Genomic DNA, 54,842 nt, shown 5'->3' on the forward strand with positions numbered 1-54,842 from the left:
TGCACGCGTGTCATGGCGCGACAAGCCTTGCACCGTGGCGAGAAATTCCAGGTTCTGGCGCACCGACAAGTCATCGAACAGGGAGAACTTCTGCGTCATGTAGCCAATGCGCCGCTTCAACGCTTCGGCCTGTTCGGGAATCCGCAGGCCCAGCACGTCGATCTTGCCTTCGCTTGGCGTCAGCAGTCCGCACAGCATGCGTATCGTGGTGGATTTGCCTGAGCCGTTTGGTCCAAGAAAGCCATAGACGCAGGCCCGCGGCACGTCCAGGTTGACGCTGTTCACGGCCACCAGCGCGCCGAAGCGCTTGGTCAGCCCCTGCGCGTGAATGGCGTTTTCAGTCATGGCTGGCCTTGCCTGGGAACGCCACCGCGACGGGAAAACCCTGGGGAAGATCGCGGGCATCGGTGCCGAGGGCGATCTCCGCCAGATAGCTCAGTCGTGTCGCGTCCTCGCCACTCAATGCGAAGTACGGCGTAAAGGTGGGCTCGCTACGGATCATGCGCACCGTGCCATGAAATTCCTGCTTGCCGTCGTGCAGTTTGACGATCGCCTTGTCGCCCACCTTGATCGACGGACGCAGCGCCGACGGTACGTAGACGCGCGCATACGGCGTGTCGCTGGCGAGCAGGATGACCAGCGGCGTGCCGGGCTGGGCTTGGTCGCCCAACTTGTAGGGCAGGCTGTCCACGCGCACATCGCGCGGCGCGGTCAGGTCGAGCTTGTCCAGGTCGACCGCGCGCGAGGCTGCGTTGGCGGTTGCCGCGACCACAGCGGCGCGTGCCTGGGCGACGTCTTCCACGCGCGATCCGTTGACGAGCTGATCGAGGGCTGCACGATCGGCCGCAACGGCGGCGTCCGCATTGCCCGCCGAGGCTTTCGCGCGGTCAAGATCCGCCTCGGAAATGAATTGCTGTTTGCCCAGGGCGGACAGCCGTTGGTAATACGCATTGGCATCGCGGGACTGCGCCTGAGCGCCCGCCAGATTGGCGCGCGCCTGACGGATCTGCTCTTCACGTGGTCCGCGCTGGAGCTCAAGCAAAGCCTGTTGCTGCTGTTGCAGATCGGCGCGCGCGGAGTTCAGTGCGGCCCGTGTACGCGTGGTTTCCAGCTGCATGATGCGCGTGCCGGCGGGAACGTACTGGCCTTCGCGTACATCGATTTTCACGATGTGCTCGGCGGCCGGCGCAGGTAGCGTGATGCGGTCGAATTCCACCGTGCCCAGCGTCTGCGGGGGCGAGCCCTCGCAGCCAACCAGCATCAGTGATGTGACCAGTGTGGCGATCAAGCGACGATGGATGTTCATGGGGCGACTCCCATGCCATGTTCGAGCAGCGCAACCGCATGACGGACCAGCACGTCCGTGCCCAGGTCGGCCTGGAACATCTGCCGCCAGATGGGCGCGCTGGCCGCCGGGAACAGCGTCAGGCCGATCAGCGATACAACCATCAGGCGCGGATCTAGCGAGGCATGAATCTGTCCGCGCTGCTGCGCTTGGGCAAAACGTTGGGCCAGCATCTGCGGCAAGGTGGGCCCGATGCGCGAAAGCAGGAGTTCCCGCAGGGCGCCGCCTTCGCACAGGACTTCGCGGACCCATAGCGAGGGGAACCACGGAAGGGTATCGACCAGCCCCAGCACTCCCTGCACGAATTGCCTGACCATGGCGTGCACGTCATCCCCCGCGGTGACCACCAGTTCGCCAAGGCTCATCACGGCGGGCAGCAGGCGTTCCTCGAACACTGCGTCCTGCAGGGACGGCTTGCTGCCGAAGTAGTAATTGAGCATGGCGGGAGTCACGCCGGCTTCCCCGGCGATGCTGCGCAACGAAGTCGCGGCGATGCCGTCCCGTACAAAACAGGCGAGGGCTGCCTCGATCAAGCGGGCGCGCAAGTCGGGGCTGTCCGTGGTGGGGCGGCCTGGGGTGCGGCGGCCGGCTGGCTGCGGCGAGCGGGGTCTGGTCGTCATGCCTGTTAATTAATCATAGCTTTAATTAATTTGCAAGTAACTGGATGATATAGGTATTTGCAAAAAAGAAAGGCCGGCATTAGCCGGCCTTTCGGGGCGGGGCGAAGCGCCGATCAGCCGTTCGGGACCACCGGCAAACTGATGGAACTGGCCGTACCCGGCGTATGCCACACGCGCTGCGTAGCCTTCCGGTAGTCCGCCGGCTTGGCGTCGAAAATGTTCGGCACGAAAGTCTGCGGATTGCGGTCGTACAGCGGGAACAGGCTCGATTGCACCTGCACCATGATGCGGTGCCCGGGCTGGAACACGTGGTTGGTGGTCGGCAGGCCAAACGCGTACAGCAGCGGCTGATCCGGTGTGAGTGCCTGCGGATGTTCGAAGTTGGTGCGGTAGCGGCCGCGGAAGATATCCAGCGAGACGGCCAGTTCATAGCCGCCCATTTCCGGATTGGAAGGCACCGTGTCCGGGTACACGTCGATCAGCTTCACCACCCAGTCGCTATCCGTGCCGCTGGTGGAGGCATACAGATTCACTTGCGGCGCGCCGCCGATATGCAGGGGCGCGGTGAGCGGTTCGCTCACATAGGTCAGCACGTCCGGACGTCCATCCACGAAACGCTGATCGTTGACCAGCCAGCGCGTCCAGGCGTCGTGATCGGCGAAGTGCACCGGACGAGGCTGATAGGGCACGGGCTTGGCCGGGTCGGAAGTGTATTCGTCATACTTCGCGGCATCGGCTGCCGGCGCGGTGAACGAGAGCGAGCCGTTGCTGCCCAGGTACAGCGACTTCGGTTTGTTGCTGCAACCCTTGTCGCAGCTGAGCGGCCACGACTTGTAGCGGTCCCAGTGGTTTTCGCCGGTGTTGTAGATCAGCACCGGCGGCGTGTTCGCCTTCGGCGCGCCAGTCACCAGGTATTGATCGAAGAACGGCTTGAGCACATCGCGGCGGAACTGCAGGGCGGTGTCGCCGTCCCACTGCAACGGGCCGAGCGAACGCCCGTCGTAATTCACCTGGCTGTGCCGCCACGGACCCATCACCAGGAAGTTCTTGTCGTTGCCCTTGTCCTTGCCTTCGGTGGCGGCATAGCTGTGGATCGCGCCCCACATGTCTTCCTGGTCCCACAATCCCTGCAGCCACATGGTGGGCACGGCCAGCGGTTGTTCGGCCATGATCTTGTCCAGCGCCTGGCCCTGCCAGAAGGCATCGTAGGCGGGATGTTCCTCGAGCTTGCGCCAGAACGGCAGCTGCTCCAGCCCGTTCGCGCGCGCGTAATCGCCGGCGGAACCGGCGTTGAGGAAGTTGCTGTAGTCGTCGTAGCCCACGCGCGGGATGCCGCCTTTCTTGCCGTCCTTCTTGGCGGTCTGGCCGTAGATGTAGTCGAAATTGGTCTGGCGATACGCGCCGTAGTGGAACCAGTCGTCGCCCATCCAGCCATCAACCATCGGGCTTTCCGGCGCGGCAACCTTGAGCGCCGGATGCGGATGGATCAGCGCCATCACCACGGTGAAGCCTTCATAGGAGGAGCCGAGCATGCCGACGCGGCCGTTCGATTCGGGCAGGTTCTTCACCAGCCAGTCGATGGTGTCGTAGGCGTCGGTGGAATGATCCACTTCGCTGGCGTTGAGCGGCCCACGCAGCGGGCGCGTCATCACATAGTCGCCTTCGGAGCCGTACTTGCCGCGCACATCCTGAAATACGCGGATATAGCCGCCGTGCACGAACACCTCGTCACCCTGCGGCAGCGTGGCGTCCATATGCGGTGAGGTGAAGCGCTCGGCGCGGCCGCTTGCGTCATACGGCGTGCGCGTCAACAGGATGGGCGCGTTGTGCGCGCCCTTGGGTATCACGATCACCGTATGCAGCTTCACGCCGTCGCGCATCGGCACCATCACTTCGCGCTTCACGTAATCGTAGCCGGCGGTGTCGGCAGCGTGGGCTTTTGACGTGATATCCGGCGTGAGCGGCGCCGTTTGCGCGTGGACAAACGAGACGCCGACGGTGGCAAGAGCAATGGCGAGCAAGGTACGGCGGATATGCATGAATCCTCCAGGCGAACAGCTGGCGACAGCTGTTCCGGCGAGTGAGTGAATGGAGCCCCAGGGGGACTGTAAGCGAGCAGCCGCCAAGCTCCCACCATGACTTCCTGCCTATAGGGCCGCCAATTGCGCAAGAATGGGACTGCCGCCGCCGATTCCGTCGCCCACACTGGCTCCTCATTCCATCAGGAAGCCCAGCCATGAAAGCCCATACGCGCGAGGATTACCTGCAACGCATTGACCGGGTGGTTGCTTTGCTGCAATCGGCGGTGGAGCAGGGCGGAGCCTTGCCAGAACTCACGCAGCTGGCGGCGGCCGCGCATTTTTCCCCGTTCCACTTCCACCGCATTTATCGTGCGCTCTCCGGCGAGACGATCGGCCAGACGGCGGCGCGCCTGCGCCTGCTGCGCGCACTGCAACGCCTGGCCCGGCCGCAGGAGCCGGTCACGGAGGCTGCGCTTGCCGTGGGTTACGGGACTCCGCAGGCGTTGGCACGCGCTTTCCGCGTTGCCTTCGATGCCAGTCCCAGTGACCTGCGCGGAGAACCTGGGCGACTGGATGCAGCGATGGATAGTCTGCGCCGCCCGGCAGCCGGCGTGGATGCCGCAATGCCGGCGCTGCAGGTCGAGATCGTCTCGGTGGAGCCGTTTCGCGTGGTGGCGAAACGGTTCGTCGGCGATCACCGAGAACTGGATCAGGCCTATGGACGGCTATTCGAATGGGCCGCTGAGCATGCGCTGCTCGAGCGCATGACGGGCATCTACGGTGTGCCGTACGACGATGCGCCGGATGCGTCGCCGGACGAAGGTGCGTTTGATTGCGCACTGGCTTTTGATGGTGGCGCTGCAACGGCCGACGGCGATACGCATCCGCTGGTGCTTGGCGGCGGACTATGGGCACGCTGGCGGCATACGGGCTCCTATGACCATTTTGGCGCCTTGACCGACCGACTTATCGCGAGCTGGCTGCCGGACAGCGGGTATGTACTGCGCGGGGCGCATCCGTTCCGGCATTTCCTCGATGACCCCGAGGAAACCGCAGAGGCCGACTTGCGTGCGGACGTCTATTTGCCCGTCATGCCGTCTTGATCGGGCGCGGCATCATCCGGCCTGATCGGCCCAGGGATCGTAGCTGCCGAACCACCACAGATGACCTTCGAGGTCGCGGCAGCTATAACCGGCGCCGCCGTATTCCTTCTCGGCGTACTCGTCGATGATGATGGCGCCGGCCGCTTTGGCCTGTTCGTAGTGCGCCTTGCAATCCTTGACGATCACGCAGGGGCATTGTGTCTCGCGCCCATCGACCTGGTCGGGCTGCACCATGCGGCGACCGAACTCGTTGTCGTTGACCGGGCCGAGCATCAGCATGCCGTTGCCATAGGTGAGCTGCGCGTGGGCCACACCGCCCTGGTCATCGTCGTAGACCGCTTGCTTGTGGAAGCCGAATGCCTTGCACAGCCAGTCGATGGCGGCGTGGGCATCGCGATAGCGCAGGCAGGGAATGATCGTGCTGCCGCTAACGTGTGGCGTGCTCATGGGCGTGCTCCGTGACAGGGATGGACCGAGCGTACCCCGTTGCGCGGCGTTGTCTTGTCGATTTTCCGAGTGTCGCTCAGGCGCTGCGGTCGTTCTCCACCGCGCGGGGCCAGCTGCGGCGCACACCTTCCAGTTTCTCGTCCAGCCGGGCGCGGTTGCGGCCAGCCAGCTTGGCCCGATACATGGCCAGATCCGAACGCTCCACCAGGGTGTCCACGGTGTCCTCGTGCGTGCGCATGGCGATGCCGATACTCACGCTGAGCACCAGGCCGGTCTGGTTCACCGGAATCTCCAGGCGATAAACGCGACGGCACAGGCGCGTGGCTACTTGCATGGCCTGGTTCTGCTCGATGCCGAACAGCATGGCCACGAACTCTTCGCCGCCATAGCGGCCCAGCAGATCGTGCGGACGAAGTTCGTTGCGCAAAGCCTCGGCCACGGCAACCAGGGCGCGGTCGCCGGCCGCATGGCCCTGGCGATCGTTGAGTATCTTGAAGTGATCGAGATCGAGGAAGAGCAGGGCAATCGGCTGCGTGCCGCAATTGCCCAGCACCTTTTGCACGCTCTCCGTCCAGGCGCGTCGGTTGAGCACATTGGTGAGCGCGTCGTTGTCGGCCAGCTCCTGCACCATATGGCGGTCGCGTCGCATCATCAGGGCGCGATCGGCGAGGCCCAGCGAGAGCACGATGGCTTCGAAGGCGCCAGCCGCAAGGCAGGCATCGCCGAGCCAGGCGACATCCGGCAGCACGCCGGTCATCTGCGAGCTGTACAGCGCGGTGAGCGCCAGCAACGGCGTCCAGCCAACCAGGAAGAACCAGGCCGGGCGCGAGCCTTGTATGGCGGCTACCACGGCGGCGCTGAGCAGCAGCAGCGTGCCGATCACCAGCAAGGGAGCTACCAGCACCTGGGCGGTCTGCTGGAGTACCGTGACCTGGCTGTTGTCGAGCAACACAACCAGCGGCATGCCCACGGCGAGCGCCACGGTCGGCGTTTGCAGGATGGCTGCATAGCGCGGCAATTCGCAGAAGCGCGAAACGAACATGGCCGCAAAGGCGAGCGACAAGGCCATTGCCGACGAAGCGATCATCGGCGCCGCGCCAGCCAGCCAGGTCAGCTCCAGCGGATGGAACAGATAGCCCGTCTGCACACCCTGGATCAGCGCGTAGCAGAGCACGTAGCCGGCGTACCAGGCGAACGTGCTATCGCGCAGCATCAGCGCGAGGCATAGCGCCATCAGTGACATGGCGACCATGACCGCGAAACAGGCGCTGGCAAAGGCCAGCCATTGCGCATCGGTCTGCAGGTATTCGTTCCACGGCTGTAGACGAAAGCTAGCGACGGCATGGTTGACCGTGCCCGGCTCGATCCTCAGCAGGATGGGCGCGGAGGCCGGCATGTCGGCGGTGATGCGGTAGGCCAGGCGCCCATTGCCGTGCGCGCTGGCAAGAAAGTCGTCAAGCGACATCGTCAGCGAGCTGCCGTCGGCATTGAACAGCGTCACCGGCGCCAGCGGCGGGGGATAGACAGACAGGACCCGTTCTTCGCTCACCAGCGGCGGCTGCGGTTGCAGGACCACCCAGGTGCCCAGTCCGCGACGGGAGAACCGCTGCAGCAGGCTGGGATCGAAGCCGGCAAATTCGCCGCGATGGTAAGCGTCCAACACGGATTGCGGGGTATCGCCCGGCATGACTTCCCGCGTGCCGCCCGACAGGGACGTGGCGGCATGCACCGAGCAGGCGAACAGCAGCAGGGCGAGGATGCCCAGCATCCGCCCGTAGCGACGCGTCGCGATGGTCGCGAGTGGCCCAACCATGTACCGGTCCCCCTTCTTCGCACCGCTCCATTGCAGGAGTCGTACGCAGCTTTATGGCCGATCCGGTCAATCCTGTGAGCAGAAACCCGCGTTACCGGTGGCGCGGGCAGGGCATCGTCCGTGCGTGTTGCCAAGGCCGCCATTGCTGGCGGCGCCTTGTTGGTACCAATAACGCCAAGACCCGATAGGCGGTATGGAAGGCTATAAGGCCATCATGACACAAGGCCAAAGCGGCCGTGTGATGGGGTTTTATCACGACGGTTCACTGCCTGCGATGCCATGCTCTATGCCTTTCGGCGACTTCCATTACCACTCTTTGGGAGCTAGGGCTGCTCTCGTCTATTGCACATGGCCACCCTCCGGGCCGGCCCAGTCTGGCCGCCGCTGCGCGTCGCGCCAATTCGACAGGCAGCCGGCCTGCCTTCATCGTCGCAACACACAGCGGCGGCCAGACTAAGCCGGTGACGCCCGTGTGCAATAGACAAGAGCAACCCTAGGCATGAGCAACGACAAGATCCGTGTGGCCGTTCTGGTGGGCAGCCTGCGCAAGGATTCCTTCAACCGGAAGCTGGCGCGCGCCGTGGAGCGGCTGGCTCCGCCGGAGCTGAGCTTCGAGCACATCCGCATCGACAACCTGCCGCTGTACAACCAGGATTTCGATGACCACTACCCCGCGGAAGGCAAACGCCTCAAGCAGGAGATCAGCGCCGCCGATGCGCTGCTGTTCGTGACCGCGGAATACAACCGCTCGATTCCGGGCGTCCTCAAGAACGCCATCGACATCGCCTCGCGTCCGTGGGGTACCAATTCATTCGCGGGCAAGCCGGCCGCCGTGATCGGTGTCTCTGTGGGCGCCCAGGGTGGCGCCATGGCGCAGCAGCATTTGCGCAACGTGCTGGCCTATCTGGATGTGCCCACCCTGGCCCAGCCCGAGGTGTTCATCCACGCCAAAGACGGTCTTTTCGCCGAGGACGGCTCGATCGCCAACGAGGGCACGCAGAAATTCCTGCAGGGCTTCATGGATCGCTATGTCGCCTGGGTGAAGCGCCACCGCTAGGGTTCTGTCCGGGTCCGGTCAGCCAAACGGTACTGTGCTGCCCCGCCAGAACAGGGGGGGCGCAAGCGGCCTGGGCGCCTCACATATCCGCGCTGACACCCGAGCCGCAAATCTTTTCCAGCAGCTGTGTCTGCACGTTGCGCACCGTCTGGCTCGTACCCGGCCGGCTGCGCGAGTAGCGGCCATCGGCATGCAGCAGCCAGGTGCTGGAGTTGTCGGAAAGATACAGCTCCAACTCTTTCTTCAGGCGGCTCTGCAGCTTCTTGCCTTCCACCGGGAAACCGGTTTCAACACGGCGATCCAGGTTGCGTTCCATCAGATCGGCGCTGGCCAGGTAGAACTTCTCTTCGCCGCCATTGAGGAACCAGTACACGCGGCTGTGCTCAAGGAAACGACCGACGATGGAGCGCACGCGGATATTGTGCGAGATGCCCGGCACACCCGGACGCAGGCAGCACATGCCACGCACGATCAGGTCGATCTTCACGCCGGCGATGCTGGCCTTGTAGAGCGCACGGATCATCTTGGCATCGGTAACCGCATTGACCTTGATGATGATCTGCGCCGGCTTGCCGGCCGCCGCATGCGCAGTCTCGCGCGCAATCAATTCCAGCAGCGTCTTCTTCAGCGTGAACGGTGCATGCAGCAGCTTTTTCATCTGCAGCAGCTTGCCCATGCCGGTGAGCTGGCTGAACAGCTTGTGCACGTCTTCGCACAGCGCCTGGTCGGAAGTGAGCAGGCTGTAGTCGGTGTATAGGCGCGCGTTGCCGGTGTGGTAGTTGCCGGTACCCATGTGCGCATAACGCACCAGCTCCTCGCCTTCGCGGCGCTGGATAAGCATGAGCTTGGCATGCGTTTTCACGCCGACTACGCCGTAGATCACCATGGCGCCGGCTTGTTGCAGGCGCGAGGCCAGGGTGAGATTGGATTCCTCGTCAAAGCGCGCACGCAGCTCGATGACGACAGTGACTTCCTTGCCCGAACGCGCCGCATCCACCAGCGCGTCGACAATTTCGGAATTGGCACCGCTGCGGTACAGCGTCTGCTTGATCGCCAGCACAGTCGGGTCCTTCGCCGCCTGGTGCAGCAGATCCACCACCGGTGCGAACGACTCGTACGGATGCAGCAGCAATACGTCCTGGCGGCCAATTACCTGGAACAGGTCCTCGGCCTTCTTCAACGCTTTCGGGATGGACGGCGTGAACGGCGGGTACTGCAGTTCCGGCCGCAGCGTCTTGGTGATCAGCCCGAACAGGCGGGCCAGATTCACCGGGCCGTTGACCTCGTACATTTCGGCGGCCGTAAGGCCGAACTGGCGCAGCAGGTAGTCGGTCAGTTCGGTGGGGCAGTTGTCCGCCACTTCGAGTCGAACGGCGTCTCCGAAGCGACGCGAATACAGCTCGCCACGCAACGCGCGGGCAAGGTCTTCGACGTCTTCCGGGTCGAGGGTAAGGTCGGCATTGCGGGTCAGGCGGAACTGGTAGCAACCGCGAACAGACATGCCGGGAAACAGTTCCTCGGTATGCGCATGAATGATCGAGGACAGCAGCACGAAATTCTCGCCGCCTTCGCACACATCGTCAGGCAGCCGGATCAGTCGCGGCAATACGCGCGGCGCCGGCACGATGGCCAGGCCCGAATCGCGGCCGAACGCATCGGTGCCTTCCAGTTGCACGATGAAGTTGAGGCTCTTGTTGACCAGCAGCGGGAACGGATGGGTGGGGTCCAGGCCGATCGGCGTCACCAGCGGGGCCACTTCGTGGCGGAAGTAACGGCGCACCCACAGTTTCTGTTTGTGCGACCACTCGTTGCGGCGAACGATGCGGATGCCGTTGCGCGCCAGCTCCGGCAGGATGTTGTCGTTGAGGATCGCGTACTGCCGCTCGATCTGCTTGTGCGTGATCTCGCTGATCTCGGCCAACGCCTTGCGCGGCGCCACGCCGTCGGAGCCGACAATTTCGTGATCGAAGGCAATCTGGCTCTTCAGTCCCGCCACGCGGATCTCGAAGAACTCGTCCAGGTTGCTGGAGAAGATCAGCAGGAACTTCAGCCGCTCGAGGATCGGCTTGCTTTCATCCAGCGCCTGCTCAAGCACGCGGATGTTGAACTGCAGCTGCGAGAGCTCGCGATTGATGTACAGGGTGGGATCGTTCAAATCCGGCGCAGCGCTGGCGGCGGGCGCCTGGACCGGTGCGGCGGGCACCAGCTCGGTGAGGGTGGCGTCGCGCTCTGCGCTGGTTCGGACGACATCGTTACTCATCGGTTCACCGTTCGATGGGCGGGCGCGAGTCTGGCTGCGCTATCCGCGAATGGAAAGCATGGTAAGCCGCCAATTGCGACCGGGCCATGGCAGGAAAGCGCAGACATACGCTGTCATATGACCGACATATTGCCCATCGCATCTGACGAACCTGTGACAGTGCATAGTCGGATGTTATGTGGCCGTGATTGCCGCCGATGATCATTTGTGGGAGCGACTTGTGGGAGCGCACCCTGTGCGCGACTGGCGTGCTGCGACGATGCTACGGAGAGGCACGCCAGTCGCGCACAGGGTGCGCTGTCACAGTGATTGATGGCCAGCGCGCCGGTTATACCAGCGGCGTGGCCAGATACCGGCTCGGCGCCATCCCCAGCACGCGCCGGAACGCCGCAGTAAATGCACTGGGATTGCCATACCCAAGATCAACCGCCACCTGCGTGATCGCCTCGCCATTGCTAAGCCGCGTCAAGGCCGACAGCAGGCATGCCTGCTGCCGCCAGGCGGTAAAGCTCATGCCGGTTTCTTCGCGGAAGGTGCGCGTGAAGTGGCGACGACTCATGCCGGCGCGGCGCGCCATGTCGTCGATCTTCACTTCCTGCGACGGATGTTCAAGCAGATGGCGGCAGAGCGCGGCGAGGCGTTTTTCGCGCGGCAGCGGCGTACTGAGCGGCAGCACCGGCATGCGGCGGATCTCATCCAGCAGCAGCGCCATCACTCGTCCGTCGCGACCGTCAAGTTCGTATTCGGCCGGCAGATCCACCGCTTCCATCAGCAATTCGTGCAGCAGGGGAGAGACGCTGATGACCTGGCAGCGCGGCGAGAGACCGGCGTTCTCGACGGCTTCGGGCGTGACGTATGCGCTGCGGGTGGACACCGGGCCGGCCATCAGCACCTCGTGCGACACGCCGGGTGGTATCCACAGGGCGCGCCGTGGCGGGACCACCCAGCTGCCTTCACTGGTGATGGTGGTGATCACCCCCGTGGAGGCGTACAGCAACTGGCCGCGACGATGCGAATGCGGAGGCAGCACGTAGTGCGGGGGATAGTCATTGCCGGTCGCGATGACGTCGCGGGGCGTCTGGTCATAGGTTTCGGCACGGGCGTTACGCATGAGCTTGGCCCATTTTCGACAGAAATTGACCCGGTTGCGTGTGCGGGCCGGACTGGCTCACTTTAAGGTGGCGTTCCCGGTGGCGCAACCGCGTCGCCTTGCCGCACACGTCCCCCTACGAGCATCCATGCAAACCCGCGTCGAAGACATGCCGTTGGCCGCCGCGCCGCCCGCCAGCCCAGCCACTGAACACGCTACCGAGTTCAGGATCCTGGGTGCGATCAGCTTTTCGCACCTGCTCAACGACATGATCCAGTCGTTGATCCTGGCGATCTATCCGATCCTCAAGAGCGGCTTCAACCTCAACTTTGCGCAGATCGGCCTGATCACGCTGACCTACCAGATCACCGCGTCGCTATTGCAGCCGGCGGTGGGCCTGATCACGGACAAGAAGCCGATGCCGTACTCCTTGCCGGTGGGCATGGGCTTCACTTTGTGCGGCTTGTTGCTGCTCGCCACCGCGCCAAACTTCACCGTGTTGCTCATCGCTGCGGCGCTCGTGGGTACCGGCTCTTCGGTGTTCCATCCCGAATCCTCGCGCGTGGCGCGCATGGCCTCGGGTGGTCGCCACGGCTTGGCGCAGTCGCTGTTCCAGGTCGGCGGCAATGCGGGTGCCTCGCTGGGTCCGCTGCTGGCGGCCTGGATCATCGTGCCGCATGGCCGCGGCAGCGTGGCGTGGTTTTCGCTCGCGGCGCTGCTCGCCATCGTGGTGCTGCTGCAGGTGAGCCGGTGGTATCGCGATCACTATGCTGAGCGCGGCAAGCCCAAAGCCAAGCGGGCGTCGCATATCGTGCTGTCGCAGGCGCAGGTGGCCTGGTCGCTGTTGATCCTGGGTCTGCTGATCTTCTCCAAGTATTTCTATCTGGCGAGCCTGAGCAGCTACTACACGTTCTATCTGATGCATCGGTTCGGCGTGTCCGTGCAGAGCGCGCAGACGCATCTGTTCGTGTTCCTGTTCGCCGTGGCGGCCGGTTCGCTGATCGGCGGTCCAGTGGGCGATCGCATCGGCCGCAAATGGGTGATCTGGGCATCGATTCTCGGCGTGGCACCGTTCACCCTGCTGCTGCCGCATGCGAGCCTGTTCTGGACAGGCGTGCTAACGGTGATCATCGGTTTGATCCTGGCATCGGCGTTCTCGGCCATCCTGGTCTACGCGCAGGAACTGATTCCCGGCCGCGTAGGCATGGTGTCGGGCCTGTTCTTCGGCTTCGCGTTCGGCATGGGCGGCATCGGCGCCGCGGTGTTGGGACATGTCGCCGATGCGCGTGGCATCGAGTACGTCTACGGCTTGTGCGCGTACCTGCCGTTGATCGGCATCATCACGGCGTTCTTGCCGAATCTGGAACGCAAGACGGCGTAAACGTGCGGCGCCCACCTGTGGGAGCGCACCCTGTGCGCGACGGGTCGGTGGTGCGGAAGCGATGGGGTTCCGTGGTCGCGCACAAGTGCGCTCCTACAAGGCAGCGGTGCGGTGAAGGTGGCGCTCTGTAGGTTTGTCGGGCACAGGGTGCCCTCCCACAGGGAATAGCCGAACGGCCGTCAAACGACGACCGGCTCCGGCTCCAGCTGCACGCCGAACTTCGCGCGCACGCCTTCGATCACCTTCTGCGCGAATGCCCATAGCTCGCCACCCGTGGCGCGACCATGGTTCACCAGCACGAGTGCGTGGCGATTGGAAATGCCTGCATCGCCGTCGCGCATGCCCTTGAAGCCCGCCGTCTCGATCAGCCATGCGGCGGAGAGTTTCCAACGCCCATCGTTGCCGACCCACGACACGAGCTCTGGATGTTCGCGCTTGAGCGCCTCGCCTTGTGCCGCGTCGACCATGGGATTCTTGAAGAAGCTGCCGGCATTGCCGATCACGGAGGGATCGGGAAGCTTCTTCGTACGCAGATGGACCACGGCTTCGGCCACGTGGAACGGCGCCGGCTTGTCCACGCCCATGCGCACGAGCTCTTCGCCAATACCCGCATAGTCCGTGCGCAGCTCGCGCGAGCGGGGCAACGCAAAGCGCACAGCGGTGACGATGTAGCGCCCCGGCTCGTGCTTGAACACCGAGTCGCGATAGGCAAAGGCGCAGGCGGCGCGATCGAGCACAGCCACGCGGTGCTCCTGGGTATCCCACGCTTCCACGCTGTCGATGAATTCCGCCACCTCGGTGCCATACGCGCCGATGTTCTGGATCGGCGCGGCGCCCACGGTGCCGGGAATCAGGATGAGGTTTTCCAGTCCGGCATAGCCCTGGCCCAGCGTCCAGCGCACGAAATCATCCCAGCGCTCGCCCGCGGCTACCGCGATGCGGGCGACGTCGCCATCCTGTTCCACCTGCACGCCGCGTGTCGCCATGGCCAGCACGGTGCCGTCGTAGTCGCCGGTAAACAGCAGGTTGCTGCCTTCGCCCAGGACGAGCAGCTTGCCGTTGCGTACGGCGGGAAATTCCAGCAGTTCGGTGAGCTTGGAGGCGTCGTTGATCTCGGCCAGCAGACGCGCCCGTGCGTTGACGCGCAGCGTGTTGCGCGTGGCCAGCGGAGCATTTTCGATCAGCGTGTAACCGCCCATGTCGATACGTTCAACCGGCATGGTTGTTTTCCTGCTGGCGGCGGATTTCATTCACGCATTCGGCTATCAGCGCCGGGCCGCGATAAACCATGCCGGAATACAGCTGCACCAGCGAGGCGCCGGCAGTGATCTTCTCCGCGGCATCGCTGCCATCGAGAATGCCGCCCACGCCGATGATGGCGAGCCGGTCGCCCACGCGCTGGCGCATGCCGCGCAGCACAGCGGTGGAGCGGGCGAATAGCGGCTTGCCGGAGAGGCCACCGGTTTCGTGGCCGTGCGGATCGCCGGCCACGGCGGTGTGGTCGATGGTGGTGTTGGTGCAGATCACACCGTCGACCTTGGCGGCCATCAGCACGTCGGCGATCGCGTCGAGCTCGGTTTCACTGAGGTCCGGGGCGATCTTCAGCAGCATCGGCTTGCGCGCACCGCTCTGCGAGCCAAGGCGTTCCTGTGCTTCACGCAGGGTCTCGATGAAGCGGCGCAGGGTGGCTTCTTCCTGCAGGTCACGCAGGCCCTGCGTGTTGGGCGAGGAAATATTCACCGTGATGTAGCTGGCGAGCGCATGCACACGCTCCAGGCAGAACAGGTAATCGTCCACGGCCTTGTCGTTGGGCGTGTCCTTGTTCTTGCCGATATTGATGCCGAGCACGCCGCGATAGCTCGACTTCTGCACATTGCGCACGAGCGCATCGACACCGGCGTTGTTGAAGCCCAGGCGATTGATCACGGCCTCATGCTTGGGCAGGCGGAACATGCGTGGCTTGTCGTTGCCGGGTTGCGGTCGCGGCGTGGTGGTGCCCACTTCCACGAAACCAAAACCAAGTGCGCCCAGCGCATCGAGGTGATCGGCGTTCTTGTCCAGGCCGGCCGCAAGGCCCACCGGATTGGGAAAGCGTATGCCGAACGCGGTGGTGGGCAGCTCTTCCGGCGGCTTGGCGACCAGATGGATGAAGTTGCTGCGATGGGCCACATCGAGGCCGTAGAGCGTCGCACGGTGCGCCGTTTCAGCATCGAGCGCGAACAGCAGTGGGCGAATGAGTTCGTACATAGTCAGGACAGTTGGCCCACGTAGATAACGGTGTCGTAGTCGAAGCCGATGCGACCGTTGACCGCGCTGCGATCGAACAGCTCCCGCAAGGCGCGCATCATCGCCTCATGATTGGGGTGGCCTTCGCGCGGCGCATACGAAGAGGAAAGCAGCCGGCCGCTGAGGCTTTCATAGTCCAGACGCTGGCCGTGATCGAAACGGCCCATGCCGAGATAGCCCTCGCCGAACCACGCACGCAGGGTGGGTTCGTCGCCATAGCGCTCGGCGACGCTGGTGTAATCGGTGCCGTACTGTTTCAGCAGTGCCTCGTAGCCTTCAAGGAACGGCGTGCCCACCAATCGGCGCGAATTCCAGATGATCGCCGCCAGTCCACCAGGACGCAGGATGCGCTGAAACTCCGCACGCGCGGCCGCCTGGTCGAACCAGTGAAACGCCTGCGCCACGACAATGAGGTCGACGCTTGCGTCGTCGAGGCCAGTCGCCGTCGCGTGGCCATCCACGGTGCTGAAACGCGCATCGTCGCCCAGCCAGCTCTCGGCAGCAGCGCGCATCGGAGCATTGGGCTCCACCGCGATCACGTGATAGCCGCCATCCAGAAACAGCTTGCTGGAAATGCCCGTACCCGCGCCGATATCCGCCACCAACCATTGCGGGGTGACGCCGAACTCGCTCTGCAGCCATTGCAGCATGGCCATCGGATAGTCGGGTCGGAACCGCACATAGTCGGCGACACGGTCGCTGAAACGTTCGGTGGGCTTCAGGTCGGTCATGATTGCACCGTTACCGCACGGGACATCAACCGTGCCAGGGAAAGAAATGCGCAAAAAGCCCGATGCCCAGGGCCGCAAGAATAAAGAACAGCAGCATGGCCAGGACGATCAGCGCGAACTGCAGGTAACCCATCACCATGCCGATGACGGCCAGTGAATCGCCTTCCACGGTGCCCGGCGGAGCAAGGCGGATTTCCTTGCGCGCCAGGTGCCCGCAAACGACAGCGATGACGGCCGCCACAAAGGGGAGCACGGTCCAGGAGGCAATACCGGCGATGAGGCTGACGATGGCGAGCGTGTTGGTCGATCGATAAGCAGCGGGCTGGTAACTCATGGACGCACTCCCTGTGAAGTCATGGACGAAACACGGTGGCTCATCGGCTGTCGGGTGCCTGATGATAGTAGACGCGCCGCTCCGTCAATGGCGCATCTGCAGAAAGAAGAACGCAACCAGCAACCCAAACAGCGTGTATTGCGCGTACGCCATGATTCTCGCCGCCTTGGCGAGTCCCTCGCCGCGAATCGCGCCGCCAGAGCGGCGAATCTGCCGTTGCGCGATCCAGGCGCATAGCGACGCGATGACGGCACCGCTGAGTGGCATCGCGAACATGTTGAACAGATTGAACCCGGCCATGGCCATGCCCATCACGGGCAGCACAGTCCAGGCGAGCACGGCAAAGACCAGGCTGAAAATCGCCAGCGAGCTATACGTCGGTGCCGCTTGAACTACCTGTGCGTTTTCCATCATCACAACTCCTGTCGTCGATGCCGTTACGCGTGCACTAACTTCCTGGCAGTGCGTGCATCCCGGCTTCCACCGGGATGCACCGATGCTGCGGTTTTACAGATCGAACTTGATGCCCTGCGCGAGCGGCAACGAGTTGGAGTAGTTGATGGTGTTGGTCTGGCGGCGCATATAGACCTTCCATGCATCCGAGCCCGACTCGCGACCGCCACCGGTTTCCTTCTCGCCACCGAACGCGCCGCCGATTTCCGCACCGGACGTGCCGATGTTGACGTTGGCGATGCCGCAGTCCGAACCTGCCGCCGACAGATACTGCTCGGCCGATTTCAGGTTCTGCGTGAAGATCGCCGAGGACAGGCCCTGCGGCACGGCGTTCTGCAGCTCGATGGCTTCGTCGAGCGTCTTGAACGGCATCACGTAGAGGATCGGCGCGAAGGTTTCCGTCTGCACGACTTCGTCGCTGTTCTTTACGCCGCTGACGATGGTCGGCAGCACGAAGTTGCCCTTGCGATCGCTGAGTGCAGCGCCACCCGTGAGCACCTTGCCGCCGGTGGCCTTGGCCTTTTCGACGGCGGCGAGATACGCCTTCACGGCATCCGGGCTGTTGAGCGGGCCCATCAGCGTGGTGGCAAGGGTCGGATCGCCGATCTTGCCTTCCACCTGCTTGTACGCGGTGACCAGCTTTTCGGTCACGTCGTTGACGATGGACTCATGCACGAACAGGCGGCGCGTGCTGGTGCAGCGCTGGCCGGCAGTGCCGACGGCGCCGAACACGATGGCCGGAATCGCCAGCTTCAGGTCGGCGCTTTCGTCCAGGATGATGGCGTTGTTGCCGCCCAGTTCCAGCAGCGAGCGACCCATGCGCTTGGCAACGCGCTCGCCCACCTGGCGACCCACCTTGGTGGAACCGGTGAAGCTGATCAGCGGGATGCGGTGATCATCCACGAAGGCCTGCGAGAGATCGGTGCCGGCATCGTTGAACAGGAAGAAGATGTCCGGGAAGCCGGCTTCGTTCAGCGCGTCGTTGCAGATCTTCATGCTGGCGATGGCCGACAGCGGCGTCTTCGGCGACGGCTTCCAGATGCAGATATCGCCGCAGATGGCCGCGAGGAACGCATTCCACGCCCACACCGCCACCGGGAAGTTGAACGCGCTGATGATGCCAACCAGGCCGAGCGGCTGGTACTGCTCGTACATGCGGTGGCCCGGACGCTCCGAATGCATGGTGTAGCCGTAGAGCATGCGGCTCTGGCCCACGGCGAAATCGGCGATGTCGATCATCTCCTGCACTTCGCCGTCGCCTTCGGGCTTGATCTTGCCCATTTCCAGGGCGACCAGCGAACCGAGCGCGTCCTTGTGCTTGCGCAACGCTTCGCCGCACAGGCGAACCGCTTCACCGCGACGCGGCGCCGGCGTGGTACGCCACACCTTGAATGCTTCCTGCGCGCGCTTGACGATCACCTCGTAGTCGGCAGCGCTGGAGGCGTGCACCGTGCCAATCACTTCGCCCGTGGCGGGATTGACCGGATGCAGGGTGCCGGCGTCGGTCGTCTTGGACCACTCGCCCTGACCCAGGTAGGTGCCCGAGTGCGACTGGCCCAGACCAAGGGCGGTGAGAATTTCGTGCGACATGCTTCACTCCAGACCGGGGCGCGGGGAAGGCGCCGGGAATAAAACCGCCATTCTAGCAGGGGGCTGTTAACGGGTTCGCGCCGCACCCCGTTCCATGCCAAAATTCCGCCCGCTGCCCCCGTAGCTCAGCTGGATAGAGCGTCCCCCTCCTAAGGGGAAGGTCGTACGTTCGAATCGTATCGGGGGCACCAAGACGCAGATGCACAAAGGCCGGCGGTGACGCCGGCCTTTGCTTTTGGGGTTCTCACAGCGGGCTTAGACGTGCCCGGCGGCGGATTTATTGGCGAGGTCGCGGTGAGCATGCGGCAGTGCAGCGTGCGCCTATTCCCGTGGCCGGTGCTCCCTGCGGATGTCACTGCGGGTCAGGGCCATGACGCTGTAGGTCAGTTTTTGGCGAAAATGCCCCGGTCGAGCACTTCGGCCTGTACGTGGCCGGCCACCGCATCGTGGTCCATCGCTTCGCCGCTGAGCTCTTGCTGGGCCGATACCGTGCCGTAGATGTGGGCGCGCCAGGCCACCCGGCCGGGCAGCTGATCCACTTCGCAAAGCACCTGAAGTTCGTGCTCTGTCTCATCCACGACGCAAAAATTCATGTTCATGCGTGGGCGCCCCTGACGCCCGCGAAACAGCTAATCGGTTGGCGATGGTCGGGCCATCGCGAGGGCCTCATCGAGTGTTTTGGTTCTTCGAGGCGCCTTTGCTAGAGCCAAGCGCAATCAAGGAACGTGCCATGTGGTGCGTGGGCATCGGCGGCGTGGTTATCCGCTGGACGTCAGCCCGGCCATCGGCGCTGGTTGGGCGAGGGCGGGAGGATCAGGCGAGGATGCCGTGCTCGCGTGCGTAGGCGTACACGTCCAGGTCGTTCTTCAGCCCCAGCTTGTTCATGGCATCCATCTTCTGGCGGCTGATGGTCTTGACACTGCGATTGAGCTGGCCGGCGATTTCGGTCACCGTGAAGCCCGATGCGAACAGGCGCAGCACTTCGGTCTCGCGCTTGGATAGCGCGGGGTGGCCGTCGGCAGGACTGCCCGCGCCGCCATCATCGAGCACCTGGCTGATGCTGGTACTCAGAAACAGACGTCCATGCGTGACGGCCTGCACGGCGAGCGTCAACTCCGAAAGCGCGTCCGTCTTGCTCATCAGGCCGCGCGTGCCGGTTTCCAGGATGGCCTTGAGCACGCCGCCGTTGTTGACCATGGTGAGCACCACCACCGGCAGTTCGGGCCGGCGACGGCGAATCATGCCGAGCATCTGCAGGCCATCGGCCATTTGACCGCCGGGCATGCTGAAGTCCGTGATCAACAGCTCGCAGGGATATTTGTCGACGGCATCGAGCAACTCAACGGGCGAGCCGACTTCCGCCACCACTTTGGCAGTCGTATGGTTTTCTAGCAGGGCGCGTACGCCGCTGCGAAAAATAGGATGGTCGTCAGCGAGGATGATGCGAAGGGTCACGGTGTGCCCGTCCCGAGTGTCTGTATAGCTGGACTAGGGTAGCTGCTAGATGCCTAACGCATTGTAGGTTTGAGCCTACCCGGCGCTTGTAGTCTTCAGATGTCGCTCATGAAGCTTGTCACGTCTATCGTGAGTAGGTGTTCGATGTAGACGCGGACGCGTGGACAACAGCCATGCATCGGCCTGTGGCATGCCCACGCGAAAGCGGGGAAGTGGTCCCATTCTAAGTCCGATCCCGGCCGTTTCGTCATGGGGAAAATCGACTGAGAGCGTGGGATGCGTCATTCGCGCAGCGCGCGCGATGGTTCACGGGGTTTCCACAATTTCTCGGCTCTAATCGAAGTGGGGAGGCGTCCGCGTTTATACGGCGGTGCGGTCTCGCCGCAGCAGGGTTCTGCAGGAATGATTCCCAACACTCTGACGCACTAGTCGGGCTATTTCATGCCCGCTTTTCGAGCGCATCGTGCCGGTTGCAGACAACGGCATGCAGTGTCTCCAGCCATACCTTTGGCATTCGAACAGGGGTGTTCCCATGCGGCGATAGCTCTGTCCTGCGACGTCTCTTGCGTAGAGGGTGCGGCTGCTGCGTTCGGTGCTGATCGGTTCGAGCCTGATGCTAGTCGTCTACAAGAACAACTTCATATCTCGGGGCTCGGGCTCGATGCTGCCTTCACCAGCACTGGCTTGTTGCGCGCGATTCGGGCTCGCGGCTGGGGCGTCGGTTCCACCTATGGCTGGACGAACGAATTGAGCTCGGGCGCGTCGTATGGCTATCTCCGCGTGAGCCCCTTGGCCGACATGCAGATTGATCTCGAGCTGCCCAAGTGCACCAAGTTGGCGTCACTCAATCTGGCCTGGCAGTTCGGCCAGCGCGCCATGCTCGGCATCGAATATCAGTGGGGCAGAACATCACCCTGACCGATATGTACGGTCGGGGCCAGCCCGCGACCAGACCTCGCTGCGCTACGACCTCAATCCCTGACGTCTTTGCCAGGGATGCGATGTGACGGTCGAAGGACGATTCCGTTCGACGTCGCATGTTGTCTCGCAGCATGGCTGGGGTCCCAGGCGCCGAGTCGTCGCTGACCGACTCGTTCAAGCCCCTGATCGGCGCATGAGTGGCTCGGTCAGGCCCCAGTCGGTGCCTTGATGCATTGCAAAATGCACGTAAATTCATGCGGTTGCAAAGCATGACCTTTGCCACGCTCACTGAATGTAAGTCATGCGTAAGCTTGAGCCTCGCATAGAGTTTTCAGCGTTTCCATGTTGCCGGCGCCCCCACCGTCGGTTCCCCCACATGGCGCAGAGGGCGAAAGGGAGTTCTTATGGCGGTACTTGTCGGCATTTATCTGGTGCAAAGCGACTTGTTCGAAATCGTGCGCGACGGTCGAACGATATGGACCGGCACGTGGACCCTGTTCCGTTCCCCATGGATGAATCGCGCGGACTGGGAAGCGCTGACCAGCGGCGAGACCGCGGCCTGCTTCGACAGCCCTGACCTCGCCATCCAGGCAGGCGAGGAAGAGGGCGTGGCGTTCGCCCGCGAACTGCAGGGCGACGACGGCTTGGAGCCCATGGCATGGGCCCCGGTACCAGTCACTTCCAGCATGCCCCTCAAGCGTGCCTGCGGCGGCAGTCGCCACTGATCGGTGTTGTCCGCGGCATAGCGCGAGACCGTGGCCGTTGCATGGCCCAACGGCCGAGTGTCGTTGTCCTCAGTGCGCACGCCATAATGCGCAGACACGGCGATCCGCCGGAAGAGAGGAAGGCGACGGGCCGATCATGGCGCGTACCCTGCTAGCGCTGATGGTGCCCGAGGCCGAGCCGCTGGTCGGCAGCTTCCGCGATCAGTACGACCCCTCCGCGCGTCGCGGCCTGGGGGCGCATATCACGCTGATTTATCCCTTCATCGATAGCGAACTGCTCACGCCCGGTCTGTTGGCACGCCTGCGCGACGTGGCGGCGGAGATCCCCGCGCCGATGTTTCGCCTCGCGCATGTGGATACGTTTCCTTCCGTCGTATGGCTGGCGCCCGAACCGGCCAAGCCCATCGCCCAGATCGCCAACGCGCTGGAGCGCGCCTTTCCCGATCACCCCAAGGGCGGCGGCGCTTTCCCCGACTTTGTTCCCCATCTCTCGGTCGCCCGCCATGTGCAGCACGAGAAGGCCGCCCTCATCAACGAGCTGGAAGCGCGGCTTGCCGATCACGGCCCCGTCTATGGCTGGTGCGAATCGTTGACTCTGCTCGTCAACGACCACCGGCGGTGGCGTGGGGCAGGGGAGTTTCCGTTTTTGCATTGATCCGGGCACGAGCTTCAAGGCGTGCGCCTGAAGGAGCGACGTCGTGTCAGTCCGAATCGTCGACCGGCGCGAGCACGAGCGGTGCGTCCTGCCCACGCCGGCCGATACTGCGAAGCGTGTTGCGCCTGCCGCAAACGGGGCACATGAAATACACGCCAAAACTATCGATCGACGGCAAGGTGTCCTTGGCCGTCAGCTCGGATTGGCAGCGTATGCACGTCCACATGACGACGAGAGGTACCTGAGTTGCGTGAGAGTAGCGGGTGACCGCGGAGTCAGTGTTCGTTGACCCAGGTGTCTTCGATATCGTCCTGGATGGCCACCTGCAGTTCCGTGCTCGACAGGTCGGAAACCTCGAAAATCCTGCCGTGGCGCATGCCGCGGTAAATGCCGTTGAGGCGGAACGTAGCCGACCAGTACACGCTGTCGTGCACGGCGCCAAGATACTCCGCCGTGTAATTGAAACCATTGCTGGTCATGCCGGCGACCTCAGCCATGATCGCGCCCTCCGCAGCCCTTCGACATGACACTACTCTCCTTGGCTGCGGCGCGTGTGAATGATTCGGCAGGGCGTGCCGTTGGCTGGATCAGGGGAGGGGCGTTGGGGTGATTCCGCGCGTATCGGTGCATGACGGTCACCTGTCTCCTCCGCAGCCGGCGCGGCGTTTCAAGAAGCGTCTGATGTATCGCGCTATTGGACCTCGCTAGCATGGGGAACCCCGTCCACGGGCGATGCCTCCAGCGAGCATGGAGCCGCCCGTGATGGCAGCCCTCATCGCTCGCCCGTTCTTCCTCGAGCGAAGCCGGGAGTGGGTCGGTGGTCCAGCGCTACGCCGTCGTGCACAGAGGCAGTCATGAGTGAAACATCATCGATGAGGGAGTTTGCCGTGGTGTTTCGCGGCGACGACGAGGACGACATCGTCATCGCCGACGCGCATGCCGACGCGCTGGCTGTCCACGACCATGGCGATATCGCAAGCCCGGGGCTGGCACATCGCGTGTGGCCGCGCCATGACGCCGAAGGCGATATCGTCGAGGTGGCTGACGTCGAAGAAGTCGAAGCACTGGTCCATCAGGACACAGTGACGCAAGTGCGCGAGCTGCACAGCTTCAGCCACTCCGTACGACTTTTATTCCATGGCGCGACGCTGAAGTTCTACGCCGCGATCTACATGGACGACTTATTGTGGCGAGCGATGAAGTCCTCCGACTTCGACGCCGCCGAAAAAGCCTTTGAAGATTTCGTGGCGAAAGTCAATCACCGCGGCCGCAGCGAAGTACGCCGCGTCCAACTCGACGCCGCCAACATGGAAACTGGGGTCAGAGTGCACTTTTCCTTCGTGATCGGACGATCTGAGCCGGCATGTATGGTGCCTTGATTGGTTGACCATGAAAGCTCCGACTTATGGTGTCTGCCATGGCCCGACAACCTCGCGTCGATCTGCCCGATATCCCGCAACACATCGTTCAGCGCGGTAACGATCGGCAACCATGCTTTTTCACAGAGCAAGACTACCAACGATATCTAATGGATCTTCGGGAGATCTGTTCTCGTGAAGGATGCCAAATCCATGCCTACGTGCTGATGACCAATCACGTGCATTTACTTGCCACGCCGTCTTTGCCGGGCCAGATCGCACGAATCATGCAGTCACTGGGGCGGCGCTATGTACGATATATCAACGACCAGTATCGCCGCAGCGGTACTTTGTGGGAGGGCCGGTACAAGTCGTGCCTCGTCGACAGCGATAGCTACCTCCTGCGTTGCTATCGCTATATCGAACTCAATCCAGTGCGGGCATGCATGGTCGCCACGCCCGCCGAGTATCGATGGTCCAGCTATCGGAGCAATGCCGAGGGGATGCAAAGCATCCTGCTACGCCCTCACGCCAACTATTTGGCACTTGGCGTGTCCCAGGAAGAACGGTGCGCCGCTTATCGCGCACTCGTAGCGGAGGCTCTCTCTGAGGATGACCTCGAGGCTATTCGCGGTCATGTTCAGCGACAGTATGCGCTCGGAACCCATCGATTCCGCGACGCAATCGAAGCGCAACTAGCGCGCCGCGTGGGACCGGCCAAGATGGGCCGGCCGCGCAAGGAGTCATGCTCCTAAATGTGTACTCTGACCCCAGTTTTGGCTGTCGGTTACTTAGTGATTCCTGCCTCGCCAGACAGGATACTGAAAAGCTCCAGGTTATATGACTCGGCATACCTACGAACATCTTTGATCATTTTGCCGTGCTCTTCATCGCACGGAGCGTCAGTGGTTCCATCTATCATTTTTACCCCCCGTTCTCTGACGGCATCCTTGTGTGCATCCATACCCGGTACGTCAACGGAGAAGTCATAGATCCCGAGAAACCTAAGATCGTGAGCCTTCAGTGCCTGCTGAACATCAGCGTGAGAGTCGCGTCCCATTAATGGTTTCAACACATCAATCTTTGCCTGGCAAGTTGCATCCCTGCTTGAGCAACCCGCCACGGCCAATGGGATCAATATGATCAGCCCGAGGCGGGTATGTAAGATTTTAGTGATATTCATAGCTAGTCCTGGAAGGCTCGCCGAGAGCATTCATGATCGGGTTTTCGTTTTGTATGACGTTGTTCATCCTGCCGGGACCATCGTCGTCAGTGCCTTCCACCGCGTGGCCTAGTTCATGTGCAATAAATCTAGTCAGGGACCCCCGCATGGGGCCTTGAGTGGAGTTGAAGCATCGATTGAAGCGCGGGTCTATGTGAATTTCATCGGCACCCAGGTAGGGAGTCTCAACTCGGTAGTCACCCGTAATCATGATCGTCTTTGGGCTTCCGTGTTTGTACCAAGGGCCCTTTATGTCATCCAGCAACTGCGACCCGCGCGGCGTGCTGAAAATGGCATTGACAGAATCGATTACTTGCTGCTGCTGCTCCGAAGTTCCTCCTTCTACATAGACTGGTGATTCCCAAGGAAACAGAACTAAGCCTTGGGGGTCCGTCCATTGCAGTGGATTCGAAGCTGTATACGCGAATGTACTGGCTTGACCTCCAAACATCCCAACTGGGTCGCTCTGGATATAACGCCCCGTCGCGGGCTCAAAGTTTCGATGGACGTTGTAATTCAAGCCACTCTCGGCGTCGTAGTACTGGCCGGGGAAGCGCAGGCTATAGGTGAAGCTCCCCGAGCTCGATGGCTGCTGCTCCCCAAACGCACTCCCCAGATACGCAAGCTGCCAGATAGCGGACCCTGCCGCATCCGTGACCGCCCTGGGCGTACCCAGTCCGTCGGCATGCACATAGCTCACCAAGCTGGCGCCACTTCCGGTATCCACCACGGCGACCGGCAGGTTCCCAAGCCAGATGTAGTCGCGCGAGGCGCTACCGTATTCACCAAGCAGCTGACTCACTTCGTCGTACGCAAAACGCTGGCTACTGGCGACAGGGAACGTCACCACCTTGGCCGTGCGTTCCCCAAGGGCATTGTACGTATACGTGCCAACAGTGCTTCCGTCTCGCTGCGCCACTGTCATACGGTGGCGACCGTTGTAGCCGAAGCCAAACGTATCGCCGCCCACTATGCTGCCCGTTGTGTTCCCGTTGGCGTCATACGCTCTGGAGGCATTGCCAATGCTGGTTAGGTGATGCGTTCCGGGCTGGTAGCTGTAGATACCAGTGGAGAGTCCGCTAGCGGTCTTGCTCAGCCGGTCACCAGTCTTGCTATACGTGTACGCCTCTTCCACATTGCCATTGCCATCAGTCAACCCCGTTAGGCGATACAGCGGGTCATAGCTGTAGTTCTCCACGGCCGGATTTGCGCCCGGTGCATTGCCCAAGGCGGTGATATTGCCCATCGCATCGCGGGCGAAGTGCAAGTTGAGCGCCGGGCTCACTACGTCAGTGAGCGCGTAGTTGGCGTCATAGGTGCGCGTGATCGTCTGACCATTGCCCAGCGTGTAGCTGGCGATAGGCCCAAGGGGCAGGTAACTGATGGCAGTGACCACGTTGCCGGCCCCCGCGCCGCTGGTACCCGGCGGCAGAACGGTGACGCCACTGATACGCCCAGCAGCGTCGCGGCTGTACTGGATGGACGTGCCCGACGGCGTCAGCGTGCTGGCAAGGCGGTCGGCCAGGGTGTAACCGTAGGCGGTGATGTCGGTGACCGTGCCCTGCGTCTGGCTCTTGCGCGTGACGTTGCCACGCGCGTCATAGCAGTAGATCGTGGTGACGGCGGTCTCGATGATGCGGGTGAGGCGGCCGGTCGGGTAGGAGGCCGGGCAGCCGGTGACGCTGTTGGGCTCGTCGTAGCCGTAGGCCACGTTGAGCGTGCCGTCGGCATAGGTGGTGGCGGTGCGACGGTTGAGCGCATCGTAGGTGCTGTTGCTCACCGTGCCTTTGGCGTCCGTGCGCTGCGTGACGTTGCCGGCGGCGTCGTAGATGTATCCCGTGGCGCCGGTGTCGGGACTCTGTACGCCGGTCGCGTTGCCCAGGCCGTCGTAGCTGTAGGTGGTGTTGAGTCCGTCCGGGTCGCCCACGCCTTCGAGTCGATCATTGGCGTCGTAGGCAAACACGCTTTGCGTGTTCTGCGTGGCGGTATCGGTGCCGTTGTAGTTGTCGATGGTGCTGACCAGGCGATTCAGCCCGTCATAACCCTGTTTGCGTTGTACGCCCAGCGCATCGGCGGTGTGCACCAGGTTGCCGTTGGCGTCGTAGCTGTCGCTATAGGTGGCGTTGAACACGGCATGGCTCAGGCCATCCGTCACCTTGGTGAGCTGGCCCAGTGTGTTGTACGTGCGCGACAGCGTGCGACGGACTGTGCCGCTGGGATCGAACGTCTGTTCCTGCGTCTTGTTGCCCGCCGCATCCAGTGTGTAGTGGATGCGATCGCCCAAGGCATCGGTGATGTCGGTGAGGCGATGGGCGGCGTCGTAGGTGTAGTTCACGGTGACGCCGTCGGCGTCCGTGATCGATGCCACCGAACCATAAGGCGTGTAACCGATGGTGGTGACGGCATCGCCGGAAGAGGGCGTGCCGTTGGTGTTGGCGCGCATTGTGCGCGTCAATAGCCAGCCGCGTGGACTATAGGTGAGGTCTGTGATGACCCCATTGACGTCCGACTGACGCACGACGCGGCCGTTCTTGTCGTAAGCCACAAGCGTCGTGACTTGGCCCAGTGCGTTGGTCACCTGGTAGAGGTCACCTGCGCGATGGCAAGCGCCGCCTGCCATGCCGCAACCGGACTCGTCTGTAGATAGGTGGTAGCTGTAGTTGGTGGTGTCGGAGACATCGGTGCGCGGACCATCGACGGATAGCAGTAGGCCGATGAGCGGGCACTGTGTGGTGTCAGTGGCGGTGCAGTAGGTGTAGCGAGATTGGCGTACGCCGTCGGGTGCACTAGCGGAGCTACCGCACGAGTAACTGATCGCGCCATTGATCGTTGAGTCAACGTGGCAAAGGGCAGTGTTCCAGCCGGAGGCGTTATAGACCCAATCTTTCTTATCGACTAGGGCGCCAGCAACGTTCAGAGTTCGGTGTTCAAAAGGAAGACGGAGTGCTTCATCCCAGTCTGTCTGAATTGTGCGTTGTTCTGCTCGTCCCGCCGACTGAACGACTTGGGTAATTAGGCCTGCACCGTCAGAACTGAAGGTTCTGTTCGTCGTAGTTCCATTGGAGTCCGTCGCCGTCGTCTGATTACCGTTGCCATCGTAGCCTGCGGATTGAATGGGGCAATCGGCTCCGCATGCACCCGACATGCCTGTAAGTTTGGCAACTCCCTGTTGGATGCCAAACGAATATAAGCGTGATCGCGTCCCCGCAGAGGAAACCTGGTCGGTCACCTTTACGCTGCCGTCGCTGTTGTATACGAAGCTTGCTTGGTTAACGTTACCAGCCTCGTAGGTTTGCGATACCCGGCCCTGGCTATCGTATGTGAACCAAGAAAAGCGAGACTCGGAGCCCCCTGCCGGTGAATAACCCCATCCGGTGAGAACTGTTAGCCCCGGGCTTTCATAGTGGTACGTTACAGATGATCCGTCGGGATAAGTCACCTTTGAGAGGTACGACGAATCATAGGTGTACGTCCAAACATTCCCCTGGCTATCGGTTACTGACTGGATCGTCCCCGTGAGCCCATTTGATTGGGTGTAGTAATTGAACGTAAGTCTGCGACCAAAGTCATCGACAACCGTCAGAAGAAGGCTGGTAGTCGGATCATAGTTGAGAGTTAGAGCACGTCCGCTTCTGTGCGTGATTCGCACGAGCTTCCCCGAATGGTCGTAGACTTCGGTGTCTCCCGTGTCCTCGTCAAAATACGTCCAGTTGAGGGTCGCTTCAGTCTCGTCGGTTGCTTGGGATAGGACACTGTGGACATCAGTATGAATCGCCCAGAGTTTTGTAGACAGTCGTCAGCCGTTTAGTGCGTACCGCTTCTCGAACTCTATCGGGGATAGCCCGTTGTTGGAACTGTGTCGTCGTTTCGGGTTGTAGAACATCTCGATGTATTGGAAGACATCAGCGCGTGCCTCGTCATGGTTGCTGTAGATCCGACGCTTGATCCGCTCACGCTTCAGCAGCTGGAAGAAACTCTCCATCGCTGCGTTGTCATGGCAGTTCCCTCGCCGACTCATACTGCACACGATGTCGTGCTCACGCAGAAAGCTTTGCCAGTCTTCACTGGTGAATTGCGTTCCCTGGTCGGAGTGCAGAAGCAGGCCGGGGCCGGGCTTGCGACGCCACACTGCAGCTAACAAAGCCTGCAGAACCAGGTCGGTGTGCTGCGTTGGCCGGGTTGCCCAACCAACGATTTGGCGTGAGAACAAATCGAGCACCACCGCCAAATACAGGAAGCCGTCATAAGTGCGGATATAGGTGATGTCCGTGACCCATGCGCGATTGGGTTCGCTGACCTTGAAGCCGCGAGCCAAGACGTTGCTAGCCACTGACCCTGCTGGACCATTCAATGGTCGTGGTCGACGCCCGTAGCCCACCATGGCCCGTAGCCCCTCGCTCTTCATCAAGCGCGCTACGCGATGACGACTACACGTCTCGCCAAGCTCACGCAGATCTGTGGTGATCTTGCGATGACCATACACAGAGCCACTTTCCAACCAGCTGTGTTTGATCAGCCCGAGCAGTCGCTGGTCGTCTCGCTCGCGAGCGCTTGCTGGTCCTTGACGCCACGCGTAGTAGCCGCTGCGATGGACGCCCAGCATCCGGCACATCGCCGCCAGTCCGAACAGATCTGCATGCTGCTTCATGAAGGCGTACTTTGCTCTCACCCCTTGGCAAAGTACGCGGCGGCTTTTTTTAGGATGTCTCGCTCTTCAGTGACGCGGCGTAACTCCGCCTTGAGACGACGCACCTCCGCGCTCTGATCCTGCTCGACGCGCCGGCCAACTTCGCCCTTGCCTTGCTGACGCTTCCAGCCATACAGGCTGTGAATCGACACGCCCAGACGCTCGGCAACCTCTGCTACTGGACGCCCGTACTCGACGATCTGCCGGACCGCCTCGATCTTAAATTCATCGGTGTAACGCGTTGAACTCATAACCACCTCCGCCTAAGCCATAGTTTATGGCTGCGAGGTGTCTACGGAACCCTGGGCGATTCAATCTGCCACATGAAACCGTCAGCAACATCCACGGGATCTTTGATGGACGGGCGGCATTCGTTACATCCTGGTTTACGACTTTTATCGGGTTGCCTGCTCGTTGCTGTATTCGTCATGTAGCACGTTGTAGCTCCTTGGGCAAAGCCTTGCGGGCATGAAAGCTGTCGGCCGACCTGAATGTTTGGTGGGAAGGACAGCGTGCCACTACATCCAGGGCCGTTCGAGAGCGTGGCTCCGCCTGCCTGCCACCATCTGATGCCATACCAGCGCCCCATGGATGTGTAGACGACCCATCCGTTGTTGGAATCCCCCCCATTCGTGATGCCGTTCGCCATTGATGTGGAGGATAACGAGGCGAACTGATTGCTGGTCCAGTATGTGAGCGTACACGGGGCATAGGCATGATTGAGCCTAGCCTCTACGTCCGCTACTGCAGCTTCAAAGCTCGAAAAGTGCACATTGACGATGTATCCGCCCCAAACATAGTCAGCCGTTCCGACCATAGGATCAATGCATCGAACGGTGCTCAGCGAACAGTCCACATCGACCGCAATAGCCAGTGTTGTGAAGAGAGAAAGGAGCAGGGTTAGAAGGGCGCGCTGTGCAATAGACAGCCTGAGGCTCCTGCCAAAAATAGTCAGCATTGTTTCCCCCAAAGACATCCAAGTTGTCGATATGCGCGGTTGTTTCGGCACTAGACGTTGTAGCAAACGACACCTGAAGGTGACTACGCGGCAATCGTGACTTGAGTCACGTTTGGGCAGCGGTATTCCTTAAGGCAGAGACAGTCATATGCCATCGTTCAATATGAACTTGAGGACGACCTTGACCCGACGGCTAATTAGGAACTCGGATATCAACTATCTGTGCCTGTATCTATAGACGTAATTCAGGGCGCCGTTCAGCCCAATGCCACGAGAGCATCGTCGGTTAGCGGAAGTACGAATCGGTTATCTATAGCCAACGCAGGTTGAAACCCGGGGTCCGAGTGGGCTTACGCCGCGACCGACAGAGGCCCGGGACTAAAAGCCCGACAGGCGCCATCAAAGAAAAAGGCCCGACATAGTCGGGCCTTTTCTTTGAAATCAAATCTGGTACCGGTGATAGGACTCGAACCTACACGACATCGCTGCCAGTGGATTTTGAGTCCACCGCGTCTACCATTCCGCCACACCGGCATTGCAGCGACGCATTATGCCGGGTTCAGTGGACCGGGTCGAGCCCCAGTTGGCGGTCGGAGCGCTGGTACTGGTTGTGGCCCAGGGGCTGGAACACGGCGCAGTGGGTCATGGCGCCCGAATAGATGTGCAGGCTCACGGCGACGGCGTCGTCGCTGGGGTTGCGGATGGTGTGGTACTCGTGGGGCGGGATCAGGCTGCCGGCGGAGCCGGGGCCGGCCTGGATCGAGCCCACGGGCTGGAAGCAGTAGTTGCCGTCTTCGTCGGCGAGGCGCTCGTACTGGACCACTTCAAGCGCGCCGCTCCAGACGCCTTCCACGCACCACATGCCGCAGTGGTCATGGATCGGGGTGCCCTGGCCGGGTCCCCAGGTCATGGCGACCACGCAGTAGCCGAGATCCTCGCTGCGGTAGAGCTCGCGGCGGGCGTAACGCCCCTCGGCGGTCTCGAAGACGCACTCGGGAAGCGTCACCTGCTGGCTGCGGATGAGGCTGCACAGGCTGTTGCGCAGGCTGTCGGTGACGGCGCGCGTGGTGTCCTGAGACACGGCCGCGTCGATGGCGTCGATGAGCTTGCGGGAGCCGGGGAAGTCCAGGGTAAGCATGGTGTTCTCGAGGTTCGTGCTACGAGGCCATCTTAGCAGCGCCGGCGGAGCGCCGCAGGCGGCTCGTTCAGAGTCCGCCGAGGAAGCCGCCTATGGCGCGGCTGTAGTTGGGGATGTCAACCAGGAATGCATCATGTCCCTGCGGCGAATTGAGCGCGACGAATTCCACTGCGGCGCCAGCCGCGCGCAGGCCGTCGGCAATCTGCTCCTGCTGTTCCAGCGGGAACAGGATGTCGGTGCTCACGCCGATCACCATGGCCTTTTCCACGCCGATGCGCTTGAGGCCTTCCATCACGTTGCCGTTGCCGTACTCGGCCATGTCGAACCAGTCGCTGGCACGCGAAAGATACAAATAACTGTTCGGGTCGAAGGTGTGCACGAAGCGTTGCGCGTGTCCTTCGAGGTAGGACTCCACTTCGAATTCGAGACCGAACGGATTGTCGTCGCGCTGCTCGGGATCGAGCCGGATGCGCGCAAAGCGACCGTTCCATTCCATCGCGGAGCGGTAAGTGATCACGCCGAGCTTGCGCGCGATGCTCATGCCGTCGACGGGATAGTCGTCATCGGCGTAGTGGCCGTTGTTCCAGTGCGGATCGAGCCGGATGGCTTCGCGCTGCAACGAGCGGATGGCAATCGCGAACGGCTGTGCCTGCGGGGCGGTGTCCACGCTGATGTGCGCGCGCACGCTGCCGGGGTGCAGAACCATGTAAGCCAGCGCGCTCATGCCGCCCATGGAGCAGCCGATCAGGCAGGCGAGTTGTTCGATGCCGAGGCTTTGGACGGCGACGTGCGCGGCGTTGGCCACGTCTTCCAGCGACAGCTCGGGAAAGTCCAGGCGATAGGCCTCGCCCGTGGCCGGGTTGATCGACCGGGCACAGGTCGAGCCCTTATCGCTGCCCAGCGAGTTCACGCAGATGACGAACCAGCGCGAGCTGTCGATCGCCTTGCCCGGGCCGATCATGGCTTCCCACCAGCCGTCGGACGGATCTTCCGCATTGGACGCGGCGTGCGCGCTGGGGGAGAGGCCGGTGAGGATAAGCACGGCGTTGTCGCGCGCGCTGTTCAACTCGCCCCAGGTTTCGTACGCCACGCTGGCCTCGCGCAATGCTCCACCCCGTTTCATCGCGAAGGGCGAGGGCAGGGCGCAGTAGCGGCGGGCGTCGTGTGTCATTCGTGAACCTTGTCGATGCTGATCTTGATCGGCGCTTGCGTGCTCACCGCGACCACGCCGGCATCGCCCTCCAGGTCGCCCGGCTGGGCGATGGCCTGGCCGCTCTTGCTGATGCGGGCGCCCACGAACACGCGTGGCACCGAGGATAGTTTGAGTTGCGGCGTCATGCCCATCGTATCGTTCAAGGTGACGGTGGCGGGCAGGGCGTTGGCGTCCAGCTTGGCCACGGCCAGCGGCATCGGCGGACCGTGCTCGGCGCGCGCGTAGACGAATAGCGTATCGCCTGCCGCAAGCTTGCTCTTGAGCGCCGGCGAGAGCGCCACCTGCACTTGCAGCGACGGCTGCGCGGCGGGCGTTTCTGGCGTGGTCTTGCCCGCGCCGTTCACTCGCGCATCGGCGACGGCGATTTGCTCGGCCACGGCCTTGGCCACGTTGGAATCCGGATCCAGCTGCGGCTGCAACTGGCGCCAGGTGGCGGCGGCTTGCGCGTATTGATCGTGCTGGAACTGGCTGATGCCGAGCAGCCACATACCGCGCTGGCTTTGCGGGTCGAGCTTCACGGCGCGTTCGAGCAGCTCCTGCGCGCGGCCGTCGATGCGGTGATCCTCGCGCAGCAGCGAATCGGCTTCGGCCCAGCCGACCATGGCGACACTGTTGTCGGGATCGATGCGCAGGGCTTCGTCGTACGCATGGCGTGCATCGGCGGCGCGGTGCATCACGCTATAGGTCTGGCCCAGCAGCATCCAGCCCTGCAGGTCGTCCGGTTTCTGCACGAGGTGCGCGTTCAACTCGTCGACCGCCTGGTCGATGCTCATGCCGGCGTCGGCTTTGGGCACACCATCGAGTACGACAGGCGTGCCTACCGCGAGGTAAAGGCCGATCGCCGCCAGCGGCAGGGAGAACGCCACGATCATGGCGAGCGCAAAGACGCCGCGCGGGCGGCCGAGTCGGCGTCCGTGACGCACCAAGGGCAGCAAAACGAGCAACAGCGCCGCAACGATCATCGCCGCGGCGATCAGATAAAAAGCCAGCCTCACCAGTCGTCCCCTTCATCGGTCGGCTTGTCGTTGGCGGCGGTGCCCGCAGCGCGACCGCGCCGACGCACCGTCACCACCACCACGGCCGCACCGGCCAGCAAGATCACCAATGGTCCAAACCACAGCAGCAGCGTGCTGGTTTTCACCGGTGGGTCATACAACACGAAATCGGAATAGCGATCGACCAGGTATTGCTTGATCTCCTCGTCGCTCTTGCCCTGTTGCATCAGGTTGAACACTTCGTGGCGTAGATCGCGTGCGAGGTCGGCGTTGGAGTCGGCGAGGTTTTCGTTCTGGCAGACCAGGCAACGCAGTTCGCGCGTGAGGCTTTGGAAGCGGACTTCCTGGGCGTGATCCTTGAACGGAAGCGGATCGATGGCCTGGGCGAAGGCGATGCTGGCGACGAAGAACAACAGCAGAACCTGTGGGAGCGCACCCTGTGCGCGACGCCAGACTGGCCGCTTCGTAGGATTGTCGCGCACAGGGTGCGCTCCCACAAAAAAGCGGCGGATCATGGCTGTTCCTTGGACAACGCCATAATGGCGGGCTTCAATTCCTTCGCAATAACCTCGGGCGTCAGCGGCCCGATGCGCTTGTAGCGGATCACGCCCTTGCCATCGACCAGAAAACTTTCCGGCGCGCCATACACGCCAAAATCAATCGCGGTGCGCCCTTCGCGATCAACGATGATCATGTCGTACGGGTTGCCGTGCTTGGCCAGCCAGTCCTTGGCATCTTCCGGCGCATCTTTGTAGTTGTAACCCACGACCGGCACGCCGATGGTCTTGCCTTCGGTCATCAGCACGGGATGTTCTTCGCCGCAGGCGATGCACCAGCTGGCGAATACGTTGATCAGGTAGGGCTTGCCAAGCATGGCGTCGCGGCTGACGGTCTGCGCGGGATCGTCGAGCTTGGGCAGCACGAACGCCGGTGCAGGTTTGTTGATCAACGGCGAAGGCACTTCGCGCTGGTCGTGCTGGGTGTTCCACCAGATGCCGAAGCCGAACAAGGCCACCAGAAGCAGAAAGCCGAAGAAGGGAATCAGGCGGCTCATGCGCGCGACTCCTGCAAGGTGGCTGCGGGAATCGTTGCCGTCTCGGCCACGCGCTTGGTGCGGAAACGGCGATCGGCCGCGGCAAAGAAACCGCCCAGCATCATCAACAGGCCGCCCGCCCAGATCCAGCGCACAAAGGGCTTGTCGTAGAGGCGCAGCGCCCACGCGCCTTCCGGCTGCTTCGCATCCATCGGCTCACCGAGTGCCACATACAGATCACGGAAAAGGCCGGGGTTGATCGCCGACTCCGTCTGTACCTGGCCGCGCAGGTAGGTGCGTTTCTGCGGATGCATCACGGCGACGGTGCTGCCGTTGCGCGTCACGGTGACCGTGCCTTGGTCACCTTGCCAGTTTGGGCCTTGCGTGTGCTGCACGCCGTCGAAACGGAATTCGTAGCCGCCGATGCTTTCGGTCTGGCCCGGCGCCACGCGCACGTCACGCTCCACGCTCAGCGCATTGGTGAGCAACACACCGGCAAGGAACACGCCCGCGCCGAAATGGGCGAGCAGCATGCCGGCCATCTCGGCGGGATAACGTCGGCCGGCGGGCATCTCGCGCCAACGCTTGAAGACGTAAAGCAGCGTGCCGAAGCAGCACCACACGGCCGCCGCGGTGCCGGCAATCGCCTTGCTCTCGCCACTGGTGACAAATGCCGCGACGATGGCGCAGGCGATGGCCGCAAGACCTGCACGCCACATCACCTTCTTCAGTACCGGCACATCGCTCTTGCCCCAGCGCAGGTACGGGCCGAACGGCAGCAGCAGCACCACAGGCAGCATCAGCAGGGTGAACAGGAAACCGAAATACGGCGGGCCCACCGAAATCTTGCCGAGATTCAGCGCATCGCCGAGCAAGGGGAACAAGGTGCCGAGGAGCACCATGGCCGCGGCCACGGTGAACATCAGGTTGCCGATAAGGATGGCTGTTTCGCGCGACACCACGGCAAACGGCTTGCCGCCAGCCACTTTCGGTGCGCGTATCGCATAGAGCAGCAGCGAACCGCCCACCACGATGGCGAGGAAGCACAGGATAAACAGGCCGCGACGCGGATCGGAAGCGAACGCATGCACCGAGGTGAGCACGCCCGAACGGACCAGGAACGTACCCAGCAGCGAAAGCGAGAACGCGAAGATGGAAAGCAGGATGGTCCAGGCACGTAGGCCACCGCGCTTTTCCGTCACGGCCTGCGCGTGAATCAAGGCCGCGCCGATGAGCCACGGCATGAAGCTCGCATTCTCCACCGGATCCCAGAACCACCAGCCGCCCCAGCCAAGCTCGGCATACGCCCACCAGCTGCCCGCGACGATGCCGGCGGTGAGGAAGCCCCATGCCACGTTGGTCCACGGACGCGCCCAGCGCACCCAGGCCTGTTCCAGTTCGCCACCCAACAGCGCTGCGATGGAGAACGCGAACGCGACGGAGAAGCCGACGTAGCCCATGTAGAGCACGGGCGGGTGGAAGGTCATGCCCGGATCCTGCAGCACCGGGTTGAGATCGCCGCCATCGGGCGGCATCGGCAACAGGCGCGCAAACGGATTGGACGTGAAGATGATGAAGGCGAGGAAGCCGACGGCAACGAGGCCCAACACGCCGAGCACGCGCGCCACGAACACCTCGGGCAGGTTGCGGCTCAGCACAGCAAGCGCGAGGGTCCACAGGTTGAGGATGAAGATCCACAACAGCAGCGAACCTTCGTGCGCGCCCCATACGGCGGCGACGCGGTAGTACCACGGCAACGCGAGGTTGGAGTTGTCGGCGACATACTGCACCGAGAAGTCGAACGACAGGAACGACCACACCAGCAATCCGAACGCGAGCGACACGAACACCGCTTGTCCCGCCGCGGCAGGGCGCGCCACCGACATCAGTGCGCGGCTTCCGGTCCATCCGCCGATCAGCGGCAGCACACCTTGTGCAAGCGCGAGCAGCAGCGCGAGGATCAGCGCGAGTTGGCCAAGTTCGGGCGTCATTGCGGTTTGTCCTGTCCGACTTCCTCGTTCACTTTCTTCCCTTCGTGGGCCTTGGCCATGGCGTCCTTCAGCTCTTTGGGCATATAGGTTTCGTCATGCTTGGCCAGCACTTCGGTGGCGATGAAGCGGGCGTTGTCCATGTGGCCGGTGGCGATCACCGATTGGTTGTCGCGAAACAGGTCGGGCAGGATGCCGGTGTATTCGACCGGCATCGAGCCGCTCGCATCGACCACGGTGAAGGTGACCTTCAGCGATTCCTTGCTGCGCTGGATCGAACCGGATTTGACCATGCCGCCAAGGCGGAAGGTCTTGTAACTGGTGGCTTGGCCGGTCTGCACCTGGCTCGGCGTGAACAGGTAATTCATGTTCTGCTGCAGGGCGAACACGATCAGCGCCACCGCGACCAGGGCGGCGGCTATCACGAGTAGAACGATGGTAAGCCTGCGCTTGCGTGTGGGGTTCATGCTCATTCGCGTAGGTGCGTCTTAGGGCGCTGTAGGGTTGCGTTGCTGGCGTGCCGCCTGGCGCGCCATGCGACCGCGCAGCTCGCGCAGGTTGCGGCGGCGGCGCAGCCACGGATTGATGTAGTCGGCGATCAGCACGATGAAGAACACCGCGTAGGCAGGCCATACGTACATGGCGTAGCCACCCATGGCGAAGAACGCGCTCATGCCTGTCCCTCGCGCTGTGCGATTTGCTTCACCCAATCCTTGCCGCTTTCCAGCGACAGCAGATCAGTGCACACGCGACCGAACAGGCTGGCGACGTAATAGAACTTGGTGGCGGCCATCATGGTGAGCAGGGGCCACAGCATGGCGGTGCTGATCTTCGACGGGCCGAGGATGCGAATCGTGGAGCCCTGGTGCAGCGTGTTCCACCAGTTCACCGAGAAATGCACGATCGGCACATTGATGATGCCGATGATGGCGAGGAAGGCTGCGGCGCGCGCGCCCTGGCGGCGATCTTCGAAGGAGTGATACAGGCCGATCACGCCCAGATAAAGGAACAGCAGCACGAGTTCGGAGGTGAGGCGTGCATCCCACGTCCACCAGGTGCCCCACATCGGCTTGCCCCACAGCGAACCGGTGACCAGTGTGACGAAGGTGAAGGCCGCGCCGATCGGCGCCGATTCCATCGCCACCACTTCGGCCAGCTTGATGCGCCATACCAGCGAAATAAACGAAGCCACCGCCATCAATCCGTAGATGAACAGGCTCATCCATGCGCAGGGCACGTGGATGAAGATGATGCGGTAGGCGTCACCTTGCTGATAATCGGCGGGGGCAAGCACCAGGCCGCCATACAGCGCAACCGCACCCGTCAACAGGGCGAGGCCCAGGGCCCAGGGTCGCAGCGTGCCGGCAAACCGATAGAAGTTCGGTGGCGAGCTGAGCTTGTGTACCCACAAGGGTATCCAGTTGGCCATTGTCTTATGCGTCCAGAGCTATGCGGAGGGCGGTGGCGCACGCCAGGGGGGCAAGCACCAGGGCCATGACCAGCGCGGCGCCCAGCCAGGCGATGGGCGCGAGCCACGGCAGCCCTTGTTGAGCCGCGGCGACAGCGCCGGCGGCAAAGATCACCACGGGTACGCACAGCGGCAGCAGCATCAGCGCCAGCAGCATACCAGAGCGCCTGCTGCCGGCCGTGAGCGCCACCAGCACCGCGCCGAGCAGGCTCAGCAACGGCGTGGAGAGCAGCAGCGCGTAAACCAGCACCGGCATCACTGCGGTCGGCAAATGCAGCATGCCCGCCAGTAAAGGCGCGATGACGATGAGCGGCAAAGCCGTGGTGATCCAGTGCGCAAGAATTTTCATGCCAAGCATGAGTGCCAGCGGCTGGGGTGAAAGGATGAGTTGTTCCAGCGATCCGTCTTCGATATCGCTGCGAAACATCGCATCGAGGGCCAGCAGCATGGCCAGCAGCATGGTCACCAGCACCGCGCCGCCGGCAATCCGCTGCAGCAGCGCTTCCTCCGGTCCCAGGGCGAATGGAAACAGCGTGATGACGATCAGCGCATACAGCACTGGCATGACGATATCGCCACGACGACGCCAGGCCAGGGTGAGATCGCGGCGCAGGACGGCGACGCAGGCGGGTCCGAGCGGCGCGTGATTCATGCGTGCATGCGCACCCGTTTCGGCTCGCCATTGAGGAAACTGACCGCGCCATGGCTGGTCACCAGCGCGGCGCCGCCCTCCGCTGCATGTTGGGTGAGCAGGCGATTGACCAGTTCGATGCCGGTGCGATCGAGGTTGGCGTACGGTTCGTCCAGCAGCCACAGCGTGGCCGGCAGCAACAGCAGGCGCGCGAGCGCGGCACGTTTTTTCTGACCCGCGGAAAGTCGCCGCACAGGCTCGTCTTCGTAGCCGGCGAGGCCGATGTCGGCGAGCACGCCATCGACGCTGCGCCCATCGCGTGCGCCATACAGGCCGGCGGCAACGGCCAGGTTCTCCCGCGCGCTGAGATCGGACTTCAGGCCCAGGTGGTGGCCGAGGAATTGCGTGTCGCCCAGGTGTTCGTCGCGTCGCCACGCCTGGCCGCGCCATTCCAGCGAACCTTCGTCGATATGCAGCAAACCGGCGAGGATGCGCAGCAAGGTGGTCTTGCCGCTGCCGTTGTCGCCTTCCACCAAGGCCACTTCACCCTCGTGGAGGCAGAAGTCCAGCGGGCCGAACACGGGTTCGTCCTGGCGGTAAAACGAGAGCGCCCGGGCCTCGAGCAGAGGCGGAGCGACGGCGGTGGAAGCGGTCATTCCTCGATTGTCCGCAATGCCCGGCAGGCTTGTCCATGCGGCGGGGTGCCGCCAGCCCAATCAGCGATATCAGGGTGCATTTCTGGCGTGGCGGGCATGGCTTATCCCTGCGGTGCGAGACGCAGGTGGGCCGGCATCGCGCCTTCGCCGTGGACGTAGCCCACTTGTCCAAATCGCTGGGCCAGCGCGTCGAGTGCTGGTACCCCCGGTCCGACCACCCAAAGGCTGGCCTCTTTCCATGAGCCGTCGCGGTTGATGCCCAGTCCTGGGCGAATGACCGCGGTTTCGGGCAGGGCGCGCAGCGCAGCCAGCAGGGCGCGCTGGGCGATCCAGTTGTCCGGGCGTGGCAAGGGTTTGGAAAACGGGTTCCATGCCGTGATGAAACCCCAAGGCAAGTTCCCCGCTGGATCGCGCAGTTCCCCTGGCAACGGCTGATCGATGCGGATGGTCACCCAGCCGCCGCGCGCCAGGCGCACCCGATAATCGGTGGCCCGGTACGCGGCAAGCAGGGCCTCATCCATGCCGCAGATCGGGCAGGGCGGGAAGCGTGGCGCGCAGGGCGACGACGGCGGCATTCAGATCGACTGATGCGGCATCGGCCGAGCCACGCAGCAGCTGGTCCAGCAGCACGTCCTGCGCACGCCCGCGTTCATAGGCATACGCGTACGGCAGATGCGTGAAGGTGACCATGCGATAGCGCGCCATGAAATGTTCCGGTGCGCGCTCGGCCAGCAGGGCGCCCAATGCACGCTTGGCGAGATAATGCGGATCGGCCACCGAGTCGCGCATTTCCACGTAATTTTCCAGCGCCATCGCGGCGATGGCGTCGCTGTTCGGCTGGCGGATGCGCTGGAATTGGGCGAACACGTCGGCGGTGTCGTCCGGCGATTCGGCCAGCAATGAGGCGAGCACCACGGTGTCTTCAAAGCCGCAGTTCATGCCCTGGCCGTGGAACGGCACGATGGCGTGCGCGGCATCGCCGATCAGCAGCGCTCGACCGTCCAAGTGCCAGCGCTCCAGATACAGCGTGGACAGCGTGCCGACCGGATGGCCGTCATAGTCGTTGGCGAAATCCGGAATCAGCGGCAGCAGATCGGGGAAGTCCTGCTCGAAGAACGCACGCGCATGACTGGCGTCGCCCAGCGTGGCGAAGCTGGGATGCGGACCCTGAGCCGGCAGGAACAAAGTGACGGTAAAGCTGCCCTCGGTGTTGGGCAGCGCGATGCACATATAGCCCCCGCGCGGCCAGATATGCAGCGCATGCGGTTCCAGCGCGAACTGGTCGTGGCCACCGCTGCGGTTGATCAGTTCGTCGCCGAGCCCGCCGGCGGGCGGGATTTCCAGCTCCTTGTACGCGTGGCCCAGCGATTCCACCCGCTCACCCAGCGGCGAGTACGCGTTCATCGCTGCACGCAGTGACGAGCCCGCGCCATCGGCGCCGATCACGATGGGCGCGTCGAGCTCGCGCGTCACGCCTTGCTCGTCGACCAACTGCAGGCGCTGCCGATCGAAATCGGCATGCGCCAACGACTGTCCGAAATGGAACTTGACGCCCGCGGCTTCGGCAGCGTCCAGCAACAACATATTGAGCGCGCCGCGCGAGACGGACCAGATCACTTCGCTGTCGTCCACGCCGTAGCGTTGCAGGCCGGAGCGCCCGTCGGTGGTGTGCACCATGCGACCGCGCATCATCACCGCACGCTGCAGCACGTCGCCTGCGAGTCCAGCTTCGCGCAGCGCCTGCAGGCCGCGCTCGGCCAGCGCGAGATTGATCGAGCGACCGCCGGTGAAGCCGGCGACGCGCGGGTCAGGGCGTTTTTCGAAGACGTCGACGGCGAAACCGCGTCCCGCCAATTGCTGCGCCAGCAAGGCGCCGACCAGGCCGCCGCCGATAAGAGTGAGGTGCTTCGCCATGGAGTCCCGCTGTCAGGTCGCAACGCTTAAAGGGCTGAGAGTAGCGTGTCGCGGGCGGGTGGGCGATGCGCAGTGCGGCAAGGCGGTGGATGGCCCGCGCAGGCAGGGCGAGCGTCCCTCAAAAACTCATGAAATACCCGCCGTTGACCGGTAGGTTCGCGCCCGTGATATAGCCAGCGTCATCGGCAGTCAGGAAGGCAACCGCACGGGCAATATCCCCCGGCGATCCAAGCCGGCCTACCGGAATATCCGAGATGATCTGCTCGCGGATATCCTGCGGCACCGCGGCCACCAGAGCCGTATCGCAATAGCCCGGCGATACGGTGTTCACCGTCACGCCCTTGCGCGCCGTCTCGCGCGCCAGCGCCATGCCGAAGCCATGCACGCCGGCCTTGGCGGCGGAGTAGTTGGTCTGGCCGAACTGCCCGGTCTGCCCATTGACCGAGCTGAGGTTCACGATGCGGCCAAAGCCACGCGTAGTCATGCCTTCGACCACGTTGCGGCACATGTTGAAGACGCCATCCAGATTCACCCGCATCAACTCATGCCATTGCTGCGGCGTCATCTTGCGCAGGCTGGTGTCGCGAGTGATGCCGGCGGCGTTGACCAGAATGTCTACGCTGCCGTGCTGCCGTTCCACCCGTCCGATCAACTCAGCGCAGCCGTCGAAATGGCTGACATCGGCGGGCTCGAACTTCACCGCGCCATTGAGATCGGCCAGCTCGTGCTGGAACGCCTGCAGCCGCTCTTCGCGACCCGCCAGGTCGACGGCGATTACCTGCCGCCCTGCCTGGGCCAGCTGCCGACAGATCTCGGTACCGAGACCGCCGATGCCGCCCGTGACGATGGCAACGCGAGAGTTGCGAGTGTGGGAATTCATGTGAAGGACTCGTGCACATGCCGCAGGGCAGCACGTGTTGTGCTGCAGCGGCGAATGAGACGGCAGGGTGGCCGGCGTGTAGGCGCCGGCCGCGGCGAATCAGCCGGGCTTCTTGGTGCCGCTGCGCGGCGGCTGGCCCTGCGTGGCAGCGTCGATCAGGCCGCGCTGCATGTTGCGCCAGGCATCCATGTTGCGCTCGGTCAGATCATTGAGCATGGACCACGGCGTCTGGCCCAGCAGGCTGTTCAGCTGGGTGCGGAACTGCTGCTGCTGGTCAAGGAAGACCTGCAGGCTGCGCTCCAGGTAAGGGCCCATGAAACCCTGCAGCGAGTCGCCGTAGAAGCGGATGATCTGGCTGAGCAGTTGGGGAGAGAGCATCGGCTGCCCCTTTTCCTCATGCTCAGAGATGATCTGCAACAGCACCGAACGGGTGAGATCCTCACCGCTCTTGGCGTCACGGACTTCGAAGGTTTCGTTGTCGAGCACGAGCTGACGGACTTCCTCCAGCGTGATGTAGCTGGAGATTTCCGTGTCGTAGAGTCGACGGTTCGGATACTTCTTAATGGTGCGCATCGTTTGTGCCATGCACACAAACTAGCAGAAGGTATTGCGGCGCACCAGTCGCCCAAGTGGTATTAATTGCTGCACTGGCCCGTCGCAGCAAATGCTGTTAGATCAAATACCTGCTGGTTGTTGCCGGTTTGTGCCGGATTGGGAACATTCCGGCACCGCTTAATGCCCGCCAGGGCCTCCCGCCGAGCCAAACGGCGGCTTGGCCAGCCAGATCACCGGGATCAGCACCAGGAACAGGACGGCGCAGAGCAGGAAGATATCGTTCACCGCCAGGGTAAGCGCTTCGCGGTTCACCAGCTGATCGACGATGCCCAGCGCCTGGGTCTGGCTGTTGCCGGCGTGGGTAAGCTGCGACAGGACCTGGGTGGCCGGCTGGCTGGCGCTGGTCACGTTCTCGCTCAGGGTGGCGTGATGCAGGATGCCGCGGTGCTGCCATAGCGTCACGGTCACCGCGGTGGATACGCTCGAGCCCAGTGTGCGGAAGAAGTTGGCCAGGCCGCTGGCGCTGGCAATCTCGTTTGCGGGCAGTCCCGCCAGATAGATCTGGTTGAGTGGGATGAAGAAGCAGGGGATGGCAATACCCATCACGAAGCGCGGCCACACCAGCGAGTTGAACGACGCCGAGCTGTCGTAGGTGGAGAACCAGTAGGAGGTGGCGGCGAACACCACGAAGGCGAACGTCACCACCGCGCGCAATTCCAGCCTGTGCATATTGCGCCCGAGGATGGGCGAAAGCAGGAAGGCCAGGATGCCTACCGGCGCCGTGGCCAGACCGGCCCAGGTGGCTGTGTAGCCCAGCGTGGTCTGCAGCCACAGCGGAAACACCACGTTGATGCCGAAGAACGCGAACATGCCCAGCGACAGCGCCACCACGCCCGCGGTGAAATTGCGTTCCTTGAACAGGCTCAGTTCCACCACCGGATGCTTGGCGTGCAGCTCCCACACCACCAGGAAGACCAGGCAGATCAGTGCGATCAGGCCCAGCGTGGTGATCATCGGCGAGGAGAACCAGTCATGGTCGTTGCCGTTGTCCAGCATGAACTGCAATGAGCCCACGCCGACCACCAGCAGCACCAGGCCGATCACGTCGATCGGCGACTGATAGGTCTTGGTTTCGCGCTTGCGCAGCAGCGCCCAGGTGATCACGCCGGCGAGGACTCCCACCGGCAGGTTGATGTAGAAAATCCACGGCCAAGAGAAGTTGTCGGTGATCCAGCCACCCAGGATCGGTCCGAAGATCGGCGCCACCACCACGGTCATCGCCCACAACGCGAGCGCGACGCCTTGTTTGGTCTTCGGATAGCTCGCCAGCAGCAACGTGAGCGACAGCGCCACCATCGGGCCGGAGCCGGCGCCCTGCATCAGGCGCGCAAACACCAGCATGGGCATCGACGTGGCCAGGCCGCATAGCATGGAGAACACCACGAACAGGCCGACGGAGACGACAAAGGTCTTCACCTCGCCGAAGCGGCGCGCGATCCAGCCGGTGAGCGGCTGCATGATGGCGCTGGCCAGCGAGTACGAGCTGATCGTCCAGGTGCCTTCGCTCGCGCTCACGCCAAGGCTGCCCGCGATGTGCGGCACAGCCACGTTGACGATGGTCATGTCCAGCACCTCCATGAAGGTGCTGAAGGCGACGGCGATGGTCAGCAAGACCAGCGCGGTACCGTGCAAGGGCGGAAGCGGCTTGTCTTCGGTGGGGTTGGCGGCCATGGGGATGCTTTATCAGTTCGCGTCGTGCTGGCCGAGGTTGGCCTTGATGATCTTCTCGGCCTCTTCGTCGGCCTTGCCGGCCATCTGGTCGTACACCGTGGTTGCCGCGATCGGCTGACCGTTGCCGAGCGCCGCATTCATGGCGCCCTTGTCATCGCTGATAGTGACGGTGACATCGGTGGACAGGCCCACGCGCAGCGGATGCTCGTCGAGCTCCTTGTCGTCCAGCGCGATGCGCACGGGCACGCGCTGCACCACCTTGATCCAGTTGCCGGTGGCGTTCTGCGCGGGCAGCAGGGAGAACACGCTGCCGGTGCCGGCGCCCAGGCCGATCACCTTGCCGTGGAATTCGACGCTGCCGCCGTAGACATCGGCCTCGACCTTGGCCGGCTGGCCCACGCGGATGTGGCGCAACTGGTTTTCCTTGAAGTTCGCGTCCACCCACAGGTTGTGCAGCGGCACCACCGCCATCAGCTGCTGGCCGGGCTGCACGCTATTGCCTACCTGCACGCTGCGCTGGGCCACGTAACCGGTGACCGGCGCGTAGATGTAGTTGCGCTGTGCGGCGATCCAGGCCGAACGGTAATTGGCGCGTGCCTGTTCCACCGCCGGGTTGGTGGCGATGCGGGTGCCTTCGATGGTGGCGTGCGAAGCCGCGGCCTGGGCCTGCGCCGCGTCGAGCGAAGCCTGCGCCTGGTCGACGGCATCGCGCAGGTGCTGCACCGTTTCCGGCGCTTCGGCCTGGGCGGCCACCAGCGGTGCGCGACGGGCAAGATCGGCCTGGGCCTTCTTCAGATCGACGCGGGCCTTGGCCACCTGGGCATCGGCACTGGTGGCGGATTCGGTCTGCTGGCGCACTTGGCGCACGGCCTGCGCGAGCGCGCTGCTCATCTGCTGCAGGCGCACGTCGGCGTCGGTGTTGTCGAGCTTCACCAACACCTGGCCGGCTTCGACGCGCTGCGTGTCGTCGGCCAGGATGGCCACCACGATGCCGGGCACCTGCGCGGAAATCGCCACCTGGTTGCCGCCGACATAGGCGTTGTCGGTCTTCTCGCGGGTGGAGAACACGAACAGCCACAGCAGCAGCCACGCCACGGCGGCCAGCACGAAGACCGCGGCGACGATGAACAGCGCGCGACGGCGCTTGGCGGGGTCCTTCGCCGCCATGCCGCTGTCGTTGTCGTTGTTGTTCTTGACGTCGGAATCAGTGGCGCTCATTCGGGGCGTCTCCGGAAAGGTTCAAAGGGGAAGAGGGGTGGTCGCTGGATGCCTGCGCCGGCAGGCTGGCGCGGTAGCCGCCGCCCAGGGCCTTGATCAGCGAGATATCGGTGGAGAGCGCCTGACCTTGCAGGGTCACATCACTGTCCTGCTGCTGCAGAAGATCCGCCTGCGCACTCAGCGATTCTCGGCTGTCGCTCACGCCGCGCTTGACGCGCGATTGGGCGTTGGCGAGCAGTTGCTGGTTGGCGGCGATTTCGCGCGCCTGCTGCTTGCGGCGATCCTGGATCTGATCCGCGGTCAGGCTTTGCGTGGCGACATCGCGCGCGGCGCTCAGCACGGTGCTGTTGTACTGCGCCACGGCGGCGTCGAGCTGGGCCTTGCTCACGCCGTAGTTCGCCTCGAGCAGGCCGCCGGTGAAGATCGGCAGATGCAGGGCTGGGGTCAGGCCGAACACACGGCTGCCGGCGTTGAACATCTTGTCGAGGTCGATACTCGACAGGCCCGCCATCGCGCTGATGCTGATGTCGGGGAAGAATTCCGCGCGCGCCACATCGGTCTGGCGCAGCGCCGATTCCACCTGCCAGAGGCTGGCGGCGATATCGGGACGGCGCGCGATCAGATCGACGCCGACATTGTCCGGCAGTCCGGTGGTGGCCTCAGGCAGTGCGCGCGGCTGCAAGGCGGGCAGCTGTGCCGGCGACACGCCGCACAGGCTGGCGAGCGCCGCTTCACGAATGCGCGCGGAGCTTTCGAGCACCACCAGCATCTGCCGAGCGGACGCGGTCTGCGCCTTGGCCGACTGCACCGTATCCGGACGATCCACGCCTTGCTTCACGCGCAGTTGCGCGATCTGCTCGAGCTGCTCGGCCGTCTGTACGGTCTGCTTGGCCAGGGCAATGCGGCTCTGATCGGCGAGCCAGCCGAAGTAGGTGTCGGCGACATTGCTCTGGATGGCAAGCGCGGCCGCGCTGTGCTGCGCTTCGGCCGCATGCGCCTGATCAACCGCCGACTCGATGGTGTTGCGCTTCTTGCCCCACCAGTCGAAGTCGTACTGCGCCTGCACGCCGATATCGCCCTGGTTGTACCAGGTGAAGCCGAGGAACTTCGGCGGGATCAGGCCTGTTTCGCTCAACCGCTGACGCTCGACTTGCGCGCTGCCGTTCACGCTCAGCCCGGCCTGTGCCGTGGCTGCACGAATATTCTGCTGCGCCGAATCCACGCGCGACTTGGCCTGGGCCAGATCCGGCGAATCCTCCATCGCCAAGTCGATCAGCTGATCGAGCTGCGGGTCGTTGTACTGCTTCCACCACGCGGCATCGGGCCAGCCGGCGCGATGGCCGGTCTGAAGGCCGGCCAGCGGAACATCGTCGCGCACCGGTGGCCGATTCAACTTGGCGGGGATGGAACAGCCCACAACGGCCACAGCGATCGCGCAGGCAAGCAGCGCGCGACGGCCGAGTCCGTGGCGTAAGAGGGAGTGAGGAGTCATGGACCAGCGTCCGGCTGAGTGAGCGAATCGATGTTGACGGCGATCTGGCGCAGAAGGCGGTCGAGCGTGCGCTTGTCGGCGGCACTCAACGAGGCGAACGCGCCATGAACGTTGGGGAAGAGCGGAGGAAGAATCTTTCGCACAAGTCGCTTGCCGGCGGTCGTGATGCTCAGCACGACCCGGCGTCGATCTTCTGCGCTGGTGGCCCGTGTGATCAGGCCGCCCTTGACCAGTACGTTGGCGATGCGCGTCATGTTGGTGGCGCCTTGCTGCGCGTACTCGCACAACTCGGTGGGCGTCGCGCTGCCGGTGGGGCTGCTGTAGATCATCATCAGCGTGCGGAAGTCGCTGTCGTTCAAGCCGTGTGGCTTGAGCTTGCTTTCCAGCTCGCCGAGCAGGGTGCCCCCGACCAGCAACAACAGGCGCGTGAGCACGACTTCCTGGACGGGAAGGTCCGGAAAGATCTCGCTGACACGACCAATTCCCTCGTCCATATGGTCGAGGCACTCATGCATGCGCTTCATTTCACCAAAGAATAGTTCGCCAGTGAAGTAATTAGGCTAGCATCGGCTTCGATCGGCCCGCAAGAGTCAATCGAACCGGAATAGATTCCGGGCGTTGCGGGTAGTGGCTTCGGCGATGGCCTCGGGGCTGACGCCGCGGAGCCCGGCGATCACCTGCAGCACTTCGACCATGTTCGACGGCTCGTTGCGCTCGCCGCGATGGCAGGCGCCGGGCTGGTCGGGTGCGTCCGTCTCCAGCAGCAATCGTTCGACGGGCATGGTCGCGACGATGTGACGAAGTCGTTGTGCGCGTTCATACGTCACCGGCCCGCCGATGCCCAGACAAAAGCCCAGCTCCCATAGCCGCTCGGCTTGTTGCTGGCTGCCCGAGAAACTGTGAACCACGCCACGTAATCCACCCATGCGGCGCATGGTGGAGGTGACTTCATCCATCGCGCGTCGCGCATGGACGATGACCGGCAGATCGAACTCGCGCGCTATATGCAATTGCTGCTGGAAGTAAAACCGCTGCCGCTCGACGTCGAGTTCGGGCAGAAAATAGTCAAGGCCAATCTCGCCCACGGCGACCGCGCGATGCGCCCTCAGCCACGCGGCCAGCTCATCGAGGTGCTCGGGACGATGCTCGTCGAGATAGATCGGATGCATGCCATAGGCGGGCAGCACGCAGGCGTGATCGGCGGCCAGTTCGGCAATCCGCGGCCAGGATGCGCGATCGATGGCCGGTACCACGATGTGCCTGATGCCGGCGTCGCGCGCACGCTGGAACATGGCGTCCCGATCGGGTGCGAAACCCGCATCATCGATGTGCGCATGGCTGTCGGTGAGTTCGAGCACAGTAAGGGGCATCCTGAATTTGAAACAATGCGCGGCTTCGGTCTAAGCGAGCATTCAGTGACCCAGAGGTTCAATGATTGCGCTGGAATCGAATTCAAGCAGGAGCGGGGGCGCTCCGCTGGTCCCACTAGGAGAGCATTATGAACAGGTTGGTCGTTTCGGCGCTGCATGTCGGTTTCGCCGGTGTATTGATGGTGGGTCTTTCGGCGTGTAATCGGGACGCGAATGCTGACGGTGGCGTGGGCGCCGCTGCGCAGCAGCAAGGGGCTGCCGATGGTGCCAAGTACGCACGCGTGACGAGCGTGACGCCGGTCCGTGAGGCTGCGAGTGCGCCGCAGCAGGTATGTCATGACGAGGTGGTGACCACGCACAAACCGGTGCAGGACACCCACCAGATTGCTGGTACGGCCATTGGTGCCGTGGCCGGTGGCTTGCTCGGCAACCAGGTCGGCGGCGGCAAGGGCCGTACGCTGGCGACCGTGGCCGGCGCTGTTGGCGGTGGCTACGCGGGTCACGAAATCCAGGCCAATCACCAGGCCAACGCCACCCAGCAAACCACGCAGCGTAAATGCACCACAGTGGCCGGCAGCGGTGGCGACAAGGTGGTGGCATACGATGTGAGTTACGAGTACAACGGCGTGACCCGCACTGTACGAATGGATCACGATCCGGGTGACAGGCTGCAGGTACAGGAAGGTGTGGTAGCCGTTTCCGACGCTCACTGAGGATTCACGCCATGCAAACACTGCTTAGACATTTGGCTGTCGTAGGACTTGTTTCCGCTGTTGCGCTGCTTTCCGGTTGCCAGACGCCACCGCAGCGCCAGGTGGCTTACAGCGGCGCTTCCAACCGTTGCGAGCAGTGTGGCGTGGTCAGTGACGTGCGGCAGATCCAGACCCAGAAGGAATCGTCGCCGCTGGGCATGGTCATCGGCGGCATCGCTGGCGGCGTGATCGGCAATCAGTTCGGTGGCGGCAGCGGCAAGGCCCTGACCACCGTGGCTGGTGCGGTGGCGGGCGGCGCCATCGGCAATCAGGTCGGCAAGAACAATAGCGGACCCGATGTCGCATGGCAGGTCACCATCAAGCTGGACGACGGTCGCTATGCCACGGTGACGCAGGCGGCAGATCCCCAGGTCCGTCCTGGTGACTACGTGCAGATCCGCAACAACCTCGTGTACCGACTCTGACGTAAAGACGTCTGGACGTCCAAACAAAAAAGGCCCTCTTGCGAGGGCCTTTTTTTATGGGGAGGGGTTTGCTTAGTTGCTGACCGCGTAGAACGCGTGTTCGCCAATGGTCTTGACGCGTTTCGTGGACCACGCGGTGGTCACGGCGAGCGTGGCGAAATGATCTGCTTGCGGCACGTACACGGTGCGCTCTCCCTTTGGCAGGCTCCAATTGCTGATCGAATCACCAGCAATCTTCCACGCCTTGGTCCAGGAGTTGAGATCGGTCACTTCGAATGTGCTTGCGGTGGTAGTCAATGCGAATTGCCGCGGTGACTTGACCACCTCGCAAACATTGTCGCCCCAGGTGCCGCGGTCGCGACGACGAAGAGCAACTTCGGCCACGGCATACTGGCCGAGGGTCGATTCACTGCGTGCCTCGAGATACACCGTCGTGGCCAGGCAGGTCTGGTCCGCGAGGGGCTGGGGTAGCACGGACGCTAACCACAACAGCATGGAAAGTTTCATTGAGTCTGCCTCCAACGTGCTGTACGCGTGAGGTCGGTACTGCTGACTTCGCGCGCCGTTGCGGTGGACGGGCGGGCAGGCCGTTCCACCTGGATTGATCGCCGCGACCGAAACTTGTGGTCAGGCGGTTTGCCACGGGATTGTGGCCAGTCGAGCGGCTGTTCCGGTGCCACTCAAAACTTGTGGTGCTGCAAGGGCATAGATCGGGTACTAAGGACCGCGTTGCCTGCAACGTCATCCGCGCCAAGGGCGGACTGGATACACCGACATCTCTGTCGGGTCGCGCTGATCCGGACCCCTCCGGTTCGTCGCGTATGTCGACACCCAGGGCAGTGGGTATCAGTCGAATTGGTTGGCGAGACTAGTGGCCGATTTCTGATCTGGCAAGTGCCTGGCAGTTCAGGTTCACGTCACACTCACATTGTCATCTCGCTTCGTGAATCTTTGCGCTTGTGTGTTTCGTCATGCAGGCCAACTCTGCGCAACATGCAAGCGGATGCCTTCGTCAGTATCGATGCGCGATGCATCGTCAAGCGAATTCATTAGACCATCGTCTATGACTGCAAGCGCTCGAAAGGTTGCATCGTCATTCGCTACATCGAGCAATTGAATGCTCTTGTCACCGTTACGGTGCAGCACGGTGCCCCCGCTCACAAACTGCGACAATACGACGCAATGCATATGCCGCTTGTGTCCGCCGCGATAGTGCAGGCGCGCCACGATTTCCTGGCCGGGATAACAGCCTTTGTCGAACGCGACCGCTTGCAGGCGCTCGAGCGAAATAGCAGGCGGTAGCAATGCGCCCAATGCGTCTTTCGGCAACCATGGCCAGCCCGCGCGTACCTGCAACGCTCGCCACGCATCGTCGGCAGTTGCAGCGCCGACGATCACGCTGTGATCACCGCAACCGAATACGTACGCATCGCCTTCACGATGCACGGCGTACGTCGTGAGTGCTGCGCCAGTGGCAAGCGCGCGCGGTTCGAGCACACTCAGTTTGACCTTGGAGCGAAACACGAAGCGTTGCAGCGATGCCGCCATCGAGGATGCATCGCCGCCGCGCAACAGCAGCAGCAACGAGTCATCGGCGATACGCGCAAGGTGGAACAAGGCAAGCACGCGGCCCTGGGCGTCGAGCCAAGCACTAAACTGCCAGTGGCCGACGGCAAGCGACTGGACATCGCTGGTGAACTGGGCTTGCGCAAAGGCAACGGCATCGGTGCCTTCGATCAGCAGGGTCTGGGCGGTGAGGTCGTTAGGCATAAGAAGGGGACGTATGGGCGGGGTGGCCAGGTCACAAGGGCTGCCGCGCTACTGGCAGAGCAGCGCACCGTCGTCAAGGTTGTGCTGCATTAACGCAGGTATTACGCTTTTACGGCTTTCAAACACCATGTCCGATACCTCCTCCCAAACTGAGTCCAAGCCCGCGTCCGCTCCGGTGGAGCAGGTTCCCGTGCCCGCGGTTCCGGCCACGGACAAGACTTCGACGGAGCGAGCGGCCCCCGATCCCACCCGCTACGGCGATTGGGAAAAGAACGGGCGCTGTATCGACTTCTGATTCGCCGCGCCGGCTCGGGTCGGCGTCGTCGGAAACGGGAAGGGCGGTAAAGGGCATCAGCGATTCCACCCAGGATAGCCGCCATGGCAGACACGCAACGACCGCTCTCTCCCCACATGGGCATATATAAGTGGCAAGTGCAGATGGTGACCTCCATCGTGCACCGCGCTACCGGTATCGCCCTCTCCGTCGGAACCTTGCTCGTGTTGTGGGGTGTGTTCTCCCTCGCCAGCGGCGAAGACAGCTACAACCAGTTCAAGACCTGCATCGGCAGCCCGATCGGCATGATCCTGATGATTGGCTGGAGCTGGGCACTGTTCTTCCACCTCTGCAACGGCATCCGCCACCTGATCCAGGACGGCGGCATGGGCTACGCCATTCCGCAGTTCATTCGTTCCAGCTGGCTCTCGATCATCGGTAGCGTGGTGCTGACCATCATCGTGTGGGCTTACGTGCTGACGGCCGGAGGTGCCGCATGAGCGCCAACGGTCCGCAGTACGACGTGCGCAAGGAGTTGCGCAATCCCTTGAAGCGCGCCCGCGGCCTCGGCTCGGCGCAGTCCGGTGTCGGTCACTGGTGGACGCAGCGCATCACCGCCGCCGCGCTGGTGTTCCTCGGCATCTGGTTCGTGGTGGCGGTGCTGGGCGCCTTGCACGCCGACTACGCCACCGCTCGCGCCATGATCGCCAAGCCGTGGAACGCGTTGCTGCTGGTCGCCTTCGTGCTGGCCATGTGCTGGCACGCGGTGCTGGGCCTGCAGGTGGTGATCGAAGATTACGTCCATACCCGCTGGGTGGAGGTTTCCCTCCTGGTGCTGGTGAAGTTCATTGCAGTGCTCGGCACGTTGGCCACCTTGATGGCCGTGCTGCGCGTGGCGCTGGGAGCCTGATTCGATGGAAAGCTACAAGATCCAACAGCATAAGTACGACGTGATCGTGGTCGGCGCCGGCGGCGCGGGCCTGCGCGCCACCTTCGGCCTGGCCGAGAAGGGCCTCAAGGCCGCGTGCATCACCAAGGTCTTCCCGACCCGCTCGCACACCGTGGCGGCGCAGGGCGGCATCTCCGCCGCGCTCGGCAACATGGGCGAGGACGACTGGCGCTTCCACTTCTACGACACGATCAAGGGTTCCGACTGGCTCGGCGACCAGGACGCGATCGAATACATGTGCCGCGAGGCGATTCCGGCGATCATCGAGCTGGAACACTACGGCGTGCCGTTCTCGCGTACCGAGGAAGGCAAGATCTACCAGCGTCCGTTCGGCGGCATGACCACGCACTACGGCAAGGGCACCGCGCAGCGCACCTGCGCCGCGGCCGACCGTACCGGTCACGCCATCCTGCACACGCTGTACCAGCAGGCGCTGGCGCATGACGCCACGTTCTTCATCGAGTACTTCGCCATCGACCTCATCTTCGACGAAGAAGGTGTGTGCCGCGGCGTGCTCGCGCTGGACATGAACGAAGGCACCTTGCATTTCTTCCGCGGCCACGCGGTGGTGCTGGCGACCGGCGGTTACGGCCGCGCGTACTTCAGCGCCACTTCGGCGCATACCTGCACCGGCGACGGCGGCGGCATGGTGCTGCGCGCGGGTCTTGCACTGCAGGACATGGAGTTCGTGCAGTTCCATCCGACCGGCATCTACGGTTCGGGCTGCCTGATCACCGAAGGCGTGCGTGGCGAAGGCGGATACCTGACCAACTCCAACGGCGAGCGCTTCATGGAGCGCTACGCGCCCAACGCCAAGGATCTCGCTTCGCGTGACGTGGTCAGTCGCGCCATGACGATGGAAATCCGCGAAGGCCGCGGCGTCGGCGAGCACAAGGATCATATCCACATCAACCTGATGCACCTGGGCGCGAACGTGATCCACGAACGCCTGCCGGGCATCGCCGAATCGGCGCGCATCTTCGCCGGCGTGGACGTGACCAAGGAGCCGATCCCGGTCATCCCGACCGTGCACTACAACATGGGCGGCATCCCCACCAACTATCACGGTGAAGTGGTGCAGAAGCGCGGCGACGACGTCGATGCCGTGGTGCCGGGCCTGTTCGCCATCGGCGAAGCGGCTTGCGTGTCGGTGCATGGCGCCAACCGCCTGGGCTCCAACTCGCTGCTCGACCTGGTGGTGTTTGGTCGCGCGGTGTCGCATCGCTGCGCCGAGATCATCAAGCCGGACACGGCGCACAAGGATCTGCCGGCCAGCGTGCTGGACAAGGCACTGGCTCGCTTCGACGGCCTGCGCAACGCCAAGGGCAGCCAGCCGACCGCGAAGATCCGTGCGGAAATGCAGCGCACCATGCAGTCCGATGCGGCGGTGTTCCGCACCGGCGAGTCGCTCAAGGAAGGCTGCGAGAAGATCTCCAAGGTGCGCGAATCGTTCAAGGACGTGGGCGTCAGCGATCGTTCGCTGGTGTGGAACTCCGACCTGATCGAAACGCTGGAACTGGCCAACCTGCTCGACCAGGCCGTGGCCACCATGTATTCGGCCGAGCAGCGTCACGAGAGCCGCGGCGCGCATGCCCGCGAGGACTTCCCCGATCGCGACGACCATGTGTGGCAGAAGCACACCATGGTGTCGGTCGATGAAGCCGGCAAAACCAACTTCGATTTCCGTCCGGTGCACATGTACACCATGACGAACGATGTCGAAGTCGTGCCGCCGAAAAAGCGCACTTACTGATACCCGGACTGGAGAGCCACTGTGGCTGAGTTTTCGCTTCCCAAAAATTCCAAAGTCCAGCCGGGCAAGCACTTTCCGGCCAAGGATGCAAAGAAGCCGCGCACCTTCCGCATCTATCGCTGGAG

58 protein-coding genes and 2 tRNA genes (2 of these 60 running past the window's edge) are annotated in these 54,842 nt (G+C 63.0%); 17 read left to right on the plus strand and 43 right to left on the minus strand.

The window, feature by feature from the left end; all coding sequences use genetic code 11:
* From AC1DMY_RS07075 to AC1DMY_RS07090, 4 genes are all read right to left on the minus strand, one after another.
* Positions 1–330, minus strand: partial view of an ABC transporter ATP-binding protein gene (locus tag AC1DMY_RS07075; RefSeq protein ID WP_477164998.1) — the beginning only. Its footprint begins 600 nt before the window's first position; only the first 330 of its 930 coding nucleotides appear in the window; the start codon lies at positions 328–330; its stop codon lies off the left edge, out of view.
* A gap of 7 nt (positions 331–337) precedes the next feature.
* Complete coding sequence (locus tag AC1DMY_RS07080; RefSeq protein WP_477164287.1) at positions 338–1,306, minus strand: HlyD family secretion protein; 969 nt, start codon at positions 1,304–1,306, stop codon at positions 338–340.
* A complete protein-coding gene (locus tag AC1DMY_RS07085; RefSeq protein ID WP_477164288.1) occupies positions 1,303–1,965 on the minus strand; it encodes a TetR/AcrR family transcriptional regulator in 663 nt (220 codons plus the stop codon). Before AC1DMY_RS07085 ends, AC1DMY_RS07080 begins: the two co-directional genes overlap by 4 nt.
* A gap of 113 nt (positions 1,966–2,078) precedes the next feature.
* Entirely contained in the window at positions 2,079–4,004 is a 1,926-nt protein-coding gene (locus AC1DMY_RS07090) for a CocE/NonD family hydrolase (protein ID WP_477164289.1), read from the minus strand.
* A gap of 197 nt (positions 4,005–4,201) precedes the next feature.
* Here AC1DMY_RS07090 and AC1DMY_RS07095 point away from each other — a divergent pair, with 197 nt between their 5' ends.
* Entirely contained in the window at positions 4,202–5,089 is an 888-nt protein-coding gene (locus tag AC1DMY_RS07095; protein ID WP_477164290.1) for an AraC family transcriptional regulator, read from the plus strand.
* 12 nt (positions 5,090–5,101) lie between these two features.
* On the opposite strand, the gene AC1DMY_RS07100 is transcribed toward AC1DMY_RS07095, so the two are convergent.
* Positions 5,102–5,536 carry a VOC family protein gene (locus tag AC1DMY_RS07100; RefSeq protein ID WP_477164291.1) on the minus strand — a complete coding sequence of 145 codons (435 nt, stop codon included), beginning with the start codon at positions 5,534–5,536 and terminating at the stop codon, positions 5,102–5,104.
* Positions 5,537–5,612: 76 nt separating this feature from the next.
* Entirely contained in the window at positions 5,613–7,349 is a 1,737-nt protein-coding gene (locus AC1DMY_RS07105) for a GGDEF domain-containing protein (RefSeq protein ID WP_477164292.1), read from the minus strand.
* 499 nt (positions 7,350–7,848) lie between these two features.
* Here AC1DMY_RS07105 and AC1DMY_RS07110 point away from each other — a divergent pair, with 499 nt between their 5' ends.
* Positions 7,849–8,406 carry an NADPH-dependent FMN reductase gene (locus AC1DMY_RS07110; RefSeq protein ID WP_477164293.1) on the plus strand — a complete coding sequence of 186 codons (558 nt, stop codon included), beginning with the start codon at positions 7,849–7,851 and terminating at the stop codon, positions 8,404–8,406.
* Between the two features lie 79 nt (positions 8,407–8,485).
* Here the strand turns inward: AC1DMY_RS07110 and ppk1 are convergent, their stop codons facing one another.
* Both ppk1 and AC1DMY_RS07120 read right to left on the minus strand, forming a co-directional pair.
* Positions 8,486–10,666: a polyphosphate kinase 1 gene (ppk1, locus tag AC1DMY_RS07115; protein WP_477164294.1), complete on the minus strand. Its 2,181-nt coding sequence runs from the start codon at positions 10,664–10,666 to the stop codon at positions 8,486–8,488.
* Positions 10,667–10,994: 328 nt separating this feature from the next.
* The gene (locus AC1DMY_RS07120) at positions 10,995–11,777 is read right to left on the minus strand and encodes an AraC family transcriptional regulator (protein WP_477164295.1); all 783 of its coding nucleotides are present in this window, start codon (positions 11,775–11,777) and stop codon (positions 10,995–10,997) included.
* Positions 11,778–11,904: 127 nt separating this feature from the next.
* Here AC1DMY_RS07120 and AC1DMY_RS07125 point away from each other — a divergent pair, with 127 nt between their 5' ends.
* On the plus strand, positions 11,905–13,137 hold the full coding sequence (locus tag AC1DMY_RS07125) for an MFS transporter (protein WP_477164296.1): 1,233 nt from the start codon (positions 11,905–11,907) through the stop codon (positions 13,135–13,137).
* A gap of 179 nt (positions 13,138–13,316) precedes the next feature.
* Here AC1DMY_RS07125 and murB read toward each other — a convergent pair whose 3' ends face one another.
* From murB to amaB, 6 genes are all read right to left on the minus strand, one after another.
* On the minus strand, positions 13,317–14,336 hold the full coding sequence (gene murB, locus AC1DMY_RS07130) for a UDP-N-acetylmuramate dehydrogenase (RefSeq protein ID WP_477164999.1): 1,020 nt from the start codon (positions 14,334–14,336) through the stop codon (positions 13,317–13,319).
* 10 nt (positions 14,337–14,346) lie between these two features.
* Positions 14,347–15,384: a quinone-dependent dihydroorotate dehydrogenase gene (locus tag AC1DMY_RS07135; RefSeq protein ID WP_477164297.1), complete on the minus strand. Its 1,038-nt coding sequence runs from the start codon at positions 15,382–15,384 to the stop codon at positions 14,347–14,349.
* Between the two features lie 2 nt (positions 15,385–15,386).
* Positions 15,387–16,154 carry a class I SAM-dependent methyltransferase gene (locus AC1DMY_RS07140; protein WP_477164298.1) on the minus strand — a complete coding sequence of 256 codons (768 nt, stop codon included), beginning with the start codon at positions 16,152–16,154 and terminating at the stop codon, positions 15,387–15,389.
* Positions 16,155–16,179: 25 nt separating this feature from the next.
* Positions 16,180–16,488, minus strand: coding sequence for a DUF4190 domain-containing protein (locus tag AC1DMY_RS07145; RefSeq protein WP_477164299.1), 309 nt, complete (start codon positions 16,486–16,488; stop codon positions 16,180–16,182).
* 84 nt (positions 16,489–16,572) lie between these two features.
* Positions 16,573–16,902 carry a hypothetical protein gene (locus AC1DMY_RS07150; protein ID WP_477164300.1) on the minus strand — a complete coding sequence of 110 codons (330 nt, stop codon included), beginning with the start codon at positions 16,900–16,902 and terminating at the stop codon, positions 16,573–16,575.
* Between the two features lie 93 nt (positions 16,903–16,995).
* Positions 16,996–18,531: an L-piperidine-6-carboxylate dehydrogenase gene (amaB, locus tag AC1DMY_RS07155; RefSeq protein ID WP_477164301.1), complete on the minus strand. Its 1,536-nt coding sequence runs from the start codon at positions 18,529–18,531 to the stop codon at positions 16,996–16,998.
* Between the two features lie 114 nt (positions 18,532–18,645).
* Between amaB and AC1DMY_RS07160 the strand changes: the two genes are divergently transcribed.
* Positions 18,646–18,722 (plus strand) — tRNA-Arg (locus AC1DMY_RS07160).
* Positions 18,723–18,914: 192 nt separating this feature from the next.
* Here AC1DMY_RS07160 and AC1DMY_RS07165 read toward each other — a convergent pair.
* Both AC1DMY_RS07165 and AC1DMY_RS07170 read right to left on the minus strand, forming a co-directional pair.
* On the minus strand, positions 18,915–19,130 hold the full coding sequence (locus AC1DMY_RS07165; RefSeq protein ID WP_441603764.1) for a hypothetical protein: 216 nt from the start codon (positions 19,128–19,130) through the stop codon (positions 18,915–18,917).
* 214 nt (positions 19,131–19,344) lie between these two features.
* Positions 19,345–19,986, minus strand: coding sequence for a response regulator (locus tag AC1DMY_RS07170; RefSeq protein WP_477164302.1), 642 nt, complete (start codon positions 19,984–19,986; stop codon positions 19,345–19,347).
* A gap of 687 nt (positions 19,987–20,673) precedes the next feature.
* Between AC1DMY_RS07170 and AC1DMY_RS07175 the strand changes: the two genes are divergently transcribed.
* The 3 genes from AC1DMY_RS07175 to AC1DMY_RS07185 all read left to right on the plus strand — a co-directional run bounded on the left by AC1DMY_RS07175 (position 20,674) and on the right by AC1DMY_RS07185 (position 22,287).
* Positions 20,674–20,904, plus strand: coding sequence for a hypothetical protein (locus AC1DMY_RS07175; RefSeq protein ID WP_477164303.1), 231 nt, complete (start codon positions 20,674–20,676; stop codon positions 20,902–20,904).
* 407 nt (positions 20,905–21,311) lie between these two features.
* Positions 21,312–21,632 (plus strand): hypothetical protein, encoded by a 321-nt coding sequence (locus tag AC1DMY_RS07180; protein ID WP_477164304.1) that lies wholly within the window; start codon positions 21,312–21,314, stop codon positions 21,630–21,632.
* A gap of 136 nt (positions 21,633–21,768) precedes the next feature.
* On the plus strand, positions 21,769–22,287 hold the full coding sequence (locus AC1DMY_RS07185) for a 2'-5' RNA ligase family protein (protein WP_477164305.1): 519 nt from the start codon (positions 21,769–21,771) through the stop codon (positions 22,285–22,287).
* A gap of 275 nt (positions 22,288–22,562) precedes the next feature.
* Here AC1DMY_RS07185 and AC1DMY_RS07190 read toward each other — a convergent pair whose 3' ends face one another.
* Entirely contained in the window at positions 22,563–22,784 is a 222-nt protein-coding gene (locus AC1DMY_RS07190; RefSeq protein ID WP_477164306.1) for a TonB-dependent receptor, read from the minus strand.
* A gap of 375 nt (positions 22,785–23,159) precedes the next feature.
* Between AC1DMY_RS07190 and AC1DMY_RS07195 the strand changes: the two genes are divergently transcribed.
* Together AC1DMY_RS07195 and AC1DMY_RS07200 are read left to right on the plus strand one after the other, a co-directional pair.
* Positions 23,160–23,666, plus strand: a complete 507-nt coding sequence (locus AC1DMY_RS07195; RefSeq protein WP_477164307.1) for a DUF2968 domain-containing protein — start codon at positions 23,160–23,162, stop codon at positions 23,664–23,666.
* Between the two features lie 38 nt (positions 23,667–23,704).
* Positions 23,705–24,400 (plus strand): transposase, encoded by a 696-nt coding sequence (locus AC1DMY_RS07200; protein ID WP_477164308.1) that lies wholly within the window; start codon positions 23,705–23,707, stop codon positions 24,398–24,400.
* Positions 24,401–24,432: 32 nt separating this feature from the next.
* Here the strand turns inward: AC1DMY_RS07200 and AC1DMY_RS07205 are convergent, their stop codons facing one another.
* The 24 genes from AC1DMY_RS07205 to AC1DMY_RS07320 form a co-directional block, all read right to left on the minus strand.
* Positions 24,433–24,828: a hypothetical protein gene (locus AC1DMY_RS07205; RefSeq protein ID WP_477164309.1), complete on the minus strand. Its 396-nt coding sequence runs from the start codon at positions 24,826–24,828 to the stop codon at positions 24,433–24,435.
* Positions 24,815–27,487: an RHS repeat-associated core domain-containing protein gene (locus tag AC1DMY_RS07210; RefSeq protein ID WP_477164310.1), complete on the minus strand. Its 2,673-nt coding sequence runs from the start codon at positions 27,485–27,487 to the stop codon at positions 24,815–24,817. Before AC1DMY_RS07210 ends, AC1DMY_RS07205 begins: the two co-directional genes overlap by 14 nt.
* Positions 27,488–28,663: 1,176 nt before the next feature.
* A protein-coding gene (locus AC1DMY_RS07215; protein ID WP_477164311.1) for an IS3 family transposase occupies positions 28,664–29,805 on the minus strand; the annotation gives its coding sequence in 2 pieces (ribosomal slippage) (positions 28,664–29,568 and positions 29,568–29,805; 1,143 coding nt in all).
* A gap of 1,155 nt (positions 29,806–30,960) precedes the next feature.
* Positions 30,961–31,046, minus strand: a tRNA-Leu gene (locus tag AC1DMY_RS07220).
* 25 nt (positions 31,047–31,071) lie between these two features.
* Positions 31,072–31,650, minus strand: a complete 579-nt coding sequence (locus AC1DMY_RS07225; RefSeq protein ID WP_477164312.1) for a cysteine dioxygenase family protein — start codon at positions 31,648–31,650, stop codon at positions 31,072–31,074.
* 67 nt (positions 31,651–31,717) lie between these two features.
* A complete protein-coding gene (gene metX, locus AC1DMY_RS07230) occupies positions 31,718–32,821 on the minus strand; it encodes a homoserine O-acetyltransferase MetX (protein WP_477164313.1) in 1,104 nt (367 codons plus the stop codon).
* Positions 32,818–33,858, minus strand: coding sequence for a tetratricopeptide repeat protein (locus AC1DMY_RS07235; protein WP_477164314.1), 1,041 nt, complete (start codon positions 33,856–33,858; stop codon positions 32,818–32,820). The genes metX and AC1DMY_RS07235 overlap by 4 nt, the downstream gene beginning before the upstream one ends.
* Positions 33,855–34,373 (minus strand): cytochrome c-type biogenesis protein, encoded by a 519-nt coding sequence (locus AC1DMY_RS07240; RefSeq protein ID WP_477164315.1) that lies wholly within the window; start codon positions 34,371–34,373, stop codon positions 33,855–33,857. The genes AC1DMY_RS07235 and AC1DMY_RS07240 overlap by 4 nt, the downstream gene beginning before the upstream one ends.
* Positions 34,370–34,912 (minus strand): DsbE family thiol:disulfide interchange protein, encoded by a 543-nt coding sequence (locus AC1DMY_RS07245; RefSeq protein WP_477164316.1) that lies wholly within the window; start codon positions 34,910–34,912, stop codon positions 34,370–34,372. Before AC1DMY_RS07245 ends, AC1DMY_RS07240 begins: the two co-directional genes overlap by 4 nt.
* Positions 34,909–36,882 (minus strand): heme lyase CcmF/NrfE family subunit, encoded by a 1,974-nt coding sequence (locus AC1DMY_RS07250; protein ID WP_477164317.1) that lies wholly within the window; start codon positions 36,880–36,882, stop codon positions 34,909–34,911. The genes AC1DMY_RS07245 and AC1DMY_RS07250 overlap by 4 nt, the downstream gene beginning before the upstream one ends.
* On the minus strand, positions 36,879–37,346 hold the full coding sequence (gene ccmE / locus AC1DMY_RS07255; RefSeq protein ID WP_477164318.1) for a cytochrome c maturation protein CcmE: 468 nt from the start codon (positions 37,344–37,346) through the stop codon (positions 36,879–36,881). The genes AC1DMY_RS07250 and ccmE overlap by 4 nt, the downstream gene beginning before the upstream one ends.
* Positions 37,347–37,367: 21 nt before the next feature.
* Entirely contained in the window at positions 37,368–37,553 is a 186-nt protein-coding gene (gene ccmD, locus AC1DMY_RS07260; RefSeq protein ID WP_477164319.1) for a heme exporter protein CcmD, read from the minus strand.
* Positions 37,550–38,308: a heme ABC transporter permease gene (locus AC1DMY_RS07265; protein ID WP_477164320.1), complete on the minus strand. Its 759-nt coding sequence runs from the start codon at positions 38,306–38,308 to the stop codon at positions 37,550–37,552. Before AC1DMY_RS07265 ends, ccmD begins: the two co-directional genes overlap by 4 nt.
* Before the next feature lie 4 nt (positions 38,309–38,312).
* A complete protein-coding gene (gene ccmB / locus AC1DMY_RS07270; RefSeq protein ID WP_441604010.1) occupies positions 38,313–38,999 on the minus strand; it encodes a heme exporter protein CcmB in 687 nt (228 codons plus the stop codon).
* Entirely contained in the window at positions 38,996–39,634 is a 639-nt protein-coding gene (gene ccmA / locus AC1DMY_RS07275) for a cytochrome c biogenesis heme-transporting ATPase CcmA (protein WP_441604011.1), read from the minus strand. The genes ccmB and ccmA overlap by 4 nt, the downstream gene beginning before the upstream one ends.
* A 101-nt stretch (positions 39,635–39,735) precedes the next feature.
* Positions 39,736–40,155: a DUF3293 domain-containing protein gene (locus AC1DMY_RS07280; RefSeq protein WP_477164321.1), complete on the minus strand. Its 420-nt coding sequence runs from the start codon at positions 40,153–40,155 to the stop codon at positions 39,736–39,738.
* Complete coding sequence (locus AC1DMY_RS07285; RefSeq protein ID WP_477164322.1) at positions 40,148–41,548, minus strand: FAD-dependent oxidoreductase; 1,401 nt, start codon at positions 41,546–41,548, stop codon at positions 40,148–40,150. Before AC1DMY_RS07285 ends, AC1DMY_RS07280 begins: the two co-directional genes overlap by 8 nt.
* Before the next feature lie 118 nt (positions 41,549–41,666).
* Entirely contained in the window at positions 41,667–42,428 is a 762-nt protein-coding gene (phbB, locus tag AC1DMY_RS07290) for an acetoacetyl-CoA reductase (RefSeq protein WP_477164323.1), read from the minus strand.
* A gap of 99 nt (positions 42,429–42,527) precedes the next feature.
* A complete protein-coding gene (phaR, locus tag AC1DMY_RS07295) occupies positions 42,528–43,013 on the minus strand; it encodes a polyhydroxyalkanoate synthesis repressor PhaR (RefSeq protein ID WP_046970103.1) in 486 nt (161 codons plus the stop codon).
* A 147-nt stretch (positions 43,014–43,160) separates the two neighbouring features.
* On the minus strand, positions 43,161–44,714 hold the full coding sequence (locus AC1DMY_RS07300; RefSeq protein WP_477164324.1) for a DHA2 family efflux MFS transporter permease subunit: 1,554 nt from the start codon (positions 44,712–44,714) through the stop codon (positions 43,161–43,163).
* Positions 44,715–44,726: 12 nt separating this feature from the next.
* Complete coding sequence (locus AC1DMY_RS07305; protein WP_477164325.1) at positions 44,727–45,932, minus strand: EmrA/EmrK family multidrug efflux transporter periplasmic adaptor subunit; 1,206 nt, start codon at positions 45,930–45,932, stop codon at positions 44,727–44,729.
* Positions 45,919–47,424: an efflux transporter outer membrane subunit gene (locus AC1DMY_RS07310; RefSeq protein WP_477164326.1), complete on the minus strand. Its 1,506-nt coding sequence runs from the start codon at positions 47,422–47,424 to the stop codon at positions 45,919–45,921. Before AC1DMY_RS07310 ends, AC1DMY_RS07305 begins: the two co-directional genes overlap by 14 nt.
* Positions 47,421–47,948 (minus strand): MarR family winged helix-turn-helix transcriptional regulator, encoded by a 528-nt coding sequence (locus AC1DMY_RS07315; RefSeq protein WP_477164327.1) that lies wholly within the window; start codon positions 47,946–47,948, stop codon positions 47,421–47,423. Before AC1DMY_RS07315 ends, AC1DMY_RS07310 begins: the two co-directional genes overlap by 4 nt.
* 66 nt (positions 47,949–48,014) lie before the next feature.
* A complete protein-coding gene (locus AC1DMY_RS07320) occupies positions 48,015–48,782 on the minus strand; it encodes a TatD family hydrolase (RefSeq protein ID WP_477164328.1) in 768 nt (255 codons plus the stop codon).
* 140 nt (positions 48,783–48,922) lie between these two features.
* On the opposite strand from AC1DMY_RS07320, the gene AC1DMY_RS07325 reads away from it, so the two are divergent.
* Together AC1DMY_RS07325 and AC1DMY_RS07330 are read left to right on the plus strand one after the other, a co-directional pair.
* Complete coding sequence (locus tag AC1DMY_RS07325) at positions 48,923–49,507, plus strand: glycine zipper 2TM domain-containing protein (RefSeq protein WP_477164329.1); 585 nt, start codon at positions 48,923–48,925, stop codon at positions 49,505–49,507.
* 11 nt (positions 49,508–49,518) lie between these two features.
* Positions 49,519–49,971: an outer membrane lipoprotein gene (locus tag AC1DMY_RS07330; protein ID WP_477164330.1), complete on the plus strand. Its 453-nt coding sequence runs from the start codon at positions 49,519–49,521 to the stop codon at positions 49,969–49,971.
* Positions 49,972–50,043: 72 nt separating this feature from the next.
* Here AC1DMY_RS07330 and AC1DMY_RS07335 read toward each other — a convergent pair whose 3' ends face one another.
* Complete coding sequence (locus tag AC1DMY_RS07335) at positions 50,044–50,478, minus strand: cell wall hydrolase (RefSeq protein ID WP_046970111.1); 435 nt, start codon at positions 50,476–50,478, stop codon at positions 50,044–50,046.
* A gap of 462 nt (positions 50,479–50,940) precedes the next feature.
* Entirely contained in the window at positions 50,941–51,555 is a 615-nt protein-coding gene (gene ygfZ / locus AC1DMY_RS07340; protein ID WP_477164331.1) for a CAF17-like 4Fe-4S cluster assembly/insertion protein YgfZ, read from the minus strand.
* A gap of 24 nt (positions 51,556–51,579) precedes the next feature.
* On the opposite strand from ygfZ, the gene AC1DMY_RS07345 reads away from it, so the two are divergent.
* The 6 genes from AC1DMY_RS07345 to AC1DMY_RS07370 all read left to right on the plus strand — a co-directional run.
* Positions 51,580–51,834, plus strand: a complete 255-nt coding sequence (locus tag AC1DMY_RS07345; protein WP_477164332.1) for a hypothetical protein — start codon at positions 51,580–51,582, stop codon at positions 51,832–51,834.
* A gap of 34 nt (positions 51,835–51,868) precedes the next feature.
* Entirely contained in the window at positions 51,869–52,036 is a 168-nt protein-coding gene (locus AC1DMY_RS07350) for a DUF1674 domain-containing protein (RefSeq protein WP_204634504.1), read from the plus strand.
* 83 nt (positions 52,037–52,119) lie between these two features.
* Complete coding sequence (gene sdhC, locus AC1DMY_RS07355) at positions 52,120–52,515, plus strand: succinate dehydrogenase, cytochrome b556 subunit (RefSeq protein ID WP_477164333.1); 396 nt, start codon at positions 52,120–52,122, stop codon at positions 52,513–52,515.
* A complete protein-coding gene (gene sdhD / locus AC1DMY_RS07360) occupies positions 52,512–52,925 on the plus strand; it encodes a succinate dehydrogenase, hydrophobic membrane anchor protein (RefSeq protein WP_477164334.1) in 414 nt (137 codons plus the stop codon). Before sdhC ends, sdhD begins: the two co-directional genes overlap by 4 nt.
* A 4-nt stretch (positions 52,926–52,929) precedes the next feature.
* The gene (gene sdhA, locus AC1DMY_RS07365) at positions 52,930–54,717 is read left to right on the plus strand and encodes a succinate dehydrogenase flavoprotein subunit (RefSeq protein WP_477164335.1); all 1,788 of its coding nucleotides are present in this window, start codon (positions 52,930–52,932) and stop codon (positions 54,715–54,717) included.
* 21 nt (positions 54,718–54,738) lie between these two features.
* Positions 54,739–54,842 carry the 5' end (the start) of a succinate dehydrogenase iron-sulfur subunit gene (locus tag AC1DMY_RS07370; protein ID WP_109125947.1) on the plus strand. It continues 679 nt past the right edge of the window, so the window shows 104 of its 783 coding nt (coding positions 1–104); it begins with the start codon at positions 54,739–54,741; the stop codon falls past the right edge of the window.

The organism is Dyella sp. 01L423, assembly GCF_056399945.1.

What these genes read in the sequence shown, in the direction of transcription:
- AC1DMY_RS07080 (WP_477164287.1), bottom strand. Translation starts at nt 1,306, where the DNA reads ATGAACATCCATCGTCGCTTGATCGCCACACTGGTCACATCACTGATG.
- AC1DMY_RS07085 (WP_477164288.1), bottom strand. Translation starts at nt 1,965, where the DNA reads ATGACGACCAGACCCCGCTCGCCGCAGCCAGCCGGCCGCCGCACCCCA.
- AC1DMY_RS07090 (WP_477164289.1), bottom strand. Translation starts at nt 4,004, where the DNA reads ATGCATATCCGCCGTACCTTGCTCGCCATTGCTCTTGCCACCGTCGGC.
- AC1DMY_RS07095 (WP_477164290.1), top strand. Translation starts at nt 4,202, where the DNA reads ATGAAAGCCCATACGCGCGAGGATTACCTGCAACGCATTGACCGGGTG.
- AC1DMY_RS07100 (WP_477164291.1), bottom strand. Translation starts at nt 5,536, where the DNA reads ATGAGCACGCCACACGTTAGCGGCAGCACGATCATTCCCTGCCTGCGC.
- AC1DMY_RS07105 (WP_477164292.1), bottom strand. Translation starts at nt 7,349, where the DNA reads ATGGTTGGGCCACTCGCGACCATCGCGACGCGTCGCTACGGGCGGATG.
- AC1DMY_RS07110 (WP_477164293.1), top strand. Translation starts at nt 7,849, where the DNA reads ATGAGCAACGACAAGATCCGTGTGGCCGTTCTGGTGGGCAGCCTGCGC.
- ppk1 (WP_477164294.1), bottom strand. Translation starts at nt 10,666, where the DNA reads ATGAGTAACGATGTCGTCCGAACCAGCGCAGAGCGCGACGCCACCCTC.
- AC1DMY_RS07120 (WP_477164295.1), bottom strand. Translation starts at nt 11,777, where the DNA reads ATGCGTAACGCCCGTGCCGAAACCTATGACCAGACGCCCCGCGACGTC.
- AC1DMY_RS07125 (WP_477164296.1), top strand. Translation starts at nt 11,905, where the DNA reads ATGCAAACCCGCGTCGAAGACATGCCGTTGGCCGCCGCGCCGCCCGCC.
- murB (WP_477164999.1), bottom strand. Translation starts at nt 14,336, where the DNA reads ATGGGCGGTTACACGCTGATCGAAAATGCTCCGCTGGCCACGCGCAAC.
- AC1DMY_RS07135 (WP_477164297.1), bottom strand. Translation starts at nt 15,384, where the DNA reads ATGTACGAACTCATTCGCCCACTGCTGTTCGCGCTCGATGCTGAAACG.
- AC1DMY_RS07140 (WP_477164298.1), bottom strand. Translation starts at nt 16,154, where the DNA reads ATGACCGACCTGAAGCCCACCGAACGTTTCAGCGACCGTGTCGCCGAC.
- AC1DMY_RS07145 (WP_477164299.1), bottom strand. Translation starts at nt 16,488, where the DNA reads ATGAGTTACCAGCCCGCTGCTTATCGATCGACCAACACGCTCGCCATC.
- AC1DMY_RS07150 (WP_477164300.1), bottom strand. Translation starts at nt 16,902, where the DNA reads ATGATGGAAAACGCACAGGTAGTTCAAGCGGCACCGACGTATAGCTCG.
- amaB (WP_477164301.1), bottom strand. Translation starts at nt 18,531, where the DNA reads ATGTCGCACGAAATTCTCACCGCCCTTGGTCTGGGCCAGTCGCACTCG.
- AC1DMY_RS07165 (WP_441603764.1), bottom strand. Translation starts at nt 19,130, where the DNA reads ATGAACATGAATTTTTGCGTCGTGGATGAGACAGAGCACGAACTTCAG.
- AC1DMY_RS07180 (WP_477164304.1), top strand. Translation starts at nt 21,312, where the DNA reads ATGGCGGTACTTGTCGGCATTTATCTGGTGCAAAGCGACTTGTTCGAA.
- AC1DMY_RS07185 (WP_477164305.1), top strand. Translation starts at nt 21,769, where the DNA reads ATGGCGCGTACCCTGCTAGCGCTGATGGTGCCCGAGGCCGAGCCGCTG.
- AC1DMY_RS07190 (WP_477164306.1), bottom strand. Translation starts at nt 22,784, where the DNA reads ATGGCTGAGGTCGCCGGCATGACCAGCAATGGTTTCAATTACACGGCG.
- AC1DMY_RS07195 (WP_477164307.1), top strand. Translation starts at nt 23,160, where the DNA reads ATGAGGGAGTTTGCCGTGGTGTTTCGCGGCGACGACGAGGACGACATC.
- AC1DMY_RS07200 (WP_477164308.1), top strand. Translation starts at nt 23,705, where the DNA reads ATGGCCCGACAACCTCGCGTCGATCTGCCCGATATCCCGCAACACATC.
- AC1DMY_RS07205 (WP_477164309.1), bottom strand. Translation starts at nt 24,828, where the DNA reads ATGAATATCACTAAAATCTTACATACCCGCCTCGGGCTGATCATATTG.
- AC1DMY_RS07210 (WP_477164310.1), bottom strand. Translation starts at nt 27,487, where the DNA reads ATGGCAGGCGGCGCTTGCCATCGCGCAGGTGACCTCTACCAGGTGACC.
- AC1DMY_RS07225 (WP_477164312.1), bottom strand. Translation starts at nt 31,650, where the DNA reads ATGCTTACCCTGGACTTCCCCGGCTCCCGCAAGCTCATCGACGCCATC.
- metX (WP_477164313.1), bottom strand. Translation starts at nt 32,821, where the DNA reads ATGACACACGACGCCCGCCGCTACTGCGCCCTGCCCTCGCCCTTCGCG.
- AC1DMY_RS07240 (WP_477164315.1), bottom strand. Translation starts at nt 34,373, where the DNA reads ATGATCCGCCGCTTTTTTGTGGGAGCGCACCCTGTGCGCGACAATCCT.
- AC1DMY_RS07245 (WP_477164316.1), bottom strand. Translation starts at nt 34,912, where the DNA reads ATGAGCCGCCTGATTCCCTTCTTCGGCTTTCTGCTTCTGGTGGCCTTG.
- AC1DMY_RS07250 (WP_477164317.1), bottom strand. Translation starts at nt 36,882, where the DNA reads ATGACGCCCGAACTTGGCCAACTCGCGCTGATCCTCGCGCTGCTGCTC.
- ccmE (WP_477164318.1), bottom strand. Translation starts at nt 37,346, where the DNA reads ATGAACCCCACACGCAAGCGCAGGCTTACCATCGTTCTACTCGTGATA.
- ccmD (WP_477164319.1), bottom strand. Translation starts at nt 37,553, where the DNA reads ATGAGCGCGTTCTTCGCCATGGGTGGCTACGCCATGTACGTATGGCCT.
- AC1DMY_RS07265 (WP_477164320.1), bottom strand. Translation starts at nt 38,308, where the DNA reads ATGGCCAACTGGATACCCTTGTGGGTACACAAGCTCAGCTCGCCACCG.
- ccmB (WP_441604010.1), bottom strand. Translation starts at nt 38,999, where the DNA reads ATGAATCACGCGCCGCTCGGACCCGCCTGCGTCGCCGTCCTGCGCCGC.
- ccmA (WP_441604011.1), bottom strand. Translation starts at nt 39,634, where the DNA reads ATGACCGCTTCCACCGCCGTCGCTCCGCCTCTGCTCGAGGCCCGGGCG.
- AC1DMY_RS07280 (WP_477164321.1), bottom strand. Translation starts at nt 40,155, where the DNA reads ATGGATGAGGCCCTGCTTGCCGCGTACCGGGCCACCGATTATCGGGTG.
- AC1DMY_RS07285 (WP_477164322.1), bottom strand. Translation starts at nt 41,548, where the DNA reads ATGGCGAAGCACCTCACTCTTATCGGCGGCGGCCTGGTCGGCGCCTTG.
- phbB (WP_477164323.1), bottom strand. Translation starts at nt 42,428, where the DNA reads ATGAATTCCCACACTCGCAACTCTCGCGTTGCCATCGTCACGGGCGGC.
- phaR (WP_046970103.1), bottom strand. Translation starts at nt 43,013, where the DNA reads ATGGCACAAACGATGCGCACCATTAAGAAGTATCCGAACCGTCGACTC.
- AC1DMY_RS07300 (WP_477164324.1), bottom strand. Translation starts at nt 44,714, where the DNA reads ATGGCCGCCAACCCCACCGAAGACAAGCCGCTTCCGCCCTTGCACGGT.
- AC1DMY_RS07305 (WP_477164325.1), bottom strand. Translation starts at nt 45,932, where the DNA reads ATGAGCGCCACTGATTCCGACGTCAAGAACAACAACGACAACGACAGC.
- AC1DMY_RS07310 (WP_477164326.1), bottom strand. Translation starts at nt 47,424, where the DNA reads ATGACTCCTCACTCCCTCTTACGCCACGGACTCGGCCGTCGCGCGCTG.
- AC1DMY_RS07315 (WP_477164327.1), bottom strand. Translation starts at nt 47,948, where the DNA reads ATGAAGCGCATGCATGAGTGCCTCGACCATATGGACGAGGGAATTGGT.
- AC1DMY_RS07325 (WP_477164329.1), top strand. Translation starts at nt 48,923, where the DNA reads ATGAACAGGTTGGTCGTTTCGGCGCTGCATGTCGGTTTCGCCGGTGTA.
- AC1DMY_RS07330 (WP_477164330.1), top strand. Translation starts at nt 49,519, where the DNA reads ATGCAAACACTGCTTAGACATTTGGCTGTCGTAGGACTTGTTTCCGCT.
- AC1DMY_RS07335 (WP_046970111.1), bottom strand. Translation starts at nt 50,478, where the DNA reads ATGAAACTTTCCATGCTGTTGTGGTTAGCGTCCGTGCTACCCCAGCCC.
- AC1DMY_RS07350 (WP_204634504.1), top strand. Translation starts at nt 51,869, where the DNA reads ATGTCCGATACCTCCTCCCAAACTGAGTCCAAGCCCGCGTCCGCTCCG.
- sdhC (WP_477164333.1), top strand. Translation starts at nt 52,120, where the DNA reads ATGGCAGACACGCAACGACCGCTCTCTCCCCACATGGGCATATATAAG.
- sdhD (WP_477164334.1), top strand. Translation starts at nt 52,512, where the DNA reads ATGAGCGCCAACGGTCCGCAGTACGACGTGCGCAAGGAGTTGCGCAAT.
- sdhA (WP_477164335.1), top strand. Translation starts at nt 52,930, where the DNA reads ATGGAAAGCTACAAGATCCAACAGCATAAGTACGACGTGATCGTGGTC.